Annotated in this window: 58 protein-coding genes (2 of these 58 running past the window's edge); 26 read left to right on the forward strand and 32 right to left on the reverse strand. The window is 60.5% G+C overall.

The window, feature by feature from the left end; translation table 11 throughout:
• Positions 1-1,419, forward strand: partial view of a monovalent cation:proton antiporter family protein gene (locus KQ940_RS04170; RefSeq protein ID WP_217412018.1) — the 3' portion only. The gene continues 561 nt to the left of window position 1, outside the view; only the last 1,419 of its 1,980 coding nucleotides appear in the window; its start codon lies off the left edge, out of view; its stop codon occupies positions 1,417-1,419.
• A 66-nt stretch (positions 1,420-1,485) separates the two neighbouring features.
• Positions 1,486-2,544 carry a DUF3549 family protein gene (locus tag KQ940_RS04175; protein WP_217412020.1) on the forward strand — a complete coding sequence of 353 codons (1,059 nt, stop codon included), beginning with the start codon at positions 1,486-1,488 and terminating at the stop codon, positions 2,542-2,544.
• A 13-nt stretch (positions 2,545-2,557) separates the two neighbouring features.
• Here KQ940_RS04175 and KQ940_RS04180 read toward each other — a convergent pair whose 3' ends face one another.
• On the reverse strand, positions 2,558-3,379 hold the full coding sequence (locus KQ940_RS04180) for a replication protein P (protein ID WP_246589705.1): 822 nt from the start codon (positions 3,377-3,379) through the stop codon (positions 2,558-2,560).
• Entirely contained in the window at positions 3,297-4,190 is an 894-nt protein-coding gene (locus tag KQ940_RS04185) for a DnaT-like ssDNA-binding domain-containing protein (RefSeq protein WP_217412024.1), read from the reverse strand. Before KQ940_RS04185 ends, KQ940_RS04180 begins: the two co-directional genes overlap by 83 nt.
• Positions 4,191-4,435: 245 nt before the next feature.
• Between KQ940_RS04185 and KQ940_RS04190 the strand changes: the two genes are divergently transcribed.
• From KQ940_RS04190 to KQ940_RS04210, 5 genes are all read left to right on the forward strand, one after another.
• On the forward strand, positions 4,436-5,968 hold the full coding sequence (locus tag KQ940_RS04190) for a thymidine phosphorylase family protein (RefSeq protein WP_217412026.1): 1,533 nt from the start codon (positions 4,436-4,438) through the stop codon (positions 5,966-5,968).
• Positions 5,968-6,858, forward strand: a complete 891-nt coding sequence (locus KQ940_RS04195) for a ribose-phosphate pyrophosphokinase (RefSeq protein ID WP_217412028.1) — start codon at positions 5,968-5,970, stop codon at positions 6,856-6,858. Before KQ940_RS04190 ends, KQ940_RS04195 begins: the two co-directional genes overlap by 1 nt.
• Positions 6,859-6,954: 96 nt before the next feature.
• The gene (gene nfsA / locus KQ940_RS04200; protein WP_217412030.1) at positions 6,955-7,692 is read left to right on the forward strand and encodes an oxygen-insensitive NADPH nitroreductase; all 738 of its coding nucleotides are present in this window, start codon (positions 6,955-6,957) and stop codon (positions 7,690-7,692) included.
• Positions 7,693-7,808: 116 nt separating this feature from the next.
• Positions 7,809-8,132: a hypothetical protein gene (locus KQ940_RS04205; RefSeq protein WP_217412032.1), complete on the forward strand. Its 324-nt coding sequence runs from the start codon at positions 7,809-7,811 to the stop codon at positions 8,130-8,132.
• A gap of 114 nt (positions 8,133-8,246) precedes the next feature.
• Positions 8,247-9,257, forward strand: a complete 1,011-nt coding sequence (locus tag KQ940_RS04210; protein ID WP_343222611.1) for a CobW family GTP-binding protein — start codon at positions 8,247-8,249, stop codon at positions 9,255-9,257.
• 106 nt (positions 9,258-9,363) lie between these two features.
• Here KQ940_RS04210 and KQ940_RS04215 read toward each other — a convergent pair whose 3' ends face one another.
• Entirely contained in the window at positions 9,364-9,576 is a 213-nt protein-coding gene (locus KQ940_RS04215; protein WP_010325086.1) for a cold-shock protein, read from the reverse strand.
• Between the two features lie 869 nt (positions 9,577-10,445).
• Here KQ940_RS04215 and KQ940_RS04220 point away from each other — a divergent pair.
• Positions 10,446-12,422 carry a methyl-accepting chemotaxis protein gene (locus KQ940_RS04220; RefSeq protein ID WP_217412034.1) on the forward strand — a complete coding sequence of 659 codons (1,977 nt, stop codon included), beginning with the start codon at positions 10,446-10,448 and terminating at the stop codon, positions 12,420-12,422.
• On the opposite strand, the gene KQ940_RS04225 is transcribed toward KQ940_RS04220, so the two are convergent.
• The 3 genes from KQ940_RS04225 to KQ940_RS04235 all read right to left on the reverse strand — a co-directional run bounded on the left by KQ940_RS04225 (position 12,419) and on the right by KQ940_RS04235 (position 17,179).
• Positions 12,419-14,746: a YgiQ family radical SAM protein gene (locus KQ940_RS04225; RefSeq protein ID WP_246589706.1), complete on the reverse strand. Its 2,328-nt coding sequence runs from the start codon at positions 14,744-14,746 to the stop codon at positions 12,419-12,421. The genes KQ940_RS04220 and KQ940_RS04225 overlap by 4 nt on opposite strands.
• Positions 14,747-14,828: 82 nt before the next feature.
• Positions 14,829-15,509, reverse strand: coding sequence for a monofunctional biosynthetic peptidoglycan transglycosylase (mtgA, locus tag KQ940_RS04230; RefSeq protein WP_217412036.1), 681 nt, complete (start codon positions 15,507-15,509; stop codon positions 14,829-14,831).
• Between the two features lie 248 nt (positions 15,510-15,757).
• A complete protein-coding gene (locus tag KQ940_RS04235; protein WP_217412038.1) occupies positions 15,758-17,179 on the reverse strand; it encodes an aminotransferase-like domain-containing protein in 1,422 nt (473 codons plus the stop codon).
• Positions 17,180-17,347: 168 nt separating this feature from the next.
• Between KQ940_RS04235 and KQ940_RS04240 the strand changes: the two genes are divergently transcribed.
• The 3 genes from KQ940_RS04240 to KQ940_RS04250 all read left to right on the forward strand — a co-directional run bounded on the left by KQ940_RS04240 (position 17,348) and on the right by KQ940_RS04250 (position 20,033).
• Positions 17,348-17,518 (forward strand): DUF1127 domain-containing protein, encoded by a 171-nt coding sequence (locus tag KQ940_RS04240; protein WP_217412040.1) that lies wholly within the window; start codon positions 17,348-17,350, stop codon positions 17,516-17,518.
• A 104-nt stretch (positions 17,519-17,622) separates the two neighbouring features.
• Positions 17,623-18,384 carry a transporter substrate-binding domain-containing protein gene (locus KQ940_RS04245; RefSeq protein WP_217412042.1) on the forward strand — a complete coding sequence of 254 codons (762 nt, stop codon included), beginning with the start codon at positions 17,623-17,625 and terminating at the stop codon, positions 18,382-18,384.
• An 8-nt stretch (positions 18,385-18,392) separates the two neighbouring features.
• Complete coding sequence (locus tag KQ940_RS04250) at positions 18,393-20,033, forward strand: GGDEF domain-containing protein (RefSeq protein ID WP_217412044.1); 1,641 nt, start codon at positions 18,393-18,395, stop codon at positions 20,031-20,033.
• A gap of 53 nt (positions 20,034-20,086) precedes the next feature.
• Here the strand turns inward: KQ940_RS04250 and KQ940_RS04255 are convergent, their stop codons facing one another.
• The 9 genes from KQ940_RS04255 to KQ940_RS04295 form a co-directional block, all read right to left on the reverse strand.
• Entirely contained in the window at positions 20,087-20,473 is a 387-nt protein-coding gene (locus tag KQ940_RS04255; RefSeq protein ID WP_217412046.1) for a c-type cytochrome, read from the reverse strand.
• A gap of 191 nt (positions 20,474-20,664) precedes the next feature.
• Entirely contained in the window at positions 20,665-22,170 is a 1,506-nt protein-coding gene (locus tag KQ940_RS04260; RefSeq protein WP_217412048.1) for a fumarate hydratase, read from the reverse strand.
• Positions 22,171-22,327: 157 nt separating this feature from the next.
• On the reverse strand, positions 22,328-23,182 hold the full coding sequence (locus KQ940_RS04265; protein ID WP_217412050.1) for a prenyltransferase: 855 nt from the start codon (positions 23,180-23,182) through the stop codon (positions 22,328-22,330).
• 81 nt (positions 23,183-23,263) lie between these two features.
• Positions 23,264-24,616 carry a prephenate-dependent tRNA uridine(34) hydroxylase TrhP gene (gene trhP / locus KQ940_RS04270; protein WP_217412052.1) on the reverse strand — a complete coding sequence of 451 codons (1,353 nt, stop codon included), beginning with the start codon at positions 24,614-24,616 and terminating at the stop codon, positions 23,264-23,266.
• Positions 24,617-24,636: 20 nt separating this feature from the next.
• Positions 24,637-25,206 (reverse strand): RNA 2',3'-cyclic phosphodiesterase, encoded by a 570-nt coding sequence (gene thpR, locus KQ940_RS04275; protein ID WP_217412054.1) that lies wholly within the window; start codon positions 25,204-25,206, stop codon positions 24,637-24,639.
• A gap of 88 nt (positions 25,207-25,294) precedes the next feature.
• Positions 25,295-26,185 carry a hypothetical protein gene (locus tag KQ940_RS04280; RefSeq protein WP_217412056.1) on the reverse strand — a complete coding sequence of 297 codons (891 nt, stop codon included), beginning with the start codon at positions 26,183-26,185 and terminating at the stop codon, positions 25,295-25,297.
• Positions 26,186-26,289: 104 nt separating this feature from the next.
• Positions 26,290-27,930, reverse strand: coding sequence for a chaperonin GroEL (groL, locus tag KQ940_RS04285; protein ID WP_217412058.1), 1,641 nt, complete (start codon positions 27,928-27,930; stop codon positions 26,290-26,292).
• 74 nt (positions 27,931-28,004) lie between these two features.
• Entirely contained in the window at positions 28,005-28,298 is a 294-nt protein-coding gene (locus KQ940_RS04290) for a co-chaperone GroES (protein ID WP_036189186.1), read from the reverse strand.
• A 233-nt stretch (positions 28,299-28,531) separates the two neighbouring features.
• A complete protein-coding gene (locus KQ940_RS04295; protein WP_217412060.1) occupies positions 28,532-29,026 on the reverse strand; it encodes an FxsA family protein in 495 nt (164 codons plus the stop codon).
• 258 nt (positions 29,027-29,284) lie between these two features.
• Between KQ940_RS04295 and KQ940_RS04300 the strand changes: the two genes are divergently transcribed.
• Entirely contained in the window at positions 29,285-30,046 is a 762-nt protein-coding gene (locus KQ940_RS04300; protein ID WP_217412062.1) for an SDR family oxidoreductase, read from the forward strand.
• Between the two features lie 47 nt (positions 30,047-30,093).
• Here KQ940_RS04300 and KQ940_RS04305 read toward each other — a convergent pair whose 3' ends face one another.
• The 3 genes from KQ940_RS04305 to KQ940_RS04315 are packed head-to-tail and all read right to left on the reverse strand — an operon-like array spanning position 30,094 to position 34,170.
• Entirely contained in the window at positions 30,094-31,182 is a 1,089-nt protein-coding gene (locus tag KQ940_RS04305; RefSeq protein WP_246589707.1) for a lipocalin-like domain-containing protein, read from the reverse strand.
• Entirely contained in the window at positions 31,175-33,508 is a 2,334-nt protein-coding gene (locus KQ940_RS04310) for an FtsX-like permease family protein (RefSeq protein ID WP_217412064.1), read from the reverse strand. The genes KQ940_RS04305 and KQ940_RS04310 overlap by 8 nt, the downstream gene beginning before the upstream one ends.
• Positions 33,499-34,170, reverse strand: coding sequence for an ABC transporter ATP-binding protein (locus KQ940_RS04315; RefSeq protein ID WP_217412067.1), 672 nt, complete (start codon positions 34,168-34,170; stop codon positions 33,499-33,501). Before KQ940_RS04315 ends, KQ940_RS04310 begins: the two co-directional genes overlap by 10 nt.
• Before the next feature lie 118 nt (positions 34,171-34,288).
• Between KQ940_RS04315 and KQ940_RS04320 the strand changes: the two genes are divergently transcribed.
• Together KQ940_RS04320 and KQ940_RS04325 are read left to right on the forward strand one after the other, a co-directional pair.
• Positions 34,289-35,632: an AmpG family muropeptide MFS transporter gene (locus KQ940_RS04320; RefSeq protein ID WP_217412069.1), complete on the forward strand. Its 1,344-nt coding sequence runs from the start codon at positions 34,289-34,291 to the stop codon at positions 35,630-35,632.
• A 114-nt stretch (positions 35,633-35,746) separates the two neighbouring features.
• Positions 35,747-36,004, forward strand: a complete 258-nt coding sequence (locus tag KQ940_RS04325) for a PA4570 family protein (RefSeq protein ID WP_217412071.1) — start codon at positions 35,747-35,749, stop codon at positions 36,002-36,004.
• A gap of 21 nt (positions 36,005-36,025) precedes the next feature.
• Here the strand turns inward: KQ940_RS04325 and KQ940_RS04330 are convergent, their stop codons facing one another.
• Complete coding sequence (locus KQ940_RS04330; RefSeq protein ID WP_217412073.1) at positions 36,026-36,508, reverse strand: YajQ family cyclic di-GMP-binding protein; 483 nt, start codon at positions 36,506-36,508, stop codon at positions 36,026-36,028.
• Between the two features lie 117 nt (positions 36,509-36,625).
• Between KQ940_RS04330 and KQ940_RS04335 the strand changes: the two genes are divergently transcribed.
• The 4 genes from KQ940_RS04335 to KQ940_RS04350 all read left to right on the forward strand — a co-directional run bounded on the left by KQ940_RS04335 (position 36,626) and on the right by KQ940_RS04350 (position 39,324).
• The gene (locus tag KQ940_RS04335) at positions 36,626-37,555 is read left to right on the forward strand and encodes a ketopantoate reductase family protein (protein ID WP_217412076.1); all 930 of its coding nucleotides are present in this window, start codon (positions 36,626-36,628) and stop codon (positions 37,553-37,555) included.
• On the forward strand, positions 37,552-38,313 hold the full coding sequence (ppk2, locus tag KQ940_RS04340; protein WP_217412078.1) for a polyphosphate kinase 2: 762 nt from the start codon (positions 37,552-37,554) through the stop codon (positions 38,311-38,313). Before KQ940_RS04335 ends, ppk2 begins: the two co-directional genes overlap by 4 nt.
• A gap of 134 nt (positions 38,314-38,447) precedes the next feature.
• Positions 38,448-39,062 carry a cob(I)yrinic acid a,c-diamide adenosyltransferase gene (locus KQ940_RS04345; protein ID WP_217412080.1) on the forward strand — a complete coding sequence of 205 codons (615 nt, stop codon included), beginning with the start codon at positions 38,448-38,450 and terminating at the stop codon, positions 39,060-39,062.
• Complete coding sequence (locus KQ940_RS04350) at positions 39,037-39,324, forward strand: hypothetical protein (protein WP_246589708.1); 288 nt, start codon at positions 39,037-39,039, stop codon at positions 39,322-39,324. Before KQ940_RS04345 ends, KQ940_RS04350 begins: the two co-directional genes overlap by 26 nt.
• A gap of 19 nt (positions 39,325-39,343) precedes the next feature.
• Here the strand turns inward: KQ940_RS04350 and KQ940_RS04355 are convergent, their stop codons facing one another.
• The 3 genes from KQ940_RS04355 to acuI all read right to left on the reverse strand — a co-directional run bounded on the left by KQ940_RS04355 (position 39,344) and on the right by acuI (position 42,982).
• On the reverse strand, positions 39,344-40,891 hold the full coding sequence (locus KQ940_RS04355; RefSeq protein WP_217412082.1) for an HDOD domain-containing protein: 1,548 nt from the start codon (positions 40,889-40,891) through the stop codon (positions 39,344-39,346).
• A 130-nt stretch (positions 40,892-41,021) separates the two neighbouring features.
• Positions 41,022-41,894, reverse strand: a complete 873-nt coding sequence (locus KQ940_RS04360; RefSeq protein ID WP_217412084.1) for a cobalamin-binding protein — start codon at positions 41,892-41,894, stop codon at positions 41,022-41,024.
• Positions 41,895-41,998: 104 nt separating this feature from the next.
• Positions 41,999-42,982, reverse strand: coding sequence for an acrylyl-CoA reductase (NADPH) (gene acuI / locus KQ940_RS04365; protein ID WP_217412087.1), 984 nt, complete (start codon positions 42,980-42,982; stop codon positions 41,999-42,001).
• A gap of 214 nt (positions 42,983-43,196) precedes the next feature.
• On the opposite strand from acuI, the gene KQ940_RS04370 reads away from it, so the two are divergent.
• Both KQ940_RS04370 and KQ940_RS04375 read left to right on the forward strand, forming a co-directional pair.
• On the forward strand, positions 43,197-43,931 hold the full coding sequence (locus KQ940_RS04370; RefSeq protein ID WP_217412089.1) for a FadR/GntR family transcriptional regulator: 735 nt from the start codon (positions 43,197-43,199) through the stop codon (positions 43,929-43,931).
• A 63-nt stretch (positions 43,932-43,994) separates the two neighbouring features.
• Complete coding sequence (locus tag KQ940_RS04375) at positions 43,995-44,528, forward strand: Z-ring associated ZapG family protein (protein WP_217412091.1); 534 nt, start codon at positions 43,995-43,997, stop codon at positions 44,526-44,528.
• Positions 44,529-44,555: 27 nt separating this feature from the next.
• Here the strand turns inward: KQ940_RS04375 and KQ940_RS04380 are convergent, their stop codons facing one another.
• Positions 44,556-45,329, reverse strand: a complete 774-nt coding sequence (locus KQ940_RS04380; RefSeq protein WP_217412093.1) for a Nif3-like dinuclear metal center hexameric protein — start codon at positions 45,327-45,329, stop codon at positions 44,556-44,558.
• A 77-nt stretch (positions 45,330-45,406) separates the two neighbouring features.
• Between KQ940_RS04380 and KQ940_RS04385 the strand changes: the two genes are divergently transcribed.
• The gene (locus tag KQ940_RS04385) at positions 45,407-46,549 is read left to right on the forward strand and encodes a trypsin-like peptidase domain-containing protein (protein WP_217412095.1); all 1,143 of its coding nucleotides are present in this window, start codon (positions 45,407-45,409) and stop codon (positions 46,547-46,549) included.
• Positions 46,550-46,609: 60 nt separating this feature from the next.
• Here KQ940_RS04385 and hisD read toward each other — a convergent pair whose 3' ends face one another.
• From hisD to KQ940_RS04430, 9 genes are all read right to left on the reverse strand, one after another.
• Positions 46,610-47,917: a histidinol dehydrogenase gene (gene hisD, locus KQ940_RS04390; protein WP_217412097.1), complete on the reverse strand. Its 1,308-nt coding sequence runs from the start codon at positions 47,915-47,917 to the stop codon at positions 46,610-46,612.
• Positions 47,914-48,567, reverse strand: a complete 654-nt coding sequence (hisG, locus tag KQ940_RS04395; RefSeq protein ID WP_217412099.1) for an ATP phosphoribosyltransferase — start codon at positions 48,565-48,567, stop codon at positions 47,914-47,916. The genes hisD and hisG overlap by 4 nt, the downstream gene beginning before the upstream one ends.
• Positions 48,568-48,583: 16 nt before the next feature.
• A complete protein-coding gene (murA, locus tag KQ940_RS04400) occupies positions 48,584-49,846 on the reverse strand; it encodes a UDP-N-acetylglucosamine 1-carboxyvinyltransferase (protein WP_217412101.1) in 1,263 nt (420 codons plus the stop codon).
• Between the two features lie 25 nt (positions 49,847-49,871).
• Positions 49,872-50,111, reverse strand: a complete 240-nt coding sequence (locus tag KQ940_RS04405; protein ID WP_217412103.1) for a BolA family protein — start codon at positions 50,109-50,111, stop codon at positions 49,872-49,874.
• 154 nt (positions 50,112-50,265) lie between these two features.
• On the reverse strand, positions 50,266-50,562 hold the full coding sequence (locus KQ940_RS04410; protein ID WP_217412105.1) for an STAS domain-containing protein: 297 nt from the start codon (positions 50,560-50,562) through the stop codon (positions 50,266-50,268).
• Entirely contained in the window at positions 50,549-51,214 is a 666-nt protein-coding gene (locus KQ940_RS04415) for an MlaC/ttg2D family ABC transporter substrate-binding protein (protein ID WP_246589710.1), read from the reverse strand. The genes KQ940_RS04410 and KQ940_RS04415 overlap by 14 nt, the downstream gene beginning before the upstream one ends.
• 1 nt (position 51,215) lies before the next feature.
• Positions 51,216-51,674, reverse strand: coding sequence for an outer membrane lipid asymmetry maintenance protein MlaD (mlaD, locus tag KQ940_RS04420; protein WP_217412107.1), 459 nt, complete (start codon positions 51,672-51,674; stop codon positions 51,216-51,218).
• Between the two features lie 2 nt (positions 51,675-51,676).
• Complete coding sequence (gene mlaE / locus KQ940_RS04425) at positions 51,677-52,459, reverse strand: lipid asymmetry maintenance ABC transporter permease subunit MlaE (protein ID WP_217412109.1); 783 nt, start codon at positions 52,457-52,459, stop codon at positions 51,677-51,679.
• A complete protein-coding gene (locus KQ940_RS04430) occupies positions 52,460-53,272 on the reverse strand; it encodes an ATP-binding cassette domain-containing protein (RefSeq protein ID WP_217412111.1) in 813 nt (270 codons plus the stop codon).
• A 219-nt stretch (positions 53,273-53,491) separates the two neighbouring features.
• Here KQ940_RS04430 and KQ940_RS04435 point away from each other — a divergent pair, with 219 nt between their 5' ends.
• The 5 genes in view from KQ940_RS04435 to lptB are tightly spaced (at most 2 nt apart) and all read left to right on the forward strand, a layout consistent with a single transcriptional unit that may run on beyond the window.
• Positions 53,492-54,463, forward strand: a complete 972-nt coding sequence (locus tag KQ940_RS04435) for a KpsF/GutQ family sugar-phosphate isomerase (protein WP_217412113.1) — start codon at positions 53,492-53,494, stop codon at positions 54,461-54,463.
• Positions 54,463-54,999 (forward strand): KdsC family phosphatase, encoded by a 537-nt coding sequence (locus KQ940_RS04440; protein WP_217412115.1) that lies wholly within the window; start codon positions 54,463-54,465, stop codon positions 54,997-54,999. The genes KQ940_RS04435 and KQ940_RS04440 overlap by 1 nt, the downstream gene beginning before the upstream one ends.
• Positions 55,000-55,569, forward strand: a complete 570-nt coding sequence (lptC, locus tag KQ940_RS04445) for an LPS export ABC transporter periplasmic protein LptC (protein ID WP_217412117.1) — start codon at positions 55,000-55,002, stop codon at positions 55,567-55,569.
• Positions 55,559-56,080 (forward strand): lipopolysaccharide transport periplasmic protein LptA, encoded by a 522-nt coding sequence (gene lptA / locus KQ940_RS04450; protein WP_217412119.1) that lies wholly within the window; start codon positions 55,559-55,561, stop codon positions 56,078-56,080. Before lptC ends, lptA begins: the two co-directional genes overlap by 11 nt.
• Positions 56,081-56,082: 2 nt before the next feature.
• Positions 56,083-56,178, forward strand: partial view of an LPS export ABC transporter ATP-binding protein gene (lptB, locus tag KQ940_RS04455; RefSeq protein WP_217412121.1) — the 5' portion only. The gene runs 630 nt beyond the window's last position; the window shows 96 of its 726 coding nt (coding positions 1-96); the start codon lies at positions 56,083-56,085; its stop codon lies off the right edge, out of view.

Raw genomic sequence — 56,178 nt, forward strand, 5'->3', positions numbered from 1 at the left:
GCCGGTCTGCTGCTGTTACTGATGGTGCTGGGGCGTACCATCCTGCCCGCACTGTTTAACGAGATCGCGCGCTCACGCTCCGACGAGATGTTCGTGCTGATGGCACTGGTCACCGCGCTGGCGGCGGCCTGGTTGACCCACGCGGCCGGACTTTCCATGGCGCTGGGCGGTTTCCTCGCCGGCATGATGCTGGGCGAGAGCCATTACAAGCATCAGCTGGAAGCGGATATCCGTCCGTTCCGAGATGTGCTGCTAGGTCTGTTTTTCGTCACCGTCGGTATGCAGCTGAACCTGCAGACGCTGATCGACAACTGGTACTGGGTCATCCTGCTCACGCTCGGCCTGATGCTGCTGAAAGCAGCCATCATCGCGCTGGTCACCGGTCGCTTGAATCGTGACTCGCGCAGCGCTCTGCGCGCCGGACTCTGCCTGTCCCAGGGCGGGGAGTTCGGCTTCGCACTACTGGCACTGGGCCTGAGCCATGCGATGATCGACAGCGAACTCAACGCCATGATCACCTCGACCATCATACTGAGCATGATCCTGACCCCTACGCTGATCCACTTCAACGGCAGTATCTCCGCGAAGCTGTTGAAACAGCCGCAGAACGCTCCCTCGAGCGACTTTACACCGCCAACCCTGGAGGAGTTGAACAACGCCACCGCCCATGTCGAGAATCATGTCATCATCTGCGGCTTCGGGCGTGTAGGCCAGATCGTGGCACGTTTCCTGCGCCCGATCGGCATCCCGTACATCGCCATCGACTCCGACCCCTTCCGTACCCACGAGGCTGCCCAGGCCGGAGAGCCGATGTATTATGGCGATGCCCGCCGCGGCGACATCCTCAAGGCGATCGGTGCCGACCGAGCCCGTCTGCTGATCCTGACCGTGCCCGATCACACCGAAAGCATGGCAGCACTGAAACAGATCAAGCGCAACTACCCCGATCTGCCGGTACTGGTGCGGACCCAGGACGACAGCAAGCTGGAGCTATACCAAAACGCCGGCGCCACCGAAGTGGTGCCCGAAGCACTCGAAGGCAGCCTGATGCTGGTCTCCCACATCCTGACCCTGCTTGAGGTGCCATCAGATGAGATCCGCTCACGCATCGACGCGGTGCGCTCCCAGCGCTACCAGATGCTGCACGGCTTTCTGCATGGCCAGCGCTCGCGCAAGGTGACCGACAGCGGCACCCCAAACGAGCTGCGCCACCCGGTAACCCTGACCGGGGACTGCTACGCCAGCGGCCGTACGCTGGGCAGTCTGGCGTTGAAAACCGAGGTGGTTAGCCTGCGCCGCGGCGATATCGAGCTCGGCTCGCCACCGCCCGAAGAGATACTGGAAACCGGCGACATTCTGATCCTGGCGGGCGAGCCGAGCCAGGTGGAAGCGGATGAGGAGCGGCTGTTCAGCGGTTGAGCCCGGGCTGGTAGAATGTCCCCCTTTCAGCGCGCCACCACTCGATCAAAATCCGCAGGAGAGACGATGAGCACCAGCCCCCCGCAACCCACCCTGATCCAGGTCCTGCGCGAAGCCGGTGCCGCCTTTCGCCTGTTCGACATGGGCCGCAGGGTCGGCAAGCTGAGCGCTGACGCCTTCGAGCGCATCGAGCAGGCCCGCACCCCCTACCCTCTGCCCTTCCTCCACCACGCATGGCTTGGGGTGCTGATCTGGAACCCCAAACTGCGGGAGCAGAACACGATCTGGTTTCTGAAACTGCCGCTGGATGAGCAGGGCTACCTGGTGCAGGCAGCACGGGACGATCTGGTCCATCGCCTGCTACAAAACGCCGTCAACGCCCAACAGGGCGGGCTGGAGGAGGATGCCCTGAAGGACAACCCCTTTGCCTTCAAACCGGATCAGGAGAAGATGGCGATCTTCCATGCCCTGGCCGCGCAGGCGACCGGCGCCCGGCCATCGGGTTATTTCGAAACCGTGCAGGAGTACGTCAACGGCGAACTGCCGCTGGAGCGCTGGACCGATCTCGCCCTGCAGGGGCTGGCGGATCTGGTGGTACGTCTCGACGACAAGCGCAATGCCAGCGCGCTGGCCAAGAGGATACCGGAAGTCCCGCTACCGGCGCTGGCGTCGATAGCCACGCTGCTGGAGCATACGACCCCGCCGCTGGCGGTACGCAATGCACTGGCCGCCCGCCTTGATCGATTGCTGGCGACGACGGACACCGATCCGCTGCTGGTGGCCGCACTGATCCGCGGACTGTCCAATATCGAGGATGAAAGCTTCAAACAACAGCAGGTGCTGAACGTGCTGCAGTCGACCCACGCTCTGGAGCCGGAGGTGATCGTCGCCATCGCCAGCCGCTGCCACCTGGCGCTGCAGGACCCCGAGGTTTTGCGGACCTTCCTGGAGCAGTTGGCGGCCGGCAAGGCGGGCCAAGCGGGGTTCAGCCGGGTACTGGCGGACCTGATGTTCATGCCTGCACTGCGCGCCCTGATTATGCAGGCATTTCGCAACCCCGCCCGCAGCGAACTCTTATCCAAAGCAATTGGCGAGATGTTCGGCCAGTCGTTCGGTACTCACTGAGCCGTTGCCGGCGTTATCGACCGACAATAGGGCCCGCCTGATCAGGCAGCTCGATCTGCAACCCTTTCGCATCGAGCTGGGCCTGGGCCTGCTGCTTCATTCGCGCCCGGGTGGCGCTACCCTTGGGCAGCGTCAGATAATAGAGTAGCGAGCAGGCGAACTCCGGCTCCAGGCCTTGCTCCTCAGCGAACGCGAGCATATAGCGGGCCACCGTGCTGTCCTGCTTGTTTTCTATCGCCGGCACCACCGGCAGCTCCAGCTCCTCACCCTCACGCACCCGTCGACAGAGCACCTCGTACTGGTAGCGGAAGCGGGGCAGAACGTCGGCTTCATCCTCGCTGCGCAGCTCGAACCAGCCGGTATTGCGCCCGGCCAGGTAGACCGCCGGATGGCTCCAGCGGTGTCGGAGCGGATGCTCGGCATGCATGCAGGCTTCGATATAGGCATCCCGAACGGAGGGCAGACCGAAATCACCGCCGATATCGCGCAGGATCGCCAGAAACTCGGAGATGGTCGGCATCCAGGCCAGGGTCTCCTTGCAGCGGTTGACCGCCGCCACCAGCTCACCCTCGCCGTAACCGCGCAGGCTCAGCGCCCACTCCCGTTTGGCGATACGGATCTCATCCTCGGTTTCGAAGCAGCTTTTAAACTTGTGACCGTAGATCGCCATAAAACGGGCGAAGATCATATTGACCAGCGCCTTGGTCTCGACCGGGATAGCCTGGGGTTGAGACTTGGGCTCGGATGAGTGGTTACCAGTCGGTGTCCTTGATGTCCATGATGGCTGCGGTAACCCGTTTGCGCTTTTCGCGAGAATCTGGTCGGGTGTTTTCATGGCTCGGCGCCCCCCCTGTCATTACTGAAGATTCACGCTCCTGCTGATAGCGCTTATCGCGTGCATCCTGTGTCTGTTTCTTGACCCACTCGCGCTTGACCCAGGCGAGGAATTTCTGATCCCAGTTGCTCTCCTTGCGATCCTTGTCGAGGAAATAGAGCACAAACTCGTCGATACAACCGTCGGCAAAGTCCGCCGGGATCGCATAGCGCGGCAGCATCTGCTGGAACAGCTCGGAGGGCTGCCAGCCGATGAACATCGCCTGCAACTTCTGGTTACGCTGCTCCGCCTGCTCAAAAATCTCCTCCAGCTCATCCTTGTGCCGGCGCCAGCCGATGCTGCCGCCGAAGGTTGGTGCCGGGCCGCGACGCTGAGCCAAATTTGCCTGACGAACCGGACGCGGTGCCGGTGGCGGTTCATCGACCACCGGTAGACGGCGCACCGGCTCAGCGGGTGCACCGTTCTGCTGAGCTGGTGTTTCAGGCAACGGAGTTGATGCCGCCTTTACCGCAGCCGCTTTCACCGGCATGCACAAACGCAGGTTACCGGCGCTGCCCCAGGTAATCTCGATCAGCCGCTGATCGACCAGCACCTCGGACAGCTCACGCAGACGCGCCTCATCCCAGAATGGCGCCAGCGCCAACCACTGTGCCCGTGCCAACAGCAGCTCCGACCGCCCCCGCTCATCGGTCATGCCGCTGCGCTCCAGCGCCTCGTGATAGAGGCCGAGCAGCAACGCCGGCTCCACCCCGATGCGGCACGCCAGCGAGGGATAGATCAGCATCGGTTTTTCCGGGAAGGTGAAGCTCATGCGCGCAAAGGCTCTCTTTCGACAGGTTTGGATCTTGTCTTTCGACACTATCACTTTCAATACTAACGCACCGGCACCGATATCGATAAGGAGCGGGTGGAAACCAGACAACGGAAGATCGACATTCTAACAGCCCAAGGTCCGCTCAGGGAGTCCAAGACTGTGTCAGCATCAGCTCATACTCGCCGGGCATCCTTTGGGTTACTATCAGAGAAAATAAAACCACGGCCGAGGATCTGTCCGCGATGAGTTTCACGCCGGAGAAGATGGCGCCCCTTAAAGCCCGCCGTCTCGGAATCAACACCCACCACGAACCCACGCTGTACCTGCGCGAGGACAGCCCGGTCTGCCGCTCAGAAGGTTTCGAAAGCCTGTCTCGAATCACTGTTAACTGTCAGGACCGGCATATCATCGCCTCGCTGAACATCGTCTGCTCCGACCTGCTCGAACCGGACCAGGCCGGCTTTTCGGAATCCGCCTGGCAGCGGCTCGAGCTCAAACCCAACGCCGAGATCTGGCTCTCCCACCCACGACCGGTACAGTCACTCTCCTACGTGCGCGCCAAGGTGTATGGACATGAGCTGGATGAGCTGCAGCTGCAGAGCATCATCAACGACATCGTTGAGGGGCGCTACGCCGATGTGCACCTGGCCGCGTTCATCACCGCCTGCGGCGACGATGCGCTCAGCGATCACGAGATCACCGCACTCACCGAGGCGATGGTCAAGGCCGGCAGCCGTATCGACTGGGGCCTGGAACAGGTGCTCGACAAGCACTGTGTCGGCGGGCTGCCCGGCAACCGCACGACCCCCATCGTGGTATCGATTCTGACCGCCTGCGGACTGGTCGTCCCCAAGACCTCCTCACGCGCGATCACCTCACCGGCCGGAACCGCCGACACCATGGAGACCCTGACCGACGTCAGCCTGACGCTGGAGCAGATGCGCGACGTGGTCAACCGGGAAAACGGCTGTCTGGCCTGGGGCGGCTCGGTGCGCCTGAGCCCGGCGGATGACCTGCTGATCCAGGTGGAGCGGGCGCTGGATATCGACAGCGAAGGCCAGCTGATCGCCTCCGTGCTGTCGAAAAAGCTGGCAGCCGGCGCGACCCACGTGCTGATCGACATTCCTGTGGGGCCCACGGCCAAGGTACGCAGCCAGGAGGCGGCGGAGAAACTCTCGCGCAGCTTCAAGACCGTGGGCGCCAACCTGGGGTTGAAGCTCGAGGTACTGCTCACCGACGGCAGCCAGCCGGTCGGGCGCGGGATCGGCCCGGCACTGGAGGCGCGGGATATCCTGGCGGTGCTGAAAAACAGGTCCGATGCACCGGCCGATCTGATGCAGCGCTCGACACTGATCGCCGGCGCCATGCTGGAGATGATCGGCATCGAGGAGCCCGGTCGAGGCCAGAGCCGCGCCCAGGCGGTGATCGACTCCGGCGAAGCCTGGGACAGGTTCCGCCGCATCTGTGAAGCTCAGGGCGGGCTGAAGAATCCACCGGTTGCCCCTTATCGCTACGCGCTGGTAGCGCCGCACGCCTGCGAAGTACTGGGTGTGGATAACCGCCAACTGGCCAAGATCGCCAAACTGGCCGGCGCCCCCGCCGACCCGGCTGCGGGTATCGAACTCCACGTCAAGATCGGCGACCGGGTGGAGCAGTACCAGCCACTGCTGACCATCCACGCCGAAAACGCCGGCGAGCTCAACTATGCCGTCGACTACCTGACCGACCATAAACTGGTCCTGACCCTGAGCTGCAACGGCAAGGAGAGCGCCTGATGCCCCCCATACTGTTCAACCTGGACTCCGATCCCGATCTATCCTCGCGCCTGCGCAGCGCACTGGAGGCAGAAGCGGGCGAGCTGGAGCAGCGCCACTTCCCCGATGGCGAGAGTTATCTGCGTGTCCACAGCGATGTCGCCTCGCGCGACTGCGTGGTGCTGTGCAACCTGTATCAGCCCGACACCAAACTGGTCCGCCTGCTGTTCCTGGCCGACACCCTGCGCGATCTCGGCGCACGCCGCATCGGGCTGATCACCCCCTACCTGCCCTATATGCGCCAGGACAAGCGTTTCCAACCGGGCGAATGTATCAGCTCACGCCCCTTTGCCAAGCTGATCTCGGGCGCGTTCGATCTTTTGGTGACCACCGATCCCCACCTGCACCGGTATACCTCGCTCGATGAGATCTATACGCTCAGGAGTCGCGTGGTACACGCCGCCCCGATGATCGCCCAATGGATCAAGCAGCATATCGAGCAACCGCTGCTGATCGGACCCGACAGCGAGAGTGAACAGTGGGTGTCGGAGGTAGCAGCGCTGGCGGGAGCACCTTTCCAGGTCTTGAGCAAGGAGCGGCATGGCGATTATGACGTCAGCGTTTCCCTGCCCGAGGTGGAGCGTTGGCAACAGCACACCCCGGTATTGGTCGACGATATCATCTCCAGCGGTCGCACCATGCTGGAGACACTGGAACATCTAGCTGAGCTGGGTATGCCAAGGGCGACCGTCATCGCCGTACATGGGCTATTTGCCGGTGACGCCTGGCAGCGCTTGCAGGCGACGGCGGACGTGGTTACCTGCGAGGCGGTGCGTCACTCAAGCAATGCCATCAGCCTCTCCTCGGCACTTGCTGGGGCGATGAGCGCGCTGCTCGATAGCGAGCCCTGATCCTCCATGGATAAGCGATTGACTGGTCGCTGCCTGCGTAAACGGGCATTATTGGAACCCGATCGATTACCCGCAGAACACAGGATCTACTATTCGATGAATGCCGTTATCGAACTGCTCAAGCAGCACCGTTCCATCCGCAAGTTCCGTCCGGACCCCATCGACCAGGAGACAGTCAACGCACTGGTCGAGGCGGGCCAATGCGCCGCCACCTCCAGCTTTATCCAGGCGTGCACCGTGATTCAGGTGGACGACCAGGATCTGCGCACCCAGCTGGCCGAATGCGCCGGCAATCAGATGTATGTGGCCACAGCACCGCGTTTCCTGGTGTTCTGCGCCGATATGCGCCGCCATCAGCTCGCCTGCCAGATGCACGGCGCGGATATGCAGTCCGGCTATACCGAGCAGTTTCTGACCGCCTCGCTCGACTGCGCCCTGTTCGCCCAGAATGTGGCCATCGCCGCCGAATCGCTCGGTTTGGGCCTGGTCTACATCGGCGGACTGCGCAACCAGATCGAGCACGTATCGAATCTGCTTGAGCTGCCCGAACTGGTCTACCCGGTATTCGGACTCTGTCTGGGCTTCCCGGCGCAGGATCCCGAGCTCAAGCCCAGACTGCCCCTGGATGTGGTATTGAAGAGGGATCGCTACGACGACAGCCAGGATCACGGCGCCATCGCCCGCTACGATGAGCAGGTACTCGAGTACTACCGAACGCGGACCGGTGGCAGCAAGGAGATGAGCTGGAGCGAACAGATATCGGGCATGCTGGTGAAGGAGGCTCGCCCACATATGCTGGCGTTTTTGCAGTCCCGTGGCTTCCTGAAAAAGTGATCACCGGCGATAGGGGTCCACGATCCGATCGATTGCGGCTCCCGCTATAGGCAGGGCATCAACTCTCGACTATGCTGGAAATGTAACCCAGTAATCAGCCGAGAGATGTGAACATCATGCCTGAACGACACATCAACTCCCTGCTCACCGAGCTCGAAAGTCGCTCACGTCGCGTCGCCAACGAGCGCTCCGTCAGTTTCAAAATCGACCACGAGGATCTGGTCCGCCTGAAAGCCCTGGCCGAGGTCTACGGCCTCAGTGTTGACGAGGTCACCGCCTGCCTGCTGCATCAGGTCCTGGCGGAGGTAGAGGAGAAAATGCCCTACCGCGCCGGCACCCGCGTCATCCGGGTTGAGGACGATGAACCCGTGTATGAGGATATCGGGCCGACCCCGCGCTACCTGGAAGCCAAGCGCCGGTTCGAACAAGAGTGCGCCTGACAAGATTGAGCTGACCACGCAAGGCGCCTGCCGACCACAGGCGCACCCCTGCCTCTTGCTGTTCCACCAACGGCGCAGGACAATTCACCTCCTCGTCAGTCTTATGCTCCAGAGGTGGTTGCTATCAATATCATCAAATCGGTTCCGACCAATATCATTACCGGCTTTCTCGGTGCCGGAAAAACCACCGCCATCAACCACCTGCTGAGCCATAAACCGGCTAGCGAGCGCTGGGCGGTGCTGGTCAACGAGTTCGGCCAGATCGGCGTCGACCAATCGCTGATCGACAACGACGACAGGGTTCAGATCCAGGAGATACCGGGCGGCTGCCTCTGCTGCGCTCGCGGCCCGCAGCTGCGAGTGGTGCTCACCCGACTGTTGCGCAGCGCACGCCCCGACCGGCTGATTATCGAACCCACAGGTCTCGGCCACCCGCTGGGCATCGTCGACCTGCTGCTCGGCCCCGATTTCGCCGGCGTGATCGATCTGCGCTCGATGATCTGCCTGATCGACCCCCGGGTACTGGAACAACCGGAGATTTTGGCGAATCCGGTGTTCGGCGATCAGATCAATCTCGCCGACATCCTGGTGCTGAACAAAGCCGATCTGTGTTCGCCTGAACAGCTAAACGAGGCACTAACCCTGTCACACAACATGTTCCCGCCCAAGCAACAGGTGCTGACAACCCGTATGGGTGAGCTCGATACTGGGCTGCTCGATAGCGTTCGCAGTACTCCGACAACCGGGGCCCGCCCACTCCTGCGCCCGAATACCTCCACCACGATGATGGAACAAGAGGCCCAAGAACCGGCCTCGGCGCCGGGACAGCCGGTGCAGTTCAAGGGTGAGATGGGGGGATTTCACAGCCAAAGCTGGCTATTTCACGCCGATGACTGTTTCGACTCGGCACGGGTGCTGGAGTTTCTGGATCACCAGCAGGATAGCCTGCGTATAAAAGCGGCCATCCGTATCGGGCACGGCTGGATCGGGTACAACAGAATGCTGAAAGATCGTTCGGTGACACAGCTGGCCTGGCGCCGGGACTCGCGTATAGAACTGCTGTCCACACAACCACTGGATATGGAGGAGCTAAGCCTTAAACTGCAGAACTGCTTGAAAAGCTGAGGAGCGCTTGGCGTTCGAGCCACAAACGCGAACCGGAGGCATAGGATGCCAGGTGGAAGTGCGAGGGGCGGACACCTGGTGCCCGCTCCTCCGTATACGGCGTTACTTACGCAACGACCGTTACGTTCTCAGCCTGAGGACCTTTCTGGCCCTGGGTTACTTCGAAAGTAACCTGCTGGTTTTCGTGCAGAGTACGACGGCCAGTGCCGTTGATTGCACGGAAGTGAACGAATACGTCAGGACCGTTTTCCTGCTGGATGAAGCCGAAGCCTTTCTCATCGTTGAACCATTTAACGGTGCCGGTTACGAGCTGTGACATGTTTTGCCTCTTTCTTTTTTCTTTCATGCCAGCCTCAGGCTGGCGACTTCAGTCCGATCGAAATCCTGTATTCCGACCTGGTTTATAACAAGTCCGGGCAACCCCGAATCCTGCTTGGCGTTGATCGACTACCCGAGTCAAACCTCGCCGTTCCGGCAACCGCGCGCAGAATTACCCGCGGCGCTGAACACTGTTGATGCAGCGCCCCAGCGCTGCATCGGGCCCTGGCTCACTCTGCCCGGACGCTCATCCCCTGCTCCCCGGACAAACGCCAGCAACCCTGAATCTGACAAGCGAGGGCTCGCACAGAAACCGGGAACGTTTGTGTCAAACGGAGAACGGCGGCCAGAATGGCCGAGAGAGGAGAGTTGGCAGTCACTTCAAAGGCCGTCGGTCCCTGACTATTGGATCGTACCGGCAATTTATGAAGCTTTGCGGTCAAAAACCCGCGAAAAATTTGTAGCATCAAACTAAATGAAACTCCGAACCAGCTTACCCGCTGGCGGGTCCGGTTTTTCGCATCCTATCCGCTTGGCCAGGTTTCTAAAACCGACCCTGACGGAATCGCCTCTAAACACGCTATCTATGCGTTTATAAGCTGCCAACCGGAGGACAACCTTTCCCGCATAATACTCCAGTTCAAACCAATTACAATGGCCATTGCCGAGGATATGCGCCCTTTTTACTATTTAATCGCCCTGCTCTTTCAGCCTACACTCTCCCGCTTGATACAACATAGTCCTGCCCGGTTGCGCCCTAGCTGTGCAATACTTGCCTTTCAAAGAACCCACCAGTCTTTGCGGGTTATCACAGGATCCGAGTATCCGCTCCTCCGCAGGAGCTCGATAACGGTATACAGGAGTGAACGGATGAAACTCAAATTCGCACACAAGATTCTTACACTCGCGCTCTTACCCCTGATTCTCCTGACCCTGCTGCTGGTATCACTGTCGATAAGCGACATGAGCACCAGCAGGTCCCTGGAGCGACTTGAGCACTTCGCACAGCTGGCGACCTATAACAGTGCCCTGGTACATGAACTGCAAAAAGAGCGTGGTACCACCAGTGGCTGGCTCGGCTCCGGCGACCAGGCCTTCGCCGACAAGCTCAACAGCCAACGTCGGTTGACCGATCAAGCGCTGAAGCGCTGGCGGGATTACCGCTTGTTACTGGAAAACAGGGAGCCCAAGATCGATGCAACACTGAAAAAGATCGACGACCAGCTGCGCCAGCTATCGACGATCCGGCGCGACGCCGACGCCCGCTCAATCGAGCTCAAAGGTGCCCTGGGGTACTACACCGGACTCAACAAGGAGCTGCTCTCCATTGCCGGGGAGCTGTCGAACATCAGTACCAGCGCCGATTTGAGCCGTACCGCCAGCGCCTTTTTCGCTTTTCTTCAGGCCAAGGAACGCGCCGGTATCGAGCGGGCAGTGCTGAGCAATACGTTTGCCGCCGACCAGTTCGCGCCTGGCATGTTCGCCCGCTTTCTGACCCTGGTATCGGAGCAGAACACCTACCTGTCTCAGTTCGATGTAACTGCGCCCCCTGCATTGAAGCAACAGTGGCGGACACTGAGCCAGCAGACAGCATTCGCGGAGGTCGAAGAACGTCGCTCCATCGCCGTAGAAAAAGCCGACCAGGGCGGTTTCGGCATCAGTGCTACCGAGTGGTTCGAGCGCGCCACGGCACGCATCGACCTGATGACGGAGATGGAGGACAGCATCGGCACCGCACTGGTAGAGCAGGCAAAAATCGACCTCGGTACAGCCCAACTCCATATGTGGATTGAGCTCGCCATGCTGATCAGTGCACTGACCCTGGTCGGCGGCTTGTCCCTGCGCATCTGTCATACGGTCAACCGTCAGGTTCGCTCACTCAGCCTCACCATGGGCAAAGTCCGCAACGACCACGACCTCAGCGTGCGTGCAGAACCGCTATCATCCGATGAGCTGGGCGATGTGGCCCTGGCGCTGAACCACACATTGGAGGGGTTTGCCTCTGCTATCCGTGAAGTGACCGATGCCAGCAGGCTGCTTAGCCAGGAAGCGCGCAATACCCGTCAGACCGTCCAGCAGACCGAAAACAGTCTTAAGGTACAGAGTGCCGAAACGGTGCAGGTTGCCGCGGCCATCGAAGAGGTTTCAACCGCCATTGCCGATGTCGCGGACAGCACCTCCAACGCATCCGATGTGGCTCGTTCGGCAAATGAGCTTGCCGCGGTCGGACATAACCGAATGAAATCAGCCTTCGGCGCGATTCAGCAACTGGGCGAGGATATCGCCCGTGTCAGCGACATTACCGCCGAGCTACGCGGCAGCAGCGACACCATCTCCCAGGTGATCGACGTGATTAACGCCATCTCCGAACAGACCAACCTGCTGGCCCTGAACGCGGCGATAGAGGCCGCGCGGGCCGGCGAGCAGGGCCGCGGTTTCTCGGTTGTGGCGGATGAGGTGCGTACCCTGGCCCAGAAGACTCATGCGTCCACGGCGCAGATCGAGGAGATCATCAAGGGCCTGCAGGCACAGACCGAGGATGCCAGCCGTTTGATGGAGGAGAACCGGCGCGACATGGCATCGACCACCGAACAGATCCGGGATGTCAGCGAGGCGCTGGACAACATTGTAAACGCCGTGGACAACATCACCTCGCTATCGACCCAGATAGCGGCCGCCGCAGAGGAAGAGTCGGCGGCCATGAACGATATCGGCCGCAGCATCGCGACCATCGATGACAGCGCCGAGACGATCAGCCAGCACGCGCGGGACCTGAGTCTCCAAGCCGAACAGCAAGCCGCAATGGCCGAACAGCTCGAGCAGCTGATCAGCCGCTTTCGCGTTTAAACCCGCCGCGCTTTGCGCGCGGATGCCTTGCCCGGTTGCCGCCCCTTGCCGCCAGCGCGAGGAGCGGGACCGCCCTTGCCCATGTCAGACCGACCTGCCTGAGACTTACCGGATACCGACCCGCCCTTAGCAGGCGGCTTACGCCCCTTGTGCTGCCTCGGCTCGGCTGTTTCACGCGGCGGCAACCCGGTATGCTGGGTCAGCAGCTTACCCTTGCCGGCACGGGAGGAGCTCTGTGAATTCTTGCGTCGCGGCGCTACATAACCCTCAGTCGGCTGATGCTCCGGGATCAGTTGATGCTCACCCGACCCGATCAGATCCGCCCGCCCCATCTCCTTCAGCGCCTCACGCAGCAGCGGCCAGTTGTCCGGATCGTGCCAACGCAGGAACGCCTTGTGCAGACGCCGCTGGCGCTCACCCTTGACCGTTTCCACCCGCTCCGTACTCTTCTTGTAGCTGAGTCGACGCAAGGGGTTGCGACCACTGTGGTACATCGCCGTCGCCGTCGCCATCGGCGAGGGATAGAACGCCTGCACCTGGTCCGCCTTGAAGCCATTGCGCTTGAGCCAGAGCGCCAGGTTCATCATATCTTCGTCGGTGGTGCCGGGATGGGCGGCAATAAAGTAGGGAATCAGGAACTGATCCTTGCCCGCTTCCGCCGAGAAGCGCTCGAACATCTTCTTGAACGCGTCATAGGTACCGATGCCCGGCTTCATCATCTTGTCCAGCGGCCCGCGCTCGGTGTGTTCCGGTGCAATCTTCAGATAACCGCCGACATGGTGCGTGACCAGTTCACGCACGTACTCCGGATCCTCCACCGCCAGGTCGTAACGCAACCCCGAGGCGATCAGTATCTTTTTCACCCCCTTGAGTTTGCGCGCTTCACGATAGAGCCGGGTCAACGCGGCATGGTCGGTATTCAGGTTATGACAGATACCGGGATAGACGCAGGAGGGCTTGCGGCAAGCCGCCTCGATCTCCCGGCTTTTACACGCCAACCGGTACATGTTCGCGGTCGGCCCGCCCAGATCGGAGATAACGCCGGTAAAGCCCGGCACCTTGTCCCGAATCTCCTCGATCTCGCGAATGATCGAGTCCTGGGAACGGTTCTGGATGATCCTCCCCTCGTGCTCGGTGATCGAGCAGAAGGTACAGCCGCCGAAACAGCCGCGCATGATGTTGACCGAGAAACGGATCATCTTGTATGCCGGAATCTCCTGCTTGCCATAGGCCGGGTGCGGCACCCGGGCATAGGGCAGGTCGAAGACGTAGTCCATCTCCTCCATGCTCAGCGGAATCGGCGGCGGGTTAAGCCAGACCTCCTGATCGCCGTGCAGCTGCACCAGCGCGCGGGCGTTGCCCGGATTGGTTTCCAGATGCAGCACCCGGCTGGCATGGGCGTAGAGCACCGGATCCCGGCTCACCTTCTCGTACGACGGGATACGGATCACGGTACGACTGCGGTCCAGCCGCTGTCGCGGACCGGGCTCGATATGCAGAATCTGTACTTCATCTTCAATCTGGGGCTCGCCTGCACTCTCGCGCTCGAGCTCACAGGCGGCCAGATCGCGGGTGTTGACGTAGGGGTTGATGATCTTGTCGACCTTGCCGGGACGGTCGATGCGGGTGGAGTCGATCTCCATCCACCCCTCCGGGGTATCGCGACGCACAAACGCGGTACCGCGAATATCGGTGATCTGATCGATTGGTTCGCCAGAGGCCAGCCGGTGGGACAACTCAACCACGGCACGTTCGGCATTGCCATAGAGCAGTAGATCCGCCCTGGCATCGAGCAGGATCGAGCGCCGAACCTTGTCCTGCCAGTAGTCGTAGTGGGCGATGCGACGCAGCGAGGCCTCGATACCACCCAGTACGATCGGCACCTCCCGGTACGCTTCCCGACAGCGCTGACTGTACACCAGGCTTGCGCGATCGGGGCGTTTGCCCGCCAAGCCGCCCGGAGTATAGGCATCGTCCGAGCGCTTTTTACGGTCCGCCGTGTAGCGGTTGATCATCGAGTCCATGTTGCCGGCGGCAACGCCGAAAAACAGCCGGGGCCTGCCCAGGGCACGGAAGCCATCGGCGCTGTGCCAGTCGGGCTGGGCGATGATGCCGACCCGAAAGCCCTGGGCCTCCAGCAGGCGGCCGATGATCGCCATGCCGAACGACGGGTGGTCCACATAGGCATCGCCGGTGACGATGATGATATCGCAGGCATCCCAACCCAAAACATCCATCTCCTTGCGCGACATGGGCAGGAACGGAGCGGGTGATTGTCCAGCCGGCATGGAAGCGAGCTGCTGAATGGGTAACGGGGTCTGCATAGGGATTAACCGGTTAAATAGCGGAGGGCTGGACGCAGTATACCTCAGAGGCCAGCAACTTCCGACCTTACCGCTGGGTTATTCATTGGCGCAAGGGCGACAGCCAGGCTACGCCCAGCTGCATCATCTGTCGCTCTATCCAGTGGCTGCGCTCGAGCACGTAACGACCGGGCGGTTCGGCGCGGTACTGCCAGGGGTTGGGCAAAATCGCCGCCAGACGCGCGGCTTGCGAGGGCGTCAGCTGCGATAACGGTCGCTTGAACCAGTACTCACTTGCTGCCGCCACCCCGTACACACCGGGGCCGAACTCGACGATGTTGAGGTATACCTCGAGGATACGCTCCTTCCCCCACATCAGCTCCAGCAGCAGCGCCAATGGCAATTCCAACCCCTTGCGCAGCCAGTCTCGCCCCGGCCAGAGCAGCAGGTTTTTCGCGGTCTGCTGGGTCAGGGTGCTGGCGCCACGCAAGCGATCCCCCGCCATGGCATCCTCCAGCGCCTGACTGATCGCCCGGGTATCGACACCGGCGTGAAGCGGAAAACGCTGATCCTCGGACGCAATGACGGCAAGCTGCACCGAGCGCGGTATTTTATCCAGTGCCCGCCACTGATGCCGAACCTCGGCGGGATATCCCTCTGGCGGGTTCAGTAAGCGGTGCAACTGCCAACTCCATATCGGCGGATCAACGAAGCGCAGAATCAGCAGTAGCGACAGCAGAGCGCCAAACCCGCCCAGCAGTAGCCAGAGGCACCATGCCCGCAATCGTGCAAAGAACCCTCTCCGCTTCTTGCGCGCATTTCTGCTTTTTAACCCTAACGTCAAATCTAACCTCTACCCTAATCCGCACCGGCGCCTGGCCCAGATGCTTTTCTTAACCTCAAATGTCCCCTCAGCCGCCTGCGCGGCATTTTACCGGGCTTCGGTCCGATGCCGCCAATCAGTTTATTCATATTGCTTCCACTAGCGGCGTATTGGTAAAGACGCTTAAGCAGATAATCCCGGCTGTCACGTCAACCCTCCTTGGCATAACGCTGTTCGATCATTGCCGCCAACGTCAGCAACGCCTCTTCGGTCTGTCCATCCAGCCCATTGATAAAGTTAAGCCGCATACAGTTGCGATACTTGCCCGAGGCGGAAAACAGAACCCCAGGGGCGATGCGAAACAGCTTGTCGCTCAGCTCGCGATTGAGTTCGACACAATCAACCTCCTGACCGAACTCAAGCCAGAGCAGATAGCCGCCCTGTGGATAACTGATACGCATCCCCGCCGGGAAGTGTTGCTCCAGCCAATTCACCATCAGGTCGCGGTTACGCTGATACTGTGCCCTCATCTTGCGCAGATGACGCTCATACCCTCCTTCGGCGATAAACTGCGCCACAGCCAGTTGCGACAGGGTACTGGATGCCGCCGTGGAGACGAACTTGTTATGTATCACCTCGCTGCGATAGCGTCCCGGCGCGATCCAGCCCAACCTCAGTCCTGGTGCCAGGGTTTTCGAGAAGGAACTGCACAGCAGCACCCGGCCATCGGCATCAAAGGCTTTGATCGTGCGCGGCCTCGGCCATGCATAGGAAAGATCGCCATAGATATCATCTTCGATGATGGCGATATCGAAACGCTGCGCCAGCAACAAGAGTGCCCGCTTACGCGATTCCGGCATGGTATAGCCAAGGGGATTGTTGCAGGTCGGCGTCACCACCACCGCCTTGATCGGCCACTGCTCCAGCGCCAGCTCCAGCGCTTCCAAACTGAGACCGGTTTCGGCGTGGGTGGGAATCTCCATCACCCTGAGATCATTCGCCTTGATCGCCTGCATCGCGCCGTAGAAACAGGGTGAATCCACCGCCACCACATCGCCCGGCTCCGTCACCGCACGAAGTGCACAGAACAGCGCTTCCTGGCAGCCGGTGGTGATAATCAGTTCATCAGGATCCAGCTGACAGCCAGAGTGGTTGCCCAGCCTGGCCACCTGAGTACGCAGTTCTTCGGTCCCCTTCAGGCTGTCGTACTCCAGGCCACGCATATCGCTGCGGCGCGCCTGCATTGACCAAAGTTTCAACAAAGGCTTGAGTGTCGGACCGGTAAAGTCGGGCATGGCATGACCGAGGGAAAATACCTTGGAAGGCGTTTCAGCGCCCAGCATATGGAGTACATCCTCCCATTTGGACACCTCGACCGGGCGTCGCACAGGCCGACCAACCCGCGGCAGATCCGGAGCCGAACAGCGCACTCGGGCAAAATAGCCCGATTTGGGTCTGGACTCGACGAGTCCAGCATCTTCAAGCTGGCGGTATGCCTCCTGCACTGTGGTCACACTGACACCGTGCTCACGGACCAGCGTACGGATGGAGGGCATGCGGTCACCGCCGGCATATAACCCCTGCTCAATAGACCGTTGCAGATACTCCGCCAGCTCTTCATACAGTTTCATATCTAGATCCAAGCAATAAAAAAACAGTACAGATACCAATTGGTCGACAAATACAGCTTTAAAAACCACCCATCTGTACATCTAAAATATCATAAATCTGAATCTGTATACCTAAATACTTTCTCCTTACTCTGTTGTTTCAACCCTGATCATCTCAAGGAGAACGCCATGTCGATATTGAATAGCCTGCGCCGGCTCTACCGGCACTATCGCTACCTGAAGCAGCGTCAGGCCCAGCGCCGCCGACTACTCCAACTGGAAAACCATATGCTCAAGGATATGGGGCTGTCACTGGTCGACGCCCATCGCGAAGGACGCAAACATTTCTGGCAGCCCTGAGGTAAAGTGCGATAGTCAACAATCACCACTCAATAAAAAAGACTTCCGCCCGATACAGGTTTAAAATTGACCATCAAAATCAATAACCTCATCGGAGTCGGGAGATGTCGAAGCGTTGGCTGCCTGTCATAGTTCCACTGTTTACGCTAAGCCTGTGGCTCGCAAACCCGGCAGTCGCCGATAAACTCAGGATCGCTACCGAGGGCACCTACCCTCCATTCAGCTACGTCAACGACTCAGGAGAACTGACGGGCTTCGATGTTGATATCGCCTACGCCCTATGCGAAGTACTGGCACGCGACTGCGAAGTGGAAGCCGTGCTCTGGACCGAGTTGCTCGACAGACTGGAAGCGGGCGAGTACGACATGATCGTCGCCAGCATGGCCAACACCGAGGAGCGTGCAAAACGGGTGGACTTCACCGACTACTACTACCGATCCCACTCGATATTCGCGGGCCGCGCCGACATCAAAGACACCTCCCCCGAAGATCTGGCGGGCAAGACGCTGGCTGCCGGACGCGATACCATCCAGGCCGACTTCCTGGCCCAACACTACCCCGACAGCCATATTCTGCTGACCGACAACCTGCCGCAGGCCTTTCAGATGCTACTGGATGGCCAGGTCGACCTGATGCTGTCCGATACCACCAACCTGCTCGATCTCCTGCAACGTCCCGAGGCGGAGGGATTTGACTTTGTCGGTGAGCCGATCTCCTCCCCGGATCTGCAGAGCAAGGCTCACATCGCAGTCGGCAAGGGTGACAACGAACTGCGCCGTGCTCTCAACATGGCGCTGGAAAAGCTGCGACTGAACGGCATCTACGACCGCATCAATCGCAAATATTTCCCATTCAGCATCTACTGAGGCACGACATGCGGCCGAAGAGGAGTGGCGCGGCGCACCGTATAGCTCGGTTCAGTCTCGCCAGAACCATGCAGTTGGCCGTGCTGACGCTGCTGCTCCTTCTCGGCCTGACCGTATGGATCTCCATGCCGCTGCTTGACGGCATAGTGGAGAAGGCACGGCAAACCAGTGAAGAGCAGCTACCGCAGATCAACCGCTGGCGCCACAACGGCGAGCGGGCGGAGCTGCTGCACAGCTACATCAACACCCTCTTCTGGACCGAAGATCCCGCGGTCTCCCGTTCAACCCGGCTTCAAGCACAGGTACTGGTACACAGCTTTGCGTTTGAAGCGGATCCAGCGATCAAGGAGCAGGCGGACAGGGTGATGACGTCGATTCTGGCGCTGCTCAAGATACGAGCGCAGCAACAGCAGATTCAGCGGACGCTCGGCGACATTGCGCAGATGGAACGACAGATATCCGAGCAGATAGAACCCCTCACTAACATCGATGCCTTCGCGGCAGCCGAACTCTACAAGCTGAACCACGAACTCATACGCCTCTCGACCGCCACTGCCTCCACTTCGATACACAACTCGAACTGGGGTCAACTGGCGCATGAACTCCGAAAGGTCGATCCGGCCCTGTCTAAACTCTCTGCGCAATTGCCCCTCCAGGGCGATACCATTCTTCGCTATCGCGGCCTGCTGCTGCAGCAACTGATCATACTCGAACAGATGCAGACACTGATCGCCGAATCCAACGCCATCCACGCCCAAGCCCTCTCGGCGCAACAGCAGCTATCGGGCATGCTCAACAGCGATGCGGCCCTCAAGACCCAGCAGCTTGCCGAGCGTGTCGAAAAGGATGCGCGCCAGGTTCGCAGCTACACTTTTCTGCTACTGTCACTGTTTGCATTGATGGTCGGCGGCCTGCTGATCGGGTTCCATCTCCTCGTACTGAGACCGATCCTGCAGGCAACCCATGCCCTTGAACAGGTCAGTCGGGGGGAGCCGCTGTCGAAGAAACCCGCAAGAACGCTGTTTTCCGAGCTCAACGCCATCGCCCAGAGCGTGCAACGCTATGCCGAGATGACACTGGAGCTACACAGCACCAACGCCGAGCTGCGCCAGTTGTCGCAGATCGACGGTCTGACTGGCCTCGGCAATCGTCTGCGTTTCGACCGTGCGCTGCAGAGCGAGTACGACCGCGCTTGCCGACATGGCCACGCCCTCTGCCTGATACTGTTCGACCTTGATCATTTCAAGCAGATCAACGACGAACATGGCCACCTGTTCGGTGACCAGTGTCTGCAGGCGTTTGCCCAGTTGTTGAAACAATATAGCCAACGCTCGGGAGAGGTATCCGCACGCTACGGCGGCGAGGAGTTTGTGCTGATTCTGCCCGAGGTTGGCCTGGAGGTTGCCCAGCGCATTGCCGAACAGGTACGCAGCGACTGCACCAATCTCGAGCTGCACAGCGAAGGCGGGGCCACAGTGCACCTCTCCACCAGCGCGGGGTTGATCCACCTGCAGAACGCCCGATTATCCAGTCCGGAAGCGCTGTTGCGCGAGGCTGACGCCGCGCTCTATCGTGCCAAGCAGCAAGGCCGCAACCGGGTTGTAACAGTCACCAACACCCCCGGTATTCAGCTGTGCGGCGAATGCTGAGCCCGACTAAGAAGCGAGGGGCCATTCCTTGTCCCCTCACCCTATGGGCTTGATCAGTTGAGCGACTTCAGAAACGCAATCAGGTAATCCTGCTCGACCGGGTCGGATACCGACACGTGACGCATGCGAGTCCCCGGTACCAACCCTTCGTTATCCACAACCCATTTGCGCAGATTGTCCTCGGTCCAGGTCAGGCCCGAGTTTTTCAACGCATCGGAGTAGGCAAAGCGCGGCACCGAACCCGCCTCACGACCGACGACGCCGTGCAGATCTGGCCCGAACCCGTTCTTCGCCGAATCCAGTGTGTGACAGGCTTCACACTGGTGGAACACCGCCCGACCGGCCGCCACCATCGCGTCCTGCTCGCTGTCGTCGGCCAACGCGAGCGGCGACGCGATCAACGCACCCAATGAAACGGCTGCTATCCATCGACTGTTCATGAGCTATACCTCGGAAAGTTATTAACGGATAGGTCAACTATATTCCGCAGTGCAGCATGAGCACCTTAGTACTTCAGTACTGTTTGCCGGGGCAGGTTGATATAGATCAAGTCGAGACGGAGCGATTGGGCTTGCCAAGCGTGCAAAACCCCGGCGAACCGGGGTTTTGGATGTAGCAGCGGGAGCAGGGATCAGGCGCTGTGCGCGATGATATCCTTCCACTTGGCAGGGCCAGTGGTATGCACCGACTCACCGCTGGTATCGACGGCGACGGTGACCGGCATATCCTTGACCTCGAACTCGTAGATCGCTTCCATGCCCAGCTCCGGGAACGCCAGCACATCAGCGTGGGTGATCGCCTTGGATACCAGATACGCAGCTCCGCCCACCGCCATCAGGTAAACTGCCTGGTTATCCTTGATCGCGTCGATGGCGATCGGGCCGCGCTCGGACTTGCCGATCATGCCCAGCAGCCCTGTGCTTTCCAGGATCTGGCGGGTGAACTTGTCCATGCGAGTGGAGGTGGTGGGGCCAGCCGGACCGACCACTTCGTCACGCACCGGATCGACCGGACCCACGTAGTAGATGAAGCGACCCTTCAGATCCACCGGCAGCTGTTCACCGTTATTCAGCATCTCGACCATGCGCTTGTGCGCGGCATCGCGGCCGGTCAGCATCTTGCCGTTGAGCAGGATGGTCTCGCCTACCTTCCACTCCTTGACCGCTTCCGGGGTGATCTCATCCAGATTGACGCGGCGGGTGTTGGCGCCGACCTCGAAGGTCACCTCCGGCCACTCATCCAGGCTCGGCGGGGTCAGCACGGCCGGACCGTTGCCGTTCAGTTTGAAGTGGGTGTGGCGGGTCGCGGCACAGTTCGGGATCATGCACACCGGCAGCGAGGCGGCGTGGGTCGGGTAATCCTTGATCTTGACGTCGAGGATGGTGGTCAGACCGCCCAGACCCTGAGCGCCGATGCCCAGTGCGTTGACCGCATCCATGATCTCCAGACGCAGCTCCTCGACCCGGTTCTGCGGACCGCGCTCACGCAGTTCGTGGATATCGATCGGATCCATCAGCGACTCTTTCGCCAGCACCGCGGCCTTCTCCGCGGTCCCGCCGATCCCGATACCGAGCATACCCGGCGGGCACCAGCCGGCGCCCATGGTCGGCACGGTCTTGACGATCCAGTCGACGATACTGTCGGACGGGTTCAGCATCACCATCTTGGACTTGTTCTCGGAACCGCCGCCCTTGGCCGCGACATGCACCTCGACTTCGTCGCCCTCGACGATCTCGTAGTGGATCACCGCCGGGGTGTTGTCCTTGGTGTTCTGGCGCTTGCCGGCCGGATCGGCCAGGATCGACGCACGCAGCACGTTGTCCGGATTCAGGTAAGCGCGGCGCACCCCTTCGTTGACCATATCGGTCACCGACATTTTGGCATCCCACTGCACGTTCATCCCCACCTTCAGGAACACGGTGACGATACCGGTATCCTGGCAGATCGGACGATGGCCTTCGGCACACATGCGAGAGTTGATCAGGATCTGCGCCATGGCGTCCTTCGCCGCCGGGTTCTGCTCCTTCAAGTAGGCTTCATGCACACCCTGGATAAAATCGATCGGGTGGTAGTAGGAGATGAACTGCAGCGCATCTGCAACGCTGCTGATGAAATCATCCTGGCGAATAACGCTCATTCGGGACTCTCCATTCAGACTCGGGCCTTCAGGCTCCGGTTAGGGGATCGGGGGCAGGCTCGGGCTTCGACAGGCATCGACGCACCCCACGGACTGGCGCGGCATTATACACCAGATAAACGACGATTGAGTGCCTCCCTACGACTAACGGAGGGGATCAGTTCAACGCGACACAGAATAGCAAACCGAACACCATCACCAGTTGGCCGGTAGCCGGCGTCAGCGGACGACGCTGCTCAGGCGGATTATCCAGGTAGCGCAGCGGCCGATACATGAAGGGTAACGTAATCAACAGCGGCCAGGGCGTAGCGAGCAAGCCGACCAGCCAAAGCGCTGCGGTGGCCATCAGCGTCGAAGCCAACAACAACCAGTAGAGTTGGCGAGCACGGGCATAGCCGGCACGGACGGTCAGCGTTCTCAGCCCCTGCGCCCGGTCGCTTTCGTAATCGCGCAGCTCGTTGCTCAGCAGCAGCAGCGACACCAGCAGGCTGATCGGTACCGACTGCGCAAGGATCGCGCGATTCAGCTCACCGCCAACCGCGATATAACTCCCCACCACCATGAATACGCCCATCAGCCAGAACACCAGAGCAACAGCCAGCCCCCGTGCCTTGTAGTTGATCGGATTCAGCGTATACCCAAGTGCACCGGCGAGCCCCAGCAGGAACAGGAGCAGCAGCGCCAGCGAGCGATCGACCACCAGGTACAGGCCTATCGGCGTCGCCAACAGAAAACAGAGCAAACCGACCCGGAAGTGTCTCAGCACCGCCGCTATCGCTTCCTCACACCCCTGCTGAGCTCTCAACTGCCCGATATCCGCATAGTCGTTGATCAGATTGACCCCGGACTGCAGCAACAAACCGCCGATCAATACCAGCACCGCGTTGAGCGGCACCAGTACACCATCCTGCCAGGCCGCGGTAATGCCGATCAGGCAGGTGGTCAGCGCCACACCAAAGGAGAAGGGTCTCAGAGCATGCAGGAAGGTGTATTTTTTGGCAGAGGTGTTCAATCTATTGCGGCCAGACGGGTTTAAAAACGGTTCGGGAGCCCACTGGGGCTCCCGAATGATGCCATTATCGACCGGCGCGGACTAGCGCGCAGGGGCGTTGGGCAGATCGCGCATCAACAGCGCGTAGCGCATATCGGTATCGAAATCGAGCGGGATGGTGACGCGATGACCGGAGCCCGGCGCCGTATCGACCGCCTGCCCCTTCTTGTCATACAGCTCGGAGAGCTTGAAGCGACGATTACCGGCCGGCGTCATCAGCTCCAGGGTGTCGCCCTTCTCGAAGCGGTTCTTGACGTCTATCTGCAGGGTGCCGTTCTGCGCATCGTGGTCGATTACCTCACCGACAAACTGCTGGTGAACGCCGACGGAGTTGCCGGTCTCGTAGTTCTGGTACTCGTCATGCACATGGCGGCGGTAGAAACCTTCTGTGTAGCCACGGTTGGCCAGGTTCTCCAGCACATCCATCAGTCCCATGTCGAACGGCTTGCCGGCCACCGCATCGTCGATCGCCTGGCGGTAGGCCTGGGCGGTACGCGCCACGTAGTAGTGTGACTTGGTACGGCCCTCGATCTTCAGCGAGTCCACCCCCATCTCGGCCAGCTTGTGCACATGCTGGATCGCACGCAGGTCCTTGGAGTTCATGATGTAGGTACCATGCTCATCCTCGAACGCGGGCATATACTCGCCGGGACGGGTCTCCTCCTGCAGCAGGAAGATCTTGTCCGTGGGTTTACCCTCGCCCAGCGCAGGCTGCTCCTCAACTGCAGCAGGATCGAAGGACTGCACCGGCACCACATCGCCGGACTCATCCTCTTTCGCCTCGTGGGCGTCATACTTCCAGCGGCAGGTATTGGTGCAGGTGCCTTGGTTGGGATCGCGGTGATTGATATAGCCGGAGAGCAGGCAGCGCCCGGAATAGGCGATGCAGAGCGAGCCGTGGACAAACACCTCCAGCTCCATCTCCGGACAGCGATCCCTAATCTCGGCCACCTCTTCCAGCGACAGCTCACGCGACAGGATGATGCGCTCGATACCGGCGCGGTGCCAGAACTTGACCGACGCCCAGTTCATGGTGTTGGACTGAACCGACAGATGGATCGGCAGCTCCGGATACTTGTCCTTGACCATCATGATCAGGCCGGGATCGGACATGATCAGCGCATCCGGCCCCATCTCGATCACCGGCTCGATGTCGCGCATGTAGGTGGTCAGCTTGGAGTTATGCGGCATGATGTTGCTGGCGACAAAAAACTTCTTGCCCAGCTCATGGGCGATCCGAATCCCTTCGGCCAGATTGTCATGGGTAAAGTCGTTGTTGCGCACGCGCAGGCTGTAACGCGGCTGACCGGCATAGACCGCATCCGCACCGTAGGCGAAGGCGTACTTCATATTTTTCAGCGTCCCGGCCGGGGACAGGAGTTCAGGAGTTCGCATGGTAGAGACTGTCTTTGGGTTCAGAGGCTGCTCGCCAGGACGGGCAGACGAGTTTCGAAGAGAGGTGTATAGATCGAGCTGCGTTCACCCGGGCGGCTCTGGAACAGCACCACCGAATCGACCGGCACGACCTCATTCAGCACGGGCCAACACTCGGGCACCTCGAAGCGATTGTCCGATGGCAGCCGGCCCAGGGTGACATGGGGCCTGAACCCCTTCTCGTGATAATCGATACCGCACTGTTTCACCACCTGCGCCAGGCGCTGCTGCAGTGCTGCCAGACCAGCCGGTTCACTGGACAGCGCCGCCACCAGCGACAGATGCGGATTGACCGGATAGTAATCCAGGGTATCCAGAGGCAGATGAAATCCGGCCATATCGGCCAGTGCCTCCTGTGCCGCTCGTTCCAGCACCTGTACCTGATCGAGGTTGATCTCGTTCAGGAAACAGAGTGTCAGATGGTAGCTTGAGGAGTCGACCCAATGAGCATCCAGTCCACGGTCATACTCGCACAGCGCATCGGCATAGTTTGCCAGGGAGCGCGAGACCCGCTCAGGGATCGGCAGAGCAAAGAAAGCACGAATGTTCATCTACGCTGTGCGTGAACCTCTCGTTGGAAACCGGCTATTGTGCCGCCGAACGTCGACGGACGCAAATCCCGAGTTGCTCAGTGGGAAATCACCGCCCATCCAGGCGCCGCTGCAGCTGACCGATCTGCTCCCGCATCTGCAGCAGACTCTGGTTGAATTGACGTCGGGAGCCATCGATAGCCTGTATCGACTGTTCGATGGAGGCGATTCTCTGGCTCAGCCCCGAGTCACTCTGGGCACTCTGCGCCAGCTTATCGACCCGTGCGGACAACGCCTGCTGGGCACCGACACGCTCATCTTTCTCCAGCGACAGCGCAAAACTGGCGTCGGCGCTGACCTTCTTCAATCCCTCGCGCTGCTCCTGCAAGGCACTCTCCAGACCCGATACCTGTTTATCCAGGCCCGACACCTGCTTCCTGACCCCAGCCAGGTCGTTTTTGCCGGCGTCGACACTGCTGCCCAGCTTGGCCAGTCGGCTATCCGCTGCTGCCAACTGTTTTTTCAACTCCGACAGCTCGGCGCCCTGCGCCTCCAGCGCCTTTTTCTGCTCCTCGAGTTGCGGTTTGTTACGCTGGTAGGCCACGGTCCACAGCTTGGCGATCTCCGAGTCGAAATGTTCATACTTCTCCCCGGCACGGCTTTCCAGCTGTCCGATCCGCCCCATCAGCGTCTGCCCCGACTGACTGGCGGTATCACTGGTCAGCGCCAGCAACTCCTCCATCTCGGCCAGCCGCGCCTGCGCCTTGGCCAGCTCAGCCTGCTGACTGTCCAGCGTCTGCTTGAGACCCACGGTCCAATACGCCAATCCCGAACCCCCAACCGTCAGCACCAGCAGTATCAGCGTCAGCAGAAAACCGCCGCCACGCGGCTTGTCGGCCACCTGGACCTTGGCCCGCGGCGGCAACCCGCTTACCCTGCGATCCGGTTCCTGGACATCCAATCCTGATAGATTGAGCCCCGGCTCTTTACGTTCACTCATTGTCGTTAACTATTCCGTACAGGCTGGAAAAATCACACTAGCAGGTTTGCCAGACACGAAAAAGCCCCGCACGAGCGGGGCTTTTCCAAGCTACATCAGGCTGATTACATCATGCCCATGCCGCCCATACCACCCATGCCGCCCATGTCAGGCATAGCCGGCTTCTCTTCCGGGTGTTCAGCAACCATCGCTTCGGTGGTGATCATCAGACCGGCGATAGAGGACGCCGCCTGCAGCGCAGAACGGGTCACCTTGGCCGGATCCAGGATACCCATCTCCAGCATGTCGCCGTACTCTTCGGTCGCCGCGTTGAAGCCGAATGCGCCTTCACCGGCACGTACCTTGTCGACAACAACCGAGCCTTCGCCACCAGCGTTACCGACGATCTGGCGCAGCGGTGCTTCCATCGCACGCAGAGCGAGCTGGATACCGATGGTCTGGTCGTGGTTTTCACCCTGCAGACCTTCGACCTTGCTCAGCGCGCGGATCAGTGCCACGCCACCGCCAGGTACCACACCCTCTTCAACGGCAGCACGGGTTGCGTGCAGCGCATCGTCGACGCGGGCTTTCTTCTCTTTCATTTCGACTTCAGTAGCCGCGCCAACCTTGATCACGGCAACACCGCCGGCCAGCTTGGCAACACGCTCCTGCAGCTTCTCGCGGTCGTAATCGGAAGTGGTCTCTTCGATCTGAACGCGGATCTGCTGTACGCGGGCGTCAATATCGGCCTTGGAACCGGCACCATCAACGATGGTGGTGTTTTCCTTGGTGATGTTGACACGCTTGGCGGTACCCAGGTGCTCAAGACCTGTGGTCTCCAGGCTCAGACCGACCTCTTCGGAGATCACCTGACCACCGGTCAGGATCGCGATATCCTGCAGCATCGCCTTGCGGCGGTCACCGAAGCCAGGAGCCTTGACGGCAGCAACCTTGACGATACCGCGCATGGTGTTGACCACCAGGGTCGCCAGCGCTTCGCCTTCAACATCTTCAGCGATGATCAGCAGCGGACGGGAAGCCTTGGCAACCTGCTCCAGTGCCGGCAGCAGCTCGCGGATGTTGGAGATTTTCTTGTCAACCAGCAGCACGAACGGTTCTTCCAGTTCGGCAGTCATGGTTTCCTGGTTGTTGATGAAGTAGGGAGACAGGTAGCCGCGATCGAACTGCATACCTTCAACCACGTCCAGCTCGTTCTCGAAACCTGAACCTTCCTCGACGGTGATAACACCCTCTTTACCGACCTTTTCCATCGCCTGAGCGATGATCTGGCCAACTTCGACGTCGGAGTTGGCGGAGATGGTGCCGACCTGAGCGATCGCCTTGGAATCGGCGCAGGGCACAGCCATTTGACGCAGCTGTTCAACGACGGCAGCAGTCGCCTTGTCGATACCGCGTTTCAGATCCATCGGGTTCATGCCCGCGGCAACCGACTTCAGACCTTCGTTGACGATCGCCTGAGCCAGAACGGTTGCAGTGGTGGTACCGTCACCGGCCACGTCGTTAGCCTTGGAAGCGACTTCCTTGACCATCTGCGCGCCCATGTTTTCGAACTTGTCTTTAAGCTCGATCTCTTTGGCAACGGAAACACCATCTTTGGTGACGGTCGGTGCACCGAAGGATTTTTCCAGTACCACGTTACGACCTTTCGGGCCCAGGGTGGTTTTTACCGCGTCTGCCAGAATGTTCACACCAGCGAGCATGCGCTGACGGGCATCATTACCGAAACGTACGTCTTTAGCAGCCATTATTCGTATATCCTGTAATTCTGTAATTCGTTAACGCTTTTAAGCGAAAAAAGTTAAGCGATTAATAGCGACGATCAGTCTTCCAGCACGCCGTAGATTTCGCTTTCCTGCATGATCAGCAGCTCATCGCCGTCGATCTTGACGGTGTTGGAGCCGGCATACTGACCAAACAGGACTTTATCCCCCACTTTGACGGACGGCGCCTGAACCTCGCCGCTGTTCAGCACGCGGCCCGGGCCGACAGCGACGACTTCACCGCGGTTCGGCTTTTCTGCAGCAGAACCCGGCAGCACGATGCCGCTCGCCGTGGTGGTTTCTTCCTCACTGCGACGAACTACTACACGGTCGTGAAGTGGACGAATTTTCATCTGGTTGTTCTCCTGGTATCTAGGATCCAATGCGATGTTGGTTTTTTGTTTGATGAAACCCTCGCGGGCTTCAAAATTCGATGCTTTTGGCTTGTGGCTACCTAGGTGGGGCCGCTCTCGCGGTTTTCAATGGCCGAGAGAAACTTTTTTCTCACACCTGCCCAAGCTGCTGAGCCGATGCGACCTATGTGGGGTAGCGAAGATGGAATTCAAGGGGTGGAAGGAAGATTTTTCTACCTTTTATCAGCCGAGTCGTCCTTATCCTTGTCGACGATCTCTCCTTCGATCACGTCACCGTTGCGCTCGTAGCGACGCGGCTCACCGGGCCCGTCCTGGTGAAAACCGCCCATACCACCCTGCGCCCGGGAAGCGACGATCACCGTAAAACGGCTCATCAGCAAGCGTGCGAACGCCTGGCGTAGCGGCGGTATCAGGCAGCTGAAGCCAATCACATCGGTCACAAAACCCGGCGTCACCAGCAGCGCACCGCCAACCGCCAGCACTATCCCCTCGACCATCTCCTGCCCCGGCAGCTCCTGACGATCCATACGCTGCTGGGCGCGGCTCAGGGTCGCCAGCCCCTGATGCCTGAGCATATTGACGCCGATGAAGGCCGACAACAGCACCAACCCGACGGTGTACCAGGCACCGATCGCCTGCCCGACCTTAAGCAAGAGGGTAATTTCGATGATCGGCAGAATGACAAACAGGAGAAAAAGGAAGCGCATTGCATATCTCGTTAGTTAACAGCAGCTACAAGACTAACAGAGTGCGACACACAACAGTAACCGATGGCAGCAAGCACACCGCAAACCGCCGCCTCAATTGCGACCAATTGGCTATATGAACGCTGAACAGTCCCTCGCAAAATGAATTTTGCTGCAATACGGAAATTCTGTGTTGCAGCGCAACATATTGCGACGCACAATGAGCACTGTACGCAAAACAACCAGAACTGTGATAACGCCCCCTAGAGGACAGGCAATATGGAACTGAAAGACAAGGTAATCGTAATCACCGGTGGCGGACGCGGCCTGGGTCGCGCCATGGCGCTCGAACTGGCCAGCAAGGGTGCAAAGCTGGCACTGGTCGACCTGAACCAGACGGATCTGGACGAAACCATCGGCATGTGCGTTGAAAAGGGCGTCGAGGCACGCGGCTATGTTGCCGATATCAGCGAGGAGGCCGAGGTCGAGAAGCTGTTCACCGATATCGTCGCCGATCTGGGCACGCTGAACGGCCTGGTCAACAACGCCGGTATCACCCGAGATGGTCTGTTCGTTAAAGCGAAGGATGGCCAGATCGTCGGCAAGATGTCGAAAGAGAACTGGGATCTGGTACTCAAGGTCAACCTGACCGGTACCTTCTTGTGCGGTCGCGAAGCCGCCGCCAAGATGATCGAGCTGGGCACCGAGGGCTGCATCATCAACATCTCCTCGATCTCCCGCTCCGGCAACATGGGCCAGACCAACTACACCGCGACCAAGGCGGCTGTCGAAGCGATGGCGGTTACCTGGGCCAAAGAGCTGGCCCGTTACGGCATCCGTGCCGCGTCTATCGCGCCGGGTTACATCGGTACCGAGATGGTCATGGCGATGAAGCCGGAAGCCCGGGAAAAGATCGAAGCGATGATCCCGACCAAGCGCCTTGGCAAACCCGAACATATCGCCAAGACCGTGTCCTTCATTCTCGAAAACGACTATGTCGATGGACGTTGCTTCGAGATAGACGGTGCTCTGCGCATCTGATCCGATCTCCCCGTACCGGCACCGTCCCAAGGCGGCTGCCGGCGGCTTCACTTCTGCCTGGAGTAGCCCGTCATCTCCAGATACCCTTCCCCCTGAACACTGCCCTGTACGCTGACCGGCCCCTCCCAATAGCCGAAGCGCCCCGGATTCCAGTACTCCCCGGGCCAAGAGCGGATCTCCAGTTGCAGCTGTTGTGCCGGCAACTCAAACACCCAGGCTACAGGTATACGCCCCGCTTCGGTTTGCCGGTATGTCAGCGGCCGCAACGTGAACTCTTCCGCACCTAGAGTGCGTGACCGGCCATCAGCAGCGACCAGCGTGCCGGAAACGTAGTCTGAATCACCCCTGATCCTGAACAGCATCAGATGTCGGCCATCCGCGAGATGCAGCGCCAGCCAGTCCCACCCCTGTTGACCCGGGCGCAGATACTGGCTACTCCATTCACGATCGAGCCAGCCCTGCCCCATCACCCTGACAGACTTACCGTCAATCTCAACCTCTCCCTCGATATCGAGGGCGGGATAACTGAAATACATTGAGCCACCACCCTGCACCGATTTGGCACTGAAGCCCTGCTCACCATGCACCACCGGCGGCAGCCGCGGTGACAGGCTCAGGCGATAGCCGAATGCTGGCGTCTGAACGTCGAGCAGGTAATCGTCGGCAGCTTGCGCCTCAAAGCGCCACCGGTCGATCCAGGCGCGGAATGGCTCGACACTCACGCCAGCCTGACCGCTGCCACCCCGCGCCTGCTTGCTTGCGAACAGATGTCGATCCGGTCGGCTAAGCGCCGCGTGCGCAAGCCAGAACGTATCCCGATACCAGCCGAGATCAGTCCGCGGCTCCTGCACCGGTTTAAGACCAAGCCTGAACAGGGTCCACTGCACGCCATAGGCTTCGCCGCCCTCGGCCTGCAGATTGGCGGTCAGGTACCACCACTCGAGTCGGAACTCGGGATGCACTCCCATGTCCGCGGGCAGGTTGATCGGCATTCCAGCCTGCGCCTGGCGAAATCCATCCCCCGGGGCATTCAGCAGCGTCGACAGATCGCTCTGCGTCTCGCCCTGTCCACAGCCATTCAGCGTCAACATCGAGAACGTCGCCACTAGCGACGCCAACAGGTTACGCCTACTCATTTTTCAGTGTCTCCAGCCGCACAGGATCGCCTACCGCAGCCCCCACCAAAGCACCGATCAGCGCGCAGATCAGCCATACCTGCAACCAATAGCCGGGATAGAGCCCCAGCGGCAGTGTCCAGCCGAATGCGGCCGGGTTCACCTTCGCTACCAGTACCCAGCCGAGCCCTACCCCCAGCGGCGTCGCGAGCAGCGCCAGCAGCAGAGTCAACACCAGGGCGTGAGTCACCAGGCGCCAGCGCAACGCACGCTTTTCGATTCCCGCCACATATAGCAGGGTGTAGTGTGGCTGACGTAACCGAAACAACCTGAACCCCATCAGCGCCAGCACCGCCGCGGCCAATACCAGGGTGAGCAGGTTCAGCGTTCGCGTCAGCTGGAAGGTCCGGGCAAAAACCGCCTGGGCTCGCTGCAGCAGCAACGCTCGCTGTTGCCAGCGGCTCCCCTCCAGCCAGGGCTGCGCCGGCACTCCCGATCCCGGCGCAACGCCTGCCTTGAGTCCAAGCACGAAGGTGGTGTATTGCTCTGGCACCGCCTGCGGCAGCACCTCGAGCGGCAACACCACCTCACCGGCTGGACGGCCGTAATCGGCGTACACACCCTGCACCCGGCGGCGCACACGCTTGTCGCCCAAGGTGATGTCGAGCCACTGACCCAAGCCTATCCGCTGCCGCCTGGCCAGCTGTTCGTTGATCAGCACACCGGACCCGCGCAAACTGTCCCAGGGGTTGTTCTCCGCCTGCAAAAAACGCCAACCCGCGAGCAGCGGAGAGCCGGGATCCACGGCCAGCAGGTCGTTAGGACGGCCATCGACCAGTACCTGCCCCCGCGTCATCGGCAGCACCTCGGCAACCCCCGCCAACTGCGTCAGTCGCTCTCGCCAAAGACTCGCCGACACCTGACGCCCCGGATCGAGATACAGGTCGCCCTGCAACCGCTGCTCAAGCCAGCGCGTGAAGGTGGTTTCGAAACCGCTGACCATCGCCTGCACGCCGATGGCGGAAGCGATAGCCAGGGTCAGCGCCAGCAGCGGCAAACGCAGCAAACGGCACAGTGCCGCCATTTCCGAGCAGGACCACTCCAGCAGCACACCCTTGCTCAAGTGCTGCAGCCAGGCCAGCCCCCACCCCACACCGGCCGGCACCAGGAGACCGGCCCCCAACAGACAGAGCCCAGTCATAGCAAAGAGCAACTGCAACTGATCCGTCATCAGCAAACCGGCACCACCGACTATCGCCAGAGCAGCGCCTATCCACGCCGGATACCAGGAGCCTGTCCATGCGGCGCGCCGACCGATCTCCTCTCCTGGCCCCGATCGCACCAGGTCCACACCGGCCCAGCCGATTAGAAGCAGCAGCACCAGCGCCAACTCGACCCAGATCTGCAACATGGGCCCCGCTTCACCCAACGCGTTCAGACTGAACAGACTGGCCAGGGTACTGCCGATCCCCTCTGCCAGGCTCCGGGCCAGCCACTGGCCCAGCCAAAGGCCAACTGCGCCGCCCAGCAGCGCCAGCAGCAGCGCTTCGATCAACAGAGACAGCCTTAGCCGCCACTGCTCCACGCCCAGGCGGTGCAGCAAACGCATTGTGCGCCGACGCTGCTCCAGCTCCAGCAGGTAGACACTGCGCAGCAGCAGTGCTGCCACCAGCAGCGCCAGCCAGCCAAGTGCATCCAGACTGAACAGGAAACTGTCCACCAGTGAGCCGGGATCGACGCCGTAATCCACCAGCGCCGATCTATAGCCCGACGGCAGCGCCGCTGATGTCGGCAGCAGCAGAGCGAGCCTGCCCACGCCATTAGAATCGAGTCGTGCCGCATCGGCGATATCGGTCAGCAATACGCCACGCGGCAAGGTTTCCATCTCGGCGAGAGGGTACGCCGCAGATGCGGCACGCGGTAGCGCTCTCCAAAGCCGGAGACTGTCAGCCGTTCCCCAGAGGGCGACCTGCGTCGGCGCCGCCAGCAGCTGTTCGACCACTTGCGTCTGCGGCTTCGGCATCCGCAGGCAGTCGGCGGTGAGCGGATCTATCCCCAACACCGACAGCTGCTCGGTCAGCGGCACAAGCAGGCGCGGCGTCACGCAGACTCCGGACCGGCGCAACCGTGCGAAATCACTCACCTGCAACGCTCTTCCGTCTTCGCGTTCCACCTCGAAGTAGGTCTGCAGCGCGGCATTGGACAGCGCGAGTGCACTGCTCGCCCGCCCGGTCAGACTCTGGATCCCACTCCACAGCGCGCCGGCACAGGCCAGGATCGACAGCAGGCCGAGCAGTTGACCTGGATGACGCCGGTACTGGCTCAAAAATACGGAGATCAGTGCCATGTCCGCAAGGCTCCATCCACCAGCTCCAGCACCCGGTCGCATCGGCGCGCCAACTGCAGGTTATGAGTCACGATCAGCGCGCTCAGGTGTCCTGCCTGCACCCGGTCAAAGAACAGTTGCATCACCCGCTCCGCATTGTGGATATCCAGGCTGCCGGTCGGTTCATCCGCCAGGATCAGCTCCGGCGCGGTCGCAAACGCGCAAGCCAGCGCCGCACGCTGTCGCTGACCACCCGATAGCTGGTCCGGATAGCGCCCCGCCATGGCAGCAATCTCCAGCGCCTCCAGCAGCACCTCGTCATCACCATCGCCGCGACCCGCCAAGTGTCGACGAAACGCCAGGTTACGCGCCACGTTGAGCGTTGGGATCAGGTTGCCGTCCTGAAACAGGGTGGCGATACGCGAGCGCCTCAGCGCGGCCAGATCTCGCCCGTTCATGCTAGCCAGATCGGCACCGAACAACTGCAGACGGCCGCTGTCCGGGCGCAACAAGCCGTTGAACAGGTTCAGCAGCGTGCTTTTCCCCGAGCCCGACGGCCCCACCACTGCCACCGCTTCACCGCTGTGCAGAGTCAGGTTGAGTCCGTGCAGAACCCGGATCGTTTCTCGCCCGCTGATGTAGGACTTCGAAACGCCCTCCGCCTGGATCAGGATCTGCCCCATACGCGCTCCTTCAACGCCAACCCATACTGCAGTATAGAGTCCCACCGTCGCTGTTTCGGTTGAGCTGCGCAGGCGTATATACTCCGGGCTTTATATTCACCCGACACAGGTTCAACGCATGCCCAGCTCATGGAAGGCCACCTTCGACCGTTATCGCGACATCCGCCTGCTGTGGATCTTCCTGATGGGGTGCTCAAGCGGCTTTCCGTTCGTACTGATCGGCAGCACGCTGAGCGGCTGGCTGGCCGACGATGGCATCAGTCGCGCCGAGATCGGCCTGCTGGGGTCGGTGGCCACCGTGTACGCCATCAACTTTCTCTGGGCACCGCTGGTGGACCGGGTCCATCTACCCCTGCTCGGCCGACTCGGCCAACGCCGCAGCTGGATACTGTTGACCCAGGCACTGATGCTGATGCTGGTACTGCTTATCGCCGGCTTGGATCCGAGCCAGAACCTGCTGCTGACTGGCGCCCTGTTCCTGGCCGTAGCGACCAGCTCCGCGACCCAGGACGTGGCCGTGGACGCCTTTCGCATCGACCAGTTCGCGCCGCACGAAAAGGAGAAACTACCCCCGGCAGCAGCGATGTCGATTATCGGCTGGTGGACCGGCTACTCCTGGCCCGGCTACCTGGCGTTTGTACAGGCGGACCGGATCGGCTGGAACGGGGTCTACCTGCTGATGGCGGGTGTGCTGGTGCTGTTGATGGTCTGTACGCTGATCGTGCGTGAGCCCAGCAGCGACCGTGACCGACTGCAGCACCGTGCGGAGGAGAGCTACCAACAGCGACTGCATGCGTCATCTGTCCTGGCCTGGATAACGGTGACGCTGATCGAGCCCTTCGCCGAGTTCTTCCGTAAAAACGGCGTGCGGGTGGCACTGATGCTGATGCTGTTCATCTTCCTGTTCAAGGTCGGCGAGGCGTTTCTCGGCCGCATGTCGATCGTGTTCTACAAAGAGGTGGGCTTCAGTAACGCCCAGATCGGTGAGTACACCAAGATGTTCGGCTGGTTCATCACCGTCACCTTCACGCTGATCGGCAGCGCTTTCAATACCCGTTTCGGCGTAGTCCGCGGCCTGCTGCTCGGCGGCAGCGCCATGGCCGCGAGTAACCTGATGTTCGCAATCATCGCCGCCGCCGGGCCGGTGGAGTGGCTGCTGGTGCTGACCCTGATCGTCGATAACTTCACCACCGCCTTCTCCACCGTCGCCTTCGTCTCCTTCCTGACCCTGCTCACCGGGCGCGCCTTCAGCGCCACCCAGTACGCCCTGCTCGCATCTCTCGGCAACCTGAGCCGCACCACACTGGCCGGACTCAGCGGCTACACAGTGGACTGGCTCGGCAGCTGGGAGCGTTTCTTTGTGGTCACCGCGCTGATGGTGCTGCCCTCACTGCTGATGCTGTGGACCCTACGGCACCGATTCAATCATATCGCGGCAAACGCTCACGCCGAGGGGCACTGACCCGCACTGGCCGCAGACTCGAATCGCTCATCTGTCGATTTTCCTTATTGCAAATGATATTGATTATCATTAGTATCGATTTGACCGATTTTTAATCGCCACAAGGAGTGACCGATGGCTTATCAAATCGATGCCTGGCTGGAGCGCAAAGATCCTGAATTGCGGGTGACGCTCAGGAATACCGGCGTGGTGCTGCTGCACTGGCACAGTGAGGAGCTCAAGCCGATGCTGGAATCGGGCTTGCTGAATGCGGGAGATTTTTGCTGCTGTCAGGGCAGGGAGAAGGAGCTGGTGCGCGAACTGTTCCTGATCGCCTGCATGGAGGAGGGGCGTTGCGAGCAGTGCCGCTACGGCGCCGGGGAGAAGCACTAAGCCTCTCCCCCGCAGTCCAGATCAGTCGCGGAAGTTATTGAACTGTAGCGGCAGCTCGATATCGGCCTCGCGCAAAAGGGCCATGGCGGCCTGCAGATCGTCGCGCTTTTTACCGGTCACGCGTACCTTTTCACCCTGGATCTGCGACTGCACCTTAAGCTTGCTCTCCTTGATCAACTTGGTGATCTTCTTCGCCATCGCCTGATCCAGCCCCTGCTTGAGCACCACCTGCTGGGTCGCCTTGACGCCGCTGACATCCGGGTCCTTGACCTCCATGCACTTGATGTCGATCTTACGCCCGGTCAGCTTGCCGCGCAGCACCTCGAGCATCTGCTGCAGCTGGAAATCCACCTCGGCGGTCAGGGTGACGGTATCGTCCTGCATCTCGAACTCCGCCTTCACGCCCTTGAAATCATAGCGCTGCTGAATTTCGCGGTTGGCCTGGTCCACCGCGTTGGTGACTTCATGCATATCCAGCTCGGATACGATGTCGAACGAGGGCATCTTCAATCTCCTGATCTACGGTGAAAACGGGGCAGAGTCTGACGACCCGTTTCCGGGGGTTCTGTCGGGTTGCCGGCGCCGCTATCATAGCGCTTTCTGGAGCGATGGAGAGAGCCGATGCGCTGGCATATTCTCGGCGCGGGTGCGATAGGCTGCCTGTTCGCCGAACGACTGACCCGAGCCGGTATCGCAGTGACCCTGCTGCTGCGCGATGAAGCGCAGCTCGACAGGCTGAATCAACGCGGTTGTCAGGTACGCGTGCAACGGGATAACGCCTGGCACACAGCCCAAGTCGATGCCGAACCGATCTCCGCGAGCGGCGACATTCAGCATCTGCTGGTCACCACCAAGGCGTATGATTCGATCGACGCAATTAATGCCATATCGCCCCGGCTCACGCCGGATGCGCAAATCCTACTGCTTCAGAACGGATATGGCCACCAGCAAAAAAGCGCCGCAGCCCTGTTTCCGCGTCCGGTGTGGGCCGGTATCACCACCTCCGGTGCTCGCCGCACCGCTGCGTTCGAGGTGATTCAGTCCGGCGAGGGCCAGACCCTGGTCGGTCGGCTCAATCCACCGGCCGATGCCGGCGCCCGCTATCCCGACGGCTGGGATCGACTGGATCACCCGGTCCAGATCAGCCGCGATATCAACCATGCCCTGTGGCAAAAACTGGCGATCAACGCCGCCATCAACCCGCTGACGGCGCTGCATGGCTGCCGAAACGGAGAGCTGCTTGGAGCCGAGTACAGCGACGAGTTGACAGCGCTCTGTAGCGAGATCGAACGGGTGGCAGCGGCCTGCGCCCAGCCCCTGTTCGATACGCCGCTGCTTGAGCAGGTCCGGCAAGTGGCTACCAACACCGCACACAACCGCTCGTCGATGCTGGAGGACCTCCGCAGCGGTCGGCGCACCGAGATCGAGCAGATCACCGGCTTCCTCTGTGCTGCAGCCCGGGAGGTCGGGGTTGAAACCCCATTGAACACACGCCTGTTGAATGCGGTACGCTTTGAGCAAAGCCTCAACACCCGAGAGGAACCGGTATGAGCCATACGAAAAAGATGAAGAACGATGAGTATGAGGCGCTCAAACTGGATCTGCAGATCGAACTGCTGAAGATGCAGAACTGGGTGCGCAGTAATGGCGAAAAGGTGTTGATCCTGTTCGAAGGGCGCGATGCCGCGGGCAAGGGCGGCACCATCAAGCGCTTCATGGAACACCTTAATCCTCGCAGCGCCCGCGTTATCGCGCTGGAGAAGCCGACCGAGCGCGAACGCGGGCAGTGGTATTATCAGCGCTACATCAAGCACCTTCCGGCCGCTGGCGAGATCGTCCTGTTCGACCGATCCTGGTACAACCGCGCCGGTGTCGAACGGGTGATGGATTTCTGCTCACCGTCGGAGTATCTGGAGTTCATGCGCGAAACGCCGGAGCTGGAGAAGATGTTCGTGCGCAGCGGCATTCGGCTGTTCAAACTCTGGTTCGATGTCAGCCGCGATGAGCAGTTCCGTCGTTTCCAGGCGCGCCGCCAGGATCCGCTCAAACACTGGAAACTGTCGCCGATCGACCTGGCCTCGCTGGACAAGTGGGATGAATACACCGAAGCCAAGGAAGCGATGTTCATCCACACCGACACCGCAGATGCACCCTGGACCGTAATCCGCTCCGACGACAAGAAACGCGCCCGCATCAACGCCATGCGACATCTGCTCAGCAACCTGCCCTACCCGGAGCGTAACCAGGCGATATGCCTACAGCCCGAAGCGGAGATCGTGCTGCCGGCACGCAGTACGCTGGGCGACTAGCCCCTGACACTGAGGGGAACCGGCCCGCTATTGTCCAGCCCCCCTCTATGCTATCCCGCCGCCGAGCACAATCTGCTACGCTCCGTCGGCTACACTTTCTAACAATCGTCACAGTCGAAATTGGGGAGCATAAGATGGGTAATCGCCTGACACGCCTATACACCCGCAAGGGTGACAAGGGCACCACGGGCCTGGCCAACGGTAATCGGGTGGCCAAGACCCATCCCCGTATCGAAGCGCTTGGCGAGGTGGACGAACTCAACTCGCTGATCGGCCTGCTGCTGGCCGACCTCTCCGATGGCGACGAGCTGCAACCGGCGCTGCTGAAGATTCAGAACGAATTGTTTGATCTGGGTGGGGAGTTGGCCGTCGCTGACTCCCACTACACGGTTATCAACGCCTCGGTAGTGGAGGAGCTTGAAGAGCAGCTCGACCTGCTCAATGAAACCCTTCCCCCACTGAAGGAGTTTATCCTGCCGGGCGGCTGCCGCCCGGCAGCCGAGGCACACCTGGCGCGCAGCGTCTGCCGTCGAGCCGAACGCCGGCTGGTGGAACTGGCCGCAACCGAAACGGTCAACCCTTTGTCGGTCGCCTATTTGAACCGGCTGTCCGACCTGCTGTTTGTCTACGCCCGACTGCTGGCCCGGCGCAACAACGGCAGCGAAGTTCTTTGGCAGCCCAGGGGCAGTCACACCCAATCAACCAGCGAGAGTACCACGACCGATGAAGACCCTACTGCTGACCCTTAGTCTCCTGCTGGCGACCCTGACCAGCGTGCAGGCGCGGGCCAACTGCGCCATGGAGCAGACGTTGTGCGATGCACAGTGCAGCATCGAGCACTTCGGCGACAAAGCCGCCCGCCTGGGTTGCGAATCGCGCTGCGCCGCCGAGCGTGCCGCCTGCAGCACCAAGGCCGGCGCCGAAAAGGCGGTGGAGCTGGGCAAAAAGGCGCTCAGGGACACCAGCGCGTTCATCGAGGGTTTCACCGGCGACAAGGAGAAGCAGGAGTAACCAGTCAGGCCGTGTGGAACTAACTGGTGCGGGCCTCGTGGCGCTGCACTTCAAGCGCGAGCCGCGTCTGCACCAAAAACTGGCTGAACACGCGAAATGCCGCATCGTCGACATGCTTGCCCAACTGCACCGTATCCGCGTAAAACAGGCCCAAGGAGCGACTCCCGACACGCAGAGGCGCAGCGATAAAACCGGTCGGCGCCACAGTGCGCATAAAGTCGGCCGGCAGACGCTCCGCCCACCCCTGTTCCGTACAGTCCGACACCAACAGGGTGCTCCCCTTCTCCACCAGACGCACAAAGAGCTGCCCCTTGGGTTCGGCCGAATTGAGCTGCATCACCTTTTTCAGTGACGCCCCCTCCAGGCCACGCACTATGCGTGCGGAAAGCTTGCTGCGATCATCACTGAGCAGACAAAACGCCACCCTGTCCAGCGTGGAGCAGCGCTCAATCGCCTCAACCGCGATATCAACGATCGCCGAGGGTTTGGCACCGGCAGCCAGCATCTCGTTGATCTTCGACAGATAATCCAGCTGCAGCTGGTCCTGGGATGGCTGAACCGGCTGTGCCACCGGCGTGATCGGTCTCGGCTCGGCGGCCTGAAACTGCTCACTACGGGAGCTGATATAGAACGCCAGCTTGCGTGACAGCTCGTCCAGCTGGCTATTCCCGCTGCCCTGATAAGGGGGCGTCAGCGCTTTGGCCGGCAAGCCATACTCCACGCTGATATCGCACACCTGCCGGAACGAAGCGTTGATCGAGGCTTCAATCTCTTTATCGGTGAGTCCGGTGCAGCTGGCAAGCTGGCGCAGACGTTTGCCGTAATCCAGCTCTCTGCCGGTGTCGCGATAATAGATCAGCTCCAGCAGATCATGACACCCTGCCGCCAGCAGATGGTTGAGTCGATGCGAGGGTTTGAGCAGCTCGGCGCTCATCGGATCCATCGCCTGCACCACGCTCTTCGGAAAGCCCCAGCTTTGCGACAGATCCTGGCCGATATCGCTGAAATGCCCGCCCAGTTCACTCAACTGTATCCCCTCCCACTGCTCCTGGCCCAAGGCGCGGAGCTTGAGCATCTTGCGGTATCGCTCCGGCAGGGTATAAGCCACGACAATCTCACCCAGACCATAGAGCAGTCCGCAGATATAGCTCTCCTCGATATCCATGGCCCCGGAGCGCATGGCGATCTCCCGCGCCATCGCCGCGTTCAGAAATGCACTGATCAGCAGGTTGTCCATCCCGGTGCCGGGCTCATCGATGGAGAACGCCTCGATCAGCTTCAGCGTCATCGACAGGTTCTGAATCGGCTCGAAACCGATCAAGACCACAGCGCGGGAAACAACACTGATCTCTCCGTGACCGCGATTGTAATGAGGCGTGTTGGCAATCTTGAGCAGCTTTGCCGACAGATTCGCATCCTTCATCACCGCCATGGCCAGCGCCATCGCATCACTCTCCCGCGATGAGCTGACCTGACGAATACGGTTTACGGTAGCACTGAAAATCGGCAGGTCACCCAGACGGTCGAGCTGAGCGTACACGGCGTTAAGCGTGGTCTGATACTTCACCCTTCGTAGCCACCTTCAAGCAGACACGGATAGCGGACCCCGGCGTAGGCTGTAACCGGGCCAAAAGCGCTAATATAGTGGCGGAAAAGCGGAATGCAGTACAGCTGTTGCCGTCGATGACGACCAGGTTTCACCGGTGAGCAAGCCGACGCGCTGTGGCAACGGCGTCACACAGGGCCTCAAGCCCATCCAGAAACCTCGGTGTCGCCCGGTGGATCTGATCGGCATTCAGGGTATACAGCGCGCCCCTGCCCACCGCCGGTATCGTCTGCCAGTTCAGCCAGCGATCCTGCCATCCATCCCCCACCTCGTCGGTGCTGACGATCAGCTCGGGCGCCGCCGATATCACCGCCTCGATACTGACCTGGGGAGCGGCTTCGGGACGACCGCCAAAGGGGTTGTACGCGCCGCAGAACTCGATCGCCTGCCCGATCAGCGCATCACCGCTGACCGTCAACAGAGGGTTATCCCAGAGCTGGTAAAACAGTACAGGTGCGCGAGCCGGTTCGGGCCTGAGCCCACGCAGACGCACCTCGAACCGCTCGGCGGCCTGTTTAGCCTCAACCTCCATTCCGGTCAAACGGCCCAGCAAACGCAGGTTGACGGGAATCTGTTCGATTCGCTTGGTCGACAGGCGCACCACCTTGAGGCCGAAACCCTCCAGCCGTCTCAGTTCGGCCTCCGGATTACCCTCCAGCCAGGCCAGGATCAGATCCGGCTGCAGGCTCAGGATCACCTCGGCATTGAAGCGCTGATAGTCGCCCACCAACGGGATAGCTTGCGCCTGGTGAGGAAAATCGGAATAGCTGACCCGACCGACGATGCGCTCGCCGGCGCCGATGGCATAGAGGTTCTCGACCAGATCCGGTGCCAGCGTGACGATTCTGTGAGCCGGCTGATCCAGCTCGATGCGACGGTCGCCGCCATCAACCAGTATTATCGACGCAGCAAAGGACAGGCTACTGGAGAGCAGCAACCAATAGAGCAACACCAACCTGTACATCACGCCCCTCCACTGCTGCACATCCATGCGCACACAGGATGCAGCTCCTGCCGCCGATAGAAAAGCGCAGTATATCACTGCGCTTCAGGGCCGGATCGGATGGATCACTCCGCTATTCTGACCAGCGTACGGCCACGCACCTTGCCCTGCACGATTCGCTCGGCATACTCCGGCACCTGCTCAAGTGCTATCTCCTGCACCAGATCGCCGAGCAGCGAAGTGTCGAGCTCCTGCTGCAGCTTCTGCCAGGCCAGGGTGCGGCGCTCGGTGGGGCAGGAGACGGAATCCACCCCCTGCAAGCGTACGTTCCTGAGGATAAACGGCATCACCGTGGTTGGCAGATCGGCGCTGCCGGCCAGGCCGCAGGCGGCAACCGCGCCTGCATACAGGGTTTCAGCCAACGCGCGCGCCAGCACCGTGCCACCCACCGTATCGACCACACCGGCCCACCGCTGCTTCTCCAGCGGGCGACTGACCACGGCCATCTCGTCACGGGAACGGATCGCCTGTGCGCCCAGCTTGCGCAGGTAGGGCTCCTCCTCAACGCGACCGGTCCCCGCTACCACCTCGAACCCGCGACGCGACAGCAGGTTGACCGCGACACTACCAACACCGCCGGACGCCCCGGTGACCAGTACCGGCCCCTGTTCTGGCTTGACGCCGGCTTCCTCCAGCGCCAACACGCAGAGCATCGCCGTCAGTCCGGCGGTGCCTATGGCCATGGCGGTCTGCGGCGACATACCCTCCGGCAGCGGCACCAGCCAATCCGCCTGCATCCTCGCACGCGCCGCCATGCCTCCCCAGTGACGCTCGCCAACGCCCCAGCCGGTCACGACCACCTGCATACCGGGACTGAAACGCGGGTCCTCAGAGCTGATAACCTGACCTACGAGATCGATGCCGGGGATAGCCGGAAACTTGGCGATGATCGGCCCCTTGCCGGTAACCGCCAGACCATCCTTGTAGTTAAGCGACGAGTAGCCGACCTCGATCAACACCTCACCTGCCGGCAACTCCGATTCATCAAGCTGCTTGATTTCGGCTGTCGTTTTACCGTCGACCTGATCCAGCACCAGTGCCTTGAACATCGTGCGCTCCTCTTTCTTTTGTTTTCACCTTAGACCATTGCGTACAGAGAGCCCGTCTCAACAGCAAAAGTCTATTTGCCTTACAAATTAACAATAGAATGTTCCACGACCTTTTTATTTGTCAAGCAAATTAACAAATAGCAGCAAGTATGGAATACTTTCTAAAAATCGGGCCATAACCGGCCCTCCCCTGAGTGCACTGCGGAGCCGATACGTGGAGTTCAACCCCGTCAACCAGCAAAACCTGCCGCGCCAGATCGCCGATCAGATACGCGCCGCCATCGCCGATGGCACGCTCAACGCCGATGACCGCCTGCCTACCGAAGAGGAGCTGGCCAAGCGTTTTCAGGTCTCCCGCCCCACCATACGCGAGGCGCTCAAACACCTGGCCGCGCAGAACCTGGTGCGTTCACGTCGCGGCCCCACCGGCGGGACCTTCATCAATCGCCCGGATATCAGCGAACTCGGAGAGGGGCTGTCCAGCGCAACACGCCTGCTGGCAGGACTCAACAGCCTGTCCCTGGAGGAGATCATCCAGTGCCGGCTGGAACTGGAGCAACTCTGCGCTACGCTGGCCGCGGAAAACCACAGCGCAGAGGATCTGCAGCGGCTGCAGGCAGCGCTCAACGCGCAGAAAGGTCTCTGCGACCAGCCTGAGCAGTTTTGCGTGGCGGATGTCGAGTTCCATCGCGCGCTCGTCGATGCCGCCGGGAACCGCTTGCTGAGCCTGCTGATGCATGCCGTTATCGAGGGGCTGCAACCGGTCAGCAATATGGTGGTATTCCGCTACCCGGAACGGGACCTGATCATCCACCAGCACCAGTCGCTGTACGACGCCGTCTCTGCCGGCGACGCCACTACCGCCCAAGCGTTGATCCGCGCCCAGGTCGATACGCTCTCAGCACAGCTGGAGCGCGCTCGGGACGAAAGTCGCGTCGCTGGGAGATAGGCATGAAGGGCGGATTGTCATATTCTACCCACATGTGGAAAGTTGCTGTTTGAAGGAGATGTTGTGGAAGTGAGTAATGCCTGGACACTGAGCCTTGTCGGCGTTGCCATCGGTCTGGTGATCGGTTACCTGCTGGGGCGCAGTAACAGCGGCCGCCAACAGGAGATGGCCAGCGAGCTGGATGCCGCGCGGGCGGAACTCAATAAATACAAGGATGAGGTCACCGAGCATTTTGAAACAACGGCGGAACTGGTCAACGGTTTGACCGAACAGTACCGCCGGGTTCATCAACACCTGGCATCGGGCGCACAGACCCTGTGCACCAATGAGCAGCCGGGGGAAGCGTTGCAGGCGTCTCTGCAGCCGCGCCTGCACAAGCAGGATATCCCCACGGTGACCGACGCTGTGGATAACGCCGAGGCGGAGGAGCTACCGGAACCCCCACGCGACTATGCCCCCAAGCGGGACGACCAGGAGGGTACCCTGTCTGACCGCTACGGCCTCAAAGCCGCGCAGGAGGAGGATGAAGGGGAGCACCAGACGCCAACCCCCGACGTCCCGGCAAAAAAAAAGGCGGCGCGAGTCACCTCGGGCTGAACTGCGAGTAAGCCTGCCGATATCGATTCAGACCGGATTATCGATATCGGCAAAGCGATGTTCGATACCGAAGTGGCGCGCGACATGCGCGCCCAACGCCTGAATCCCGTAGCGTTCGGTGGCATGATGCCCCGCTGCGATGTAGTGAACACCCGCCTCACGTGCGAAATGCACCACCGGCTCCGAGATCTCGCCACTTAGAAAGGCATCCGCCCCCAGGGCCTTCGCCTGCTCGATCATACGATCGGCGGCACCCGTGCACCAGGCGATATGGCGTATCGGATGCTCACCACCGCTGATCACCTGAGGCACCCGGCCCAGCGCGGCCGCCACCCGTTCGCTGAACGGCTGCAGCGCCATTGGCTGTGGCAGCACGCCGATATTCCCTACGCTCAACGGATTGTCTGGCTCCAGCCCACCCTGCACGTCGATACCCAACAACTTTGCCAACCGGGCGTTGTTACCATACTCCGGGTGCGCATCCAGCGGCAGGTGGTAGGCAAGCAGGTTGATATCGGCGCACAGCAGAGTTTTGAGACGCCGCTGCTTGATCCCTGTGATCGCAGCCGCCTCCCCTTTCCAGAAGTACCCATGATGGACCAGCAGCAGGTCGGCCTGCCAGGCGACGGCCTCGTCCAGCAGCGCCTGACAGGCGGTAACGCCGGTCAGTATCCGCCGCACATGGGATCGACCCTCAACCTGCAGCCCGTTCGGACAGTAGTCCTTGAAACGGCTCGCCTGCAGCAGCTGGTCACAATAATTCACGACGCGCCCAATCTCGACGCCTGTATTATCTGTCATCAGTGTTTCCCATTACTCAACAACTATCCGTATAATTGGTGCTTTTGGTAGCGGTTCCGCTTTTGCACTACTGACCTATGCGCATACTTTCATTTCTCGGTTGGCCCGTTATCGCGGGTATTCTCGCCGCGGCCCTGATTCTGCAGCTCTACCCTCAGCTGTTGCAGAACAGCCCCAGGGTCGAGATCCGTCAGGCCCGCAACACCGGCAACAGCATGCAGGGTCCGTTCAGCTACGCCGACGCGGTAGACCGTGCCGCACCGGCGGTGGTCAACATCTATACTCGCACCCTGGTCGATAGTGAAGGCAATCCTATCGGTAACGACCCGCTCTATAAGCACTATTTCAACTCGGACACACCGCCGACACAAGAGCGGGTCCACTCCAGCCTGGGTTCTGGCGTCATCATCAACCCTCAGGGCTACGTCGTCACCAATAACCATGTTATCGCCGGCGCCGACTCAATCATCGTCGCCCTGCGTGACGGTCGCGAAGCGGTGGCCAAAACCGTGGGTACCGACCCGGAAACCGATATCGCGGTACTGAAGATCAACCTCAACGACCTGCCCGATATTACCCTGGCACCGAGCGAAGCCCTGCGTGTCGGCGACGTCGTGCTGGCGATCGGCAACCCCTTTGGCGTCGGCCAGACCGTGACCCAGGGCATCATCAGTGCCACCGACCGCAACAGTCTGGGCCTGAACACCTACGAAGACTTCATTCAGACCGACGCGGCGATCAACCCTGGCAACTCGGGCGGCGCGCTGATCGATCCCAACGGCAACCTGGTCGGCATCAACACCGCCATTTTCAGCAAGTCGGGCGGCTCCGAAGGGATAGGTTTTGCCATCCCCGTGGACCTGGTCAAGCAGGTACTGGAGGACCTGATCGAACAGGGTCGTGTCGTGCGCGGCTGGGTCGGCGTCGAAGCGCAACCATTGAATCCGCGCCTGGCGGAGTCCTTCGGCCTCGCCGCCGACCAGCACGGTCTGATCATCGCCGGTATCTACCGAGACAGCCCGGCCCATACAGCAGGCCTGCAGCCGGGCGACATCCTGCTGGCCCTGGACGATGTGCCGATCACCGACGATGGACACACTACAATGAACACCATTGCCCGATTGAAACCGGGCGAAAAAGCGCGCTTCACAATTTTCCGAGACGGAGCGCAGCAGGACGTGGTGGTCACCACCATCGAGCGCCCCACCAACGTCAACTGATGCGCTCATAAAAAAGGCATGCTCACCGGCATGCCTTCAGGTTGTTTTCACCCCTCCGGATCAGGACTTGATCCGATACTCCGCCGACCGCGCATGCGCCGTCAGCCCCTCACCACGCGCCAGTACCGAGGCCACTTTACCCATCTCCGATGCACCGTCATGGGAGAACATGATCAGCGACGAGCGCTTCTGGAAGTCATACACCCCCAATGGCGACGAGAATCGAGCCGTGCCCGAAGTCGGCAGCACATGGTTAGGGCCTGCACAGTAATCACCGAGCGCTTCGGCCGTGTAGCGACCCATGAAGATCGCACCGGCGTGGCGGATATCATTGAGCATCGCCTCGGGGTCGGCCACGGACAGCTCAAGATGCTCCGGCGCCACCCGGTTACTGATCCGCGCCGCATCGCTGAGATCTTGGGCCTTGATAAGGATGGCGCGATTGTGCAGCGACGCCTCGATGATCTCGGCACGCTCCATGGTCGGCAGCAGCTTCTCGATGCTGGCCTGCACGCGGTCGATAAACTCGGCGTCCGGGGATACCAGAATCGGCTGGGCATCTTCATCATGCTCGGCCTGGGAGAACAGATCCATCGCCACCCAGTCCGGATCGGTTTGGCCATCGCAGATCACCAGGATCTCCGAGGGTCCGGCGATCATATCGATACCGACCGCGCCGAACACGGCACGTTTGGCGGTGGCGACGAAGATATTGCCGGGGCCGACGATCTTGTCCACCCGCGGCACGGTCTCCGTACCATAGGCCAGTGCCGCCACGGCCTGAGCTCCACCGACCGTGAATACACGACTGACACCGGCCAGCGCCGCGGCGGCCAGCACCAGCTCATTGACCACGCCATCCGGCGTCGGCACCACCATGATGATCTCTTCCACGCCTGCCACATGGGCCGGCAGTGCATTCATCAGCACAGACGAGGGGTAGGCGGCCTTGCCGCCCGGCACATAGAGCCCGACCCGGTCCATCGGCGTCACCTTCTGACCGAGCATGGTGCCGTCCGCCTCGGTGTACTGCCAGGAGCTGCTCAATTGGCGTTCGTGGTAGGCACGCACCCGCTCCGCCGCTTTCTCCAGCGCGCTACGCTGATCGGCAGGCAGATCGGCCAAGGCTTGCTGCAGCCTATCCTGCCCCATCTCCAGCTGCGCCATGGAGTCGACGCTCATGCGGTCGAAGCGGTTGGTGTACTCCACCAGCGCCGCATCACCCTCGGCACGAATGCGCCCGAGGATCTCATTGACGATATCGTTGACCTGGGTGTCGGATACGCTCTCCCAGGCCAGCAGCGCGTCAAGGCGCTCGGAAAAGTCTGCCTGTTGGCTATCGAGACGCACTATCTCCAGCTTGCTCATTCCCCTGCCCCCTCACGTTTGGCAGCGATCGCTTCGGCCAGCTGATCCAGAATCGGCTGGATCTGGCGATACTTCATCTTCATCGACGGCTGCCCGACCACGAAACGCGAGCTGATATCGGCAATATGCTCCATCGGCTCCAGGCCATTGGCGCGCAGCGTGTTGCCGGTATCGACGATATCGACGATGCGGTCGGCCAGCCCCATGATCGGCGCCAGTTCCATCGCACCATAGAGCTTGATGATATCGACCTGAGCGCCCTGGCGGGCAAAATACTCCTTGGTGACGTTAACGAACTTGGTCGCCACCTTCATCCGCCCCTGTACCGGCGCCGCGTCCTTCATACCCGCAACCATCAGCCGACACTTGGCGATCTCCAGATCGAGCGGTTCGTAGAGGCCTTCACCGCCATGCTCCATCAGCACATCCTTGCCCGCCACGCCCATATCGGCACCGCCATACTCGACGTAGGTCGGCACATCGGTGGCACGAATCACCACCAGCTTGATATGGGGATGGTTGGTATCGAAGATCAGCTTGCGGCTGGAGAAGATATCCTCCGCCGGCACAATGTCCGCCGCCGCCAGCAGCGGCAGCGTCTCCTTCAGAATGCGCCCCTTCGACAGGGCTATGGTCAGCTGTTCTTTCATTAGCCTCTTCGCTCAATCATCCCGGCACGCGTCGAATACGTGCGCCGAGCAACTGTAGTTTCTCTTCGATACACTCGTAACCGCGATCGATATGGTAGATGCGGTCGATCAGGGTTTCCCCCTCCGCCACCAGAGCCGCGATGACCAGACTGGCCGACGCCCGCAGATCCGTCGCCATCACCGGCGCACCCTGCAACTTCTCCACCCCTTCGATGATCGCGGTGTTGCCATCGATGGTGATATCGGCACCCATGCGAATCATCTCCTGCATGTGCATGAAACGGTTCTCGAAGATCGTCTCCTTGATCCGTCCGACACCACTGGCGACGGTATTCAACGCAGCAAACTGCGCCTGCATGTCGGTGGGAAACGCCGGGTAAGGCGCCGTGGTCAGACTGATCGCCTTGGGCCTGCGCCCGCCCATGTCCAGGCTGACCCAGGTGTCGCCGGTCTCGATGGTCGCACCCGCCTCTTCCAGCTTCTGCAGCACCGCATCAAAGGTATCCGGACGAGTATTGAGGCACTTGACGCTGCCCCCTGTCACGGCGGCGGCAACCAGATAGGTACCGGTTTCGATGCGATCCGCCATCACCGAGAAACGACAGCCATGCAGCTTCTCGACCCCACGCACGGTGATGGTATCGGTACCGGCGCCCTTGATATCCGCCCCCATCGCAATCAGACACTCAGCCAGATCCACCACCTCGGGCTCGCGCGCCGCGTTCTCGATGATGGTTTCACCCTCGGCCAGGGTCGCGGCCATCAGGATATTCTCGGTGCCGGTGACGGTCACGGTGTCGAAAAACACCCGCGCGCCCTTCAGGCGGCCGTTCATCCGAGCCCGGATATAGCCGTTTTCGACCTTGATATCAGCGCCCATCGCCTCGAGACCCCGGATATGCAGGTCCACCGGGCGGCTACCGATGGCACAACCGCCGGGCAGGGAGATATCGGCACTGCCGAAGTGAGCCAGCATCGGTCCCAATACCAGGATCGACGCGCGCATGGTCTTGACCAGATCGTAGGGTGCACAAAAGTCATGGATCGTACGTGGGTCGATCTCGACGCTGAGCTTCTCGTCCACCATCAGCTCAACCCCCATGCGCCGAATCAGCTCGAGCATGGTGGTAATATCGTGCAGATGAGGCAGGTTACAGATGGTAACGGGCTCACTGGCCAGCAGCGTCGATGCCAGGATCGGCAGCGCCGAGTTCTTGGCACCGGAGATACGCACCTCACCCCGCAGGGTGACGCCACCCTCGATTAACAATTTATCCATCAGGCGATCCTGTCAGCTGAGCGTTTTACTGCTTCGCAGCCCACTGCTCGGGAGTAAAGGTCTTAATTGAAACAGCATGGATGGCACCGCTGGCGATCTGCTCGGTCAGGCAGGCATAAACCAGCTGCTGCTTTTTCACCGGACTCAGACCGGCAAAACATTCACCGACCGCGGTAATCTGGAAATCACAGCCTTCTCCTGCTGTATACACGGTGCAGCCCTCAAGCTCACGCTCGATGATCTGTTTCACTTCTTCAGCATGCATGCGCAACTCCGAATGCAGAGTATGGGTTCGTTTCAAGACAGGGGGGGAATGATACAGCTTCACCGCAGCGCGGGCCACCACGGGACCGACAGCAAGCCAGGAAGTGGGGGAGGATTCGACGCAGGCGATCGATCAACCCGCGCCAAAGTCTGACTCAGGCGTGACGAAGAGCCCCATCCACTCCGACCAGATCGGCAATTGCAGCCATATCGGACGGGATGTTGATAGCGGTCAACTCCAGGTTATTGCGCGCCGCGAGGCGACAACAGGCAAGCCAAAGCGCCAATGCCGAGCTGTCAACGCGGGTGACCTCGCTGAAATCGAGCAGGCACTGTCCTGTTTGCTTGCTCAACAGTGTCTCGACCTCGGCCCGAACAGCCATGATGGTACCGAACAGCAGCTCGCCGCTGAGCGCGATAACGCCCGCTGCCGACTGCTCAACCTTCGTCACTGCCGCTCTCTCCGCCAGTCGCCTTGATCGACACCTGCGACTCCCAGCCATCGATAACGCCGGTGACGCTGTTATAGCGCTGATAAAGATCGGCGAACTGGTTCTTGAACGTCAAGCGCAGATTGACGCCATCAACGTTCACATTGACCAGTGTCCAGCGATCTCCCTGCTTCAGCATGTAGTACACCAACCCATAAGTGGTGCCATTGGCGGCGCGCACATTGACCGTGACCACCTGCTTCTCCGGCTCAGGGCTTTCCGCCTGCTGCGGCTGGATCTCGTAGGTTTCGAACTCGAAACCGACAATCGCCTTGGCAAAGGTCTTCAGCAGCGTCTTCTTGAATACCTCGGAAAAACGGCTCAACTCCTCATCGGAGGCCTGGCGGTAATACTTGCCCATCACCCGCTTGGCAATATAGGGGAAGTCGACCACCGGCGAGATGACGCGTTCGACTTCAACCATCATCTCCTCGATCTTCTCCGGCGACTTGAGGCTCTCATCCTCTACCACGGCCAGCATGTCACGTGTTACGCCGTCCATGACGCCGCTAGCCTCCTGCCAAGAGGGCTGAGCATTGGCATGAACCCCCAACGCGGGCAGCAGCATAGTCAAACCAAGAAACGCCGCCGATACCAGATTTCGCACGTTCATCTTACTCACTCACTTTGTTAAACAGGAATTTCCCGATCAGATCCTCGAGCACAAGGGCCGACTGGGTATCCTGGATACGATCACCATCCTTGAGGTTCTCCTCTTCGGCACCGGGGGTGATACCAATATACTGCTCCCCCAGCAGGCCCGCCGTCAGGATCTGAGCCGAACTATCGGTACTCAGATAGTCCACATCGTCACGAATCTTCATCTCAACCTCGGCGACAAGAAACTTCGGATCCAGCCTGATCGCCGTTACCTCGCCGATCTGGACACCGGACATCGCCACCTTGGCACGCGCCGTCAGACCGCCGATATTCTCAAACCGTGCATATATCCGGTAACCGCCACCCTGATCTGCCAGACTAAGCCCACTGATATTCAGCGCCAATACCACCAATGCCACGGCTCCTGCCAGCATCAGAAAGCCCACGCCGATCTCCATTGTACGCATGCGCATTATTACAACTCTCCAAACATTAACGCTGTCAGAATGAAGTCCAACCCCAGCACTGCCAGCGATGAAAACACCACGGTACGTGTCGTTGCCTGACTGATCCCCTCCGACGTCGGCACACAGTCATAGCCTTCAAACACCGCAATCCAGGTTACAACGGCACCGAATACGATCGATTTGATAATGCCGTTGAGCACATCCTCTTTGAAATCCACCGAATGCTGCATATTGGCCCAGAAGGAACCCTCATAGATACCCAGCCAATCAACGGCGACGATCGCCCCACCCCAAACGCCCACGACCGAAAAGATGACGGTCAGGATCGGCATGGAGATGAAACCGGCCCAGAATCTGGGGGCGATCACACGCCGCAACGGATCGACCCCGATCATCTCCAGACTGGCGAGTTGCTCGGTGGCTTTCATCAGACCGATCTCGGCGGTCAGTGCAGATCCGGCGCGCCCGGCAAACAGCAGCGCGGTCACCACCGGCGCCAGCTCTCGCACCAGGCTCAGCGCAACCATCTGCCCGACCGCCTGCTCCGAGCCGTAATCGACCAGTATGGTGTAGCCCTGCAATCCCAGCACCATACCGATGAAGCCACCGGAGACCACAATGATCACCAACGACAGCACACCGACAAAATAGAGTTGCTGCACCAGCAGCGGGAACATGGTAAACGGTGCCGGTCGCGCAACCAATGACTGCAGCAGCAACTGTCCGGCGCGTCCGAACGCCGCCAGCCGCGACAGGGCGTTTTGGCCCAGCGTCTGTATCCAATCCAGCATTTAGGGGGTTTCCTGTAGCAGATCCTGCATCAAATCCGGTGCCGGGTAGTGGAAGGGTACCGGCCCATCCGGCAGTCCCTGCATAAACTGACGCACCTGCTCTGAGTCCACAGTGGAAAGTTCGTTTGGAGTGCCCTCGGCGATCACCCGCCCGTCCGCCACCATGTAGACATAGTCCGCGATTCCAAGCGTTTCCTTGATGTCATGCGAAACGATGATGCTGGTATGCCCCAGCGCCTGGTTGAGACGCCGAATCAAGTTGACCAGCACCCCCATCGCGATCGGATCCTGGCCGGTAAACGGCTCATCGTACATCACGATATCGGGATCCAGGGCGATCGCCCTTGCCAGCGCCACGCGCCTGGCCATGCCGCCCGAAAGCTCGCTCGGCATCAGCTTCGCGGCGCCACGCAGCCCCACCGCCTGAAGTTTCATCAGTACGATATCGCGAATCATGTCGTTGGTCAGGTCGGTATGCACGCGCAGCGGAAAGGCCACGTTCTCGAACACGCTCATATCGGTGAACAGCGCCCCGCTCTGGAACAGCATCCCCATGCGTTCACGGGCGAGGAACAGCTCCCGGCGCCCCAGCTTGGGAATATCATCCTGCTCCAGCAGAATCTGCCCGCTATCAGGTCTCAGCTGACCGCCGATCAGTTTCAGCAACGTCGTCTTGCCGGTTCCCGATGGCCCCATGATCGCCGTCACCTTGCCGCGCGGGACCCGGATACTGATATCGTCAAAAATGGTGCGTGAACCGCGACTAAAGCTCATGCCGCGGATGTCGATGATTATATCGCTCAGTGGATCCATAGCTGCCCGAGAGGCCTCACACTCAGTTCCTTCTGCGCGGTGCGCATGCATCGCAGACTAAATTCAGAGCGCAGCAATATATCACTCCCCGGCTAAAACGTGAACTTCATGCCGCCATTTCACGCTTTCCTGCCCGTCTCCGACTGTGCCCGACCTGCCCCGTGTTGTACACTTCCCCCCTTAATATCCGTAACCGACTGTTCAGAGAAACCATCACTCATGACCGACTTCGATTTTCTCCGCGCCGGCAGACGTACCATCGAGCTGGAACTGGATGCGGTGCAGAATCTGCTCAAGCACCTTGACCAGCGTTTCAGCCGCGCCTGCGAGCTGATGCTCAACTGCGGCGGCCGGGTAATCGTGACCGGGATGGGCAAGTCCGGACATATAGGCAACAAGATCGCCGCCACCCTCGCCAGCACCGGCACACCCTCATTCTTCGTTCACCCTGGCGAGGCCAGCCACGGCGATCTGGGCATGATCACCCGCGACGATCTGGTACTGGCGCTGTCCAACTCCGGAGAAACTGCCGAGGTCGTCACGATTTTGCCGCTGATCAAACGGATGCAGGCACCACTGATCAGCATCACCGCGCGCCCGGATTCCACCCTGTCGCAAGCGGCGGATGTCAGTCTGCATATACCGGTCGATCGCGAAGCCTGCCCATTGGGACTGGCGCCAACCTCCAGCACCACAGCGCAGCTGGTGCTGGGCGATGCCCTGGCGATTGCGCTGCTGGAAGCACGCGGTTTCAGTGCCGAAGACTTCGCTTTCTCCCACCCCGGCGGTGCACTCGGCCGACGCCTGCTGCTGAAGGTGGACGACATCATGCATACCGGTGACGCCATCCCGGTTGTCGGCGCCGACACCTCGGTACGCGATGCGCTGCTGGAGATGACACGCAAACATCTGGGCATGACCGCGGTGATCGACAACAGCGGTGCGCTGCTCGGCATCTTCACCGATGGCGACCTGCGCCGCACCCTCGATCAGGAGGTGGATCTCAAACAAACCCGCATCCGCGACGTCATGACCGTCAACTGCACCACCGTTCAGCCGGGCATACTGGCCGCGGAAGCGCTGCAGATCATGCAGAGCCGCAAGATCAACGCCCTGGTCGTGCTCAACGGTGACAAACACCCGGTCGGCGCGTTGAATATGCACGACATGCTGAAAGCGGGGGTAATCTGATGCTGAGCAAGCTGACCCCCTCCCAACTCGAAAGCCTGCGCAAGGTGCGTCTGGTCGTGTTCGACGTCGACGGCATTCTCAATAGCGGACAGCTCAACTTCCTTGCCGATGGCCGCGAAATCAAGTCGTTCAGCATTCTCGACGGTCTGGGCATCAAGCTACTGCACAAGGGCGGTATCAAGAGCGCCATCATCACCGGGCGCCGCTCGCCGCAGGTGGAGATCCGTGCCGAGGCCCTCGGCATCAACTACCTGCGCCAGGGGCGTGAAGACAAACTGGTCGCCCTTGAAGAGCTCTGGCATGAAACCGGCTTTGACGCCGAAACGACCGCCTACATCGGCGACGACCTGCCCGACCTGGCCGCCATCCGTAGAGCAGGATTCGGCGCCACTGTCCCCAACGGGCACTGGTTTGTGCGTGAACACGCCGACTGGATCTCACAAACCGCCGGTGGCCAGGGGGCCGGACGCGAGCTGTGCGAGCTGATTCTGGCCGCTCAGGGCAAACTGGATGAGCTGCTCAAGGAGTACCTGTAGGTGTTTGGCAGCGCGCGCATACGCCTTCTGATCGCACTGGCGATCATCACTCCGGTGCTGGTCTACTGGGGGTTCTCCGGCGAGACCGTACCCCAGCAGCCCGGAGGCAGTCGAGCGGACAGAGGCAGCATCGATTTTTTCATGCGCGATGCCGAAACCGTGTACTGGTCGACCGACGGCGCGCGTGCACGCGAATGGCGCACACCTGAGCTCAACCACTATCCCCAGCGCGAGCGGAGCGAACTGCGCCAGCCGGAAACCACGATGCCGACTGCCGACGGCGGGATATACAAAATGCGCGCCAATGAGGGCTGGATTGTCGACGACCAGAGTCAGATTCAGCTTGCAGGCAGTGTTGAGGTTCACCATAATCCGCAATCCGGACCCGCAGGAATCCTGACCACCAGCAGCCTGTCGATCTTCCCGCCACAGAACCTGGCCCGCACCGATGCGCCGGCGACGCTGGTTCGCGATGGGGAACGAACCGACACGGTAGGACTCGAGGTCTATTTCGATCAACGAAGGATAGAACTGCTTTCAAATGTACAGGGTAGATACAATGCGCGCTAAACGCTTGCTTCAAGCCACCCTCTGCTGCCTGGTACTGAGCAGCGTCGCCACCCCTGCCCTGGCACTTCCCGAAGACCGTTCCCAGCCGATCAATATCAGCGCCGACAGCGCCAGCATAAACGAAAAGACCGGCGTCACCGTTTACAGCGGCCGGGTGGAGATTTCCCAGGGCTCGATGAAGATTCGCGGCGACCGTATCGAGCTTTATCGCTCGGCGAATGGCGACGTGGATCGCATCGTGGCGATTGGCAAACCGGCCGAGTTCGAGCAGCAGCCCAAGGCCAACGAACCGGTGACCCATGCCTACGGTCTGCGTATGGAGTACAGGATCGGCGCGCAAACAGTCACCATCAATCAGCAGGCCAAGGTCGAGCAGGGTCAGGACACCTTTACCGGCGAGCGCATTGTTTACAACATGAACAAGGCGATCGTCGATGCCTACGGCAGCAAAGATGGCGATCAGCGCGTGAAGATGGTGATTCAGCCCAAGAGCAGTGGGAACGGGCAATAGTCATGATGCAGCTGGAAGCACTACACCTGGCCAAGAGCTACAAAGGGCGCCAGGTAGTTCGCGATGTATCGGTAGCGATCAGCAGCGGCGAGGTCGTC

The organism is Marinobacterium ramblicola (assembly GCF_019084545.1).
Classification (GTDB): domain Bacteria; phylum Pseudomonadota; class Gammaproteobacteria; order Pseudomonadales; family Balneatricaceae; genus Marinobacterium_D; species Marinobacterium_D ramblicola.

What these genes read in the sequence shown, in the direction of transcription:
- KQ940_RS04250 (WP_217412044.1), top strand. Translation starts at nt 18,393, where the DNA reads ATGCGGCCGAAGAGGAGTGGCGCGGCGCACCGTATAGCTCGGTTCAGT.
- KQ940_RS04435 (WP_217412113.1), top strand. Translation starts at nt 53,492, where the DNA reads ATGACCGACTTCGATTTTCTCCGCGCCGGCAGACGTACCATCGAGCTG.
- KQ940_RS04180 (WP_246589705.1), bottom strand. Translation starts at nt 3,379, where the DNA reads ATGAAAACACCCGACCAGATTCTCGCGAAAAGCGCAAACGGGTTACCG.
- acuI (WP_217412087.1), bottom strand. Translation starts at nt 42,982, where the DNA reads ATGTTCAAGGCACTGGTGCTGGATCAGGTCGACGGTAAAACGACAGCC.
- KQ940_RS04325 (WP_217412071.1), top strand. Translation starts at nt 35,747, where the DNA reads ATGGCTTATCAAATCGATGCCTGGCTGGAGCGCAAAGATCCTGAATTG.
- KQ940_RS04235 (WP_217412038.1), bottom strand. Translation starts at nt 17,179, where the DNA reads ATGAAACTGTATGAAGAGCTGGCGGAGTATCTGCAACGGTCTATTGAG.
- KQ940_RS04290 (WP_036189186.1), bottom strand. Translation starts at nt 28,298, where the DNA reads ATGAAAATTCGTCCACTTCACGACCGTGTAGTAGTTCGTCGCAGTGAG.
- mlaE (WP_217412109.1), bottom strand. Translation starts at nt 52,459, where the DNA reads ATGCTGGATTGGATACAGACGCTGGGCCAAAACGCCCTGTCGCGGCTG.
- mlaD (WP_217412107.1), bottom strand. Translation starts at nt 51,674, where the DNA reads ATGCGCATGCGTACAATGGAGATCGGCGTGGGCTTTCTGATGCTGGCA.
- KQ940_RS04415 (WP_246589710.1), bottom strand. Translation starts at nt 51,214, where the DNA reads ATGAACGTGCGAAATCTGGTATCGGCGGCGTTTCTTGGTTTGACTATG.
- KQ940_RS04260 (WP_217412048.1), bottom strand. Translation starts at nt 22,170, where the DNA reads ATGAGCGTTATTCGCCAGGATGATTTCATCAGCAGCGTTGCAGATGCG.
- KQ940_RS04320 (WP_217412069.1), top strand. Translation starts at nt 34,289, where the DNA reads ATGCCCAGCTCATGGAAGGCCACCTTCGACCGTTATCGCGACATCCGC.
- KQ940_RS04300 (WP_217412062.1), top strand. Translation starts at nt 29,285, where the DNA reads ATGGAACTGAAAGACAAGGTAATCGTAATCACCGGTGGCGGACGCGGC.
- KQ940_RS04440 (WP_217412115.1), top strand. Translation starts at nt 54,463, where the DNA reads ATGCTGAGCAAGCTGACCCCCTCCCAACTCGAAAGCCTGCGCAAGGTG.
- trhP (WP_217412052.1), bottom strand. Translation starts at nt 24,616, where the DNA reads ATGCGAACTCCTGAACTCCTGTCCCCGGCCGGGACGCTGAAAAATATG.
- KQ940_RS04205 (WP_217412032.1), top strand. Translation starts at nt 7,809, where the DNA reads ATGCCTGAACGACACATCAACTCCCTGCTCACCGAGCTCGAAAGTCGC.
- hisG (WP_217412099.1), bottom strand. Translation starts at nt 48,567, where the DNA reads ATGAAAGAACAGCTGACCATAGCCCTGTCGAAGGGGCGCATTCTGAAG.
- KQ940_RS04315 (WP_217412067.1), bottom strand. Translation starts at nt 34,170, where the DNA reads ATGGGGCAGATCCTGATCCAGGCGGAGGGCGTTTCGAAGTCCTACATC.
- KQ940_RS04240 (WP_217412040.1), top strand. Translation starts at nt 17,348, where the DNA reads ATGTCGATATTGAATAGCCTGCGCCGGCTCTACCGGCACTATCGCTAC.
- KQ940_RS04405 (WP_217412103.1), bottom strand. Translation starts at nt 50,111, where the DNA reads ATGCATGCTGAAGAAGTGAAACAGATCATCGAGCGTGAGCTTGAGGGC.
- KQ940_RS04195 (WP_217412028.1), top strand. Translation starts at nt 5,968, where the DNA reads ATGCCCCCCATACTGTTCAACCTGGACTCCGATCCCGATCTATCCTCG.
- murA (WP_217412101.1), bottom strand. Translation starts at nt 49,846, where the DNA reads ATGGATAAATTGTTAATCGAGGGTGGCGTCACCCTGCGGGGTGAGGTG.
- KQ940_RS04190 (WP_217412026.1), top strand. Translation starts at nt 4,436, where the DNA reads ATGAGTTTCACGCCGGAGAAGATGGCGCCCCTTAAAGCCCGCCGTCTC.
- KQ940_RS04345 (WP_217412080.1), top strand. Translation starts at nt 38,448, where the DNA reads ATGGGTAATCGCCTGACACGCCTATACACCCGCAAGGGTGACAAGGGC.
- KQ940_RS04310 (WP_217412064.1), bottom strand. Translation starts at nt 33,508, where the DNA reads ATGGCACTGATCTCCGTATTTTTGAGCCAGTACCGGCGTCATCCAGGT.
- lptA (WP_217412119.1), top strand. Translation starts at nt 55,559, where the DNA reads ATGCGCGCTAAACGCTTGCTTCAAGCCACCCTCTGCTGCCTGGTACTG.
- KQ940_RS04350 (WP_246589708.1), top strand. Translation starts at nt 39,037, where the DNA reads ATGAAGACCCTACTGCTGACCCTTAGTCTCCTGCTGGCGACCCTGACC.
- KQ940_RS04335 (WP_217412076.1), top strand. Translation starts at nt 36,626, where the DNA reads ATGCGCTGGCATATTCTCGGCGCGGGTGCGATAGGCTGCCTGTTCGCC.
- hisD (WP_217412097.1), bottom strand. Translation starts at nt 47,917, where the DNA reads ATGAGCAAGCTGGAGATAGTGCGTCTCGATAGCCAACAGGCAGACTTT.
- KQ940_RS04220 (WP_217412034.1), top strand. Translation starts at nt 10,446, where the DNA reads ATGAAACTCAAATTCGCACACAAGATTCTTACACTCGCGCTCTTACCC.
- KQ940_RS04280 (WP_217412056.1), bottom strand. Translation starts at nt 26,185, where the DNA reads ATGAGTGAACGTAAAGAGCCGGGGCTCAATCTATCAGGATTGGATGTC.
- KQ940_RS04245 (WP_217412042.1), top strand. Translation starts at nt 17,623, where the DNA reads ATGTCGAAGCGTTGGCTGCCTGTCATAGTTCCACTGTTTACGCTAAGC.
- KQ940_RS04295 (WP_217412060.1), bottom strand. Translation starts at nt 29,026, where the DNA reads ATGCGCTTCCTTTTTCTCCTGTTTGTCATTCTGCCGATCATCGAAATT.
- KQ940_RS04255 (WP_217412046.1), bottom strand. Translation starts at nt 20,473, where the DNA reads ATGAACAGTCGATGGATAGCAGCCGTTTCATTGGGTGCGTTGATCGCG.
- nfsA (WP_217412030.1), top strand. Translation starts at nt 6,955, where the DNA reads ATGAATGCCGTTATCGAACTGCTCAAGCAGCACCGTTCCATCCGCAAG.
- KQ940_RS04305 (WP_246589707.1), bottom strand. Translation starts at nt 31,182, where the DNA reads ATGAGTAGGCGTAACCTGTTGGCGTCGCTAGTGGCGACGTTCTCGATG.
- groL (WP_217412058.1), bottom strand. Translation starts at nt 27,930, where the DNA reads ATGGCTGCTAAAGACGTACGTTTCGGTAATGATGCCCGTCAGCGCATG.
- KQ940_RS04430 (WP_217412111.1), bottom strand. Translation starts at nt 53,272, where the DNA reads ATGGATCCACTGAGCGATATAATCATCGACATCCGCGGCATGAGCTTT.
- KQ940_RS04185 (WP_217412024.1), bottom strand. Translation starts at nt 4,190, where the DNA reads ATGAGCTTCACCTTCCCGGAAAAACCGATGCTGATCTATCCCTCGCTG.
- KQ940_RS04215 (WP_010325086.1), bottom strand. Translation starts at nt 9,576, where the DNA reads ATGTCACAGCTCGTAACCGGCACCGTTAAATGGTTCAACGATGAGAAA.
- KQ940_RS04225 (WP_246589706.1), bottom strand. Translation starts at nt 14,746, where the DNA reads ATGCAGACCCCGTTACCCATTCAGCAGCTCGCTTCCATGCCGGCTGGA.
- ppk2 (WP_217412078.1), top strand. Translation starts at nt 37,552, where the DNA reads ATGAGCCATACGAAAAAGATGAAGAACGATGAGTATGAGGCGCTCAAA.
- thpR (WP_217412054.1), bottom strand. Translation starts at nt 25,206, where the DNA reads ATGAACATTCGTGCTTTCTTTGCTCTGCCGATCCCTGAGCGGGTCTCG.
- KQ940_RS04330 (WP_217412073.1), bottom strand. Translation starts at nt 36,508, where the DNA reads ATGCCCTCGTTCGACATCGTATCCGAGCTGGATATGCATGAAGTCACC.
- KQ940_RS04385 (WP_217412095.1), top strand. Translation starts at nt 45,407, where the DNA reads ATGCGCATACTTTCATTTCTCGGTTGGCCCGTTATCGCGGGTATTCTC.
- KQ940_RS04175 (WP_217412020.1), top strand. Translation starts at nt 1,486, where the DNA reads ATGAGCACCAGCCCCCCGCAACCCACCCTGATCCAGGTCCTGCGCGAA.
- KQ940_RS04360 (WP_217412084.1), bottom strand. Translation starts at nt 41,894, where the DNA reads ATGTACAGGTTGGTGTTGCTCTATTGGTTGCTGCTCTCCAGTAGCCTG.
- KQ940_RS04380 (WP_217412093.1), bottom strand. Translation starts at nt 45,329, where the DNA reads ATGACAGATAATACAGGCGTCGAGATTGGGCGCGTCGTGAATTATTGT.